This is a genomic window from Massilia eburnea (assembly GCF_050709955.1).
In the GTDB taxonomy this organism is placed as follows: domain Bacteria; phylum Pseudomonadota; class Gammaproteobacteria; order Burkholderiales; family Burkholderiaceae_D; genus Rugamonas; species Rugamonas eburnea_A.
Map to the genome: position 1 here is coordinate 223,882 of NZ_JBNZFX010000031.1, position 55,590 is coordinate 279,471.

Annotated in this window: 53 protein-coding genes and 1 pseudogene (2 of these 54 cut by a window edge); 30 read left to right on the plus strand and 24 right to left on the minus strand. The window is 64.0% G+C overall.

Features of this window, described 5'->3' with window-relative positions:
* On the minus strand, positions 1–392 hold the start of the coding sequence (locus ACQ4MM_RS18150; protein ID WP_431478648.1) for a ricin-type beta-trefoil lectin domain protein. 1,738 nt of this gene lie to the left of the window's left edge; 392 of the gene's 2,130 nt are visible here — the first part of the coding sequence; its start codon is at positions 390–392; its stop codon lies off the left edge, out of view.
* 158 nt (positions 393–550) lie between these two features.
* Here ACQ4MM_RS18150 and ACQ4MM_RS18155 point away from each other — a divergent pair, with 158 nt between their 5' ends.
* The 5 genes from ACQ4MM_RS18155 to ACQ4MM_RS18175 all read left to right on the plus strand — a co-directional run bounded on the left by ACQ4MM_RS18155 (position 551) and on the right by ACQ4MM_RS18175 (position 4,145).
* Positions 551–1,531 (plus strand): lipin/Ned1/Smp2 family protein, encoded by a 981-nt coding sequence (locus ACQ4MM_RS18155; protein ID WP_431478649.1) that lies wholly within the window; start codon positions 551–553, stop codon positions 1,529–1,531.
* 42 nt (positions 1,532–1,573) lie between these two features.
* Positions 1,574–1,951 (plus strand): PH domain-containing protein, encoded by a 378-nt coding sequence (locus ACQ4MM_RS18160; RefSeq protein WP_431478650.1) that lies wholly within the window; start codon positions 1,574–1,576, stop codon positions 1,949–1,951.
* Positions 1,948–2,076, plus strand: coding sequence for a hypothetical protein (locus tag ACQ4MM_RS18165; protein ID WP_431478651.1), 129 nt, complete (start codon positions 1,948–1,950; stop codon positions 2,074–2,076). Before ACQ4MM_RS18160 ends, ACQ4MM_RS18165 begins: the two co-directional genes overlap by 4 nt.
* Positions 2,077–2,153: 77 nt before the next feature.
* Positions 2,154–3,074 carry an alpha/beta fold hydrolase gene (locus ACQ4MM_RS18170; RefSeq protein ID WP_431478652.1) on the plus strand — a complete coding sequence of 307 codons (921 nt, stop codon included), beginning with the start codon at positions 2,154–2,156 and terminating at the stop codon, positions 3,072–3,074.
* Between the two features lie 120 nt (positions 3,075–3,194).
* Entirely contained in the window at positions 3,195–4,145 is a 951-nt protein-coding gene (locus ACQ4MM_RS18175; protein WP_431478653.1) for an MBL fold metallo-hydrolase, read from the plus strand.
* Here ACQ4MM_RS18175 and ACQ4MM_RS18180 read toward each other — a convergent pair whose 3' ends face one another.
* Positions 4,146–4,898, minus strand: coding sequence for a substrate-binding periplasmic protein (locus ACQ4MM_RS18180; RefSeq protein WP_431478654.1), 753 nt, complete (start codon positions 4,896–4,898; stop codon positions 4,146–4,148).
* A 204-nt stretch (positions 4,899–5,102) separates the two neighbouring features.
* Between ACQ4MM_RS18180 and ACQ4MM_RS18185 the strand changes: the two genes are divergently transcribed.
* Both ACQ4MM_RS18185 and pnuC read left to right on the plus strand, forming a co-directional pair.
* The gene (locus ACQ4MM_RS18185; RefSeq protein WP_431478655.1) at positions 5,103–6,602 is read left to right on the plus strand and encodes a tetratricopeptide repeat protein; all 1,500 of its coding nucleotides are present in this window, start codon (positions 5,103–5,105) and stop codon (positions 6,600–6,602) included.
* A complete protein-coding gene (gene pnuC, locus ACQ4MM_RS18190; protein ID WP_431478656.1) occupies positions 6,592–7,158 on the plus strand; it encodes a nicotinamide riboside transporter PnuC in 567 nt (188 codons plus the stop codon). Before ACQ4MM_RS18185 ends, pnuC begins: the two co-directional genes overlap by 11 nt.
* 7 nt (positions 7,159–7,165) lie before the next feature.
* Here pnuC and ACQ4MM_RS18195 read toward each other — a convergent pair whose 3' ends face one another.
* The 4 genes from ACQ4MM_RS18195 to ACQ4MM_RS18210 are packed head-to-tail and all read right to left on the minus strand — an operon-like array spanning position 7,166 to position 9,898.
* Positions 7,166–7,879 carry an SIMPL domain-containing protein gene (locus ACQ4MM_RS18195; protein ID WP_431478657.1) on the minus strand — a complete coding sequence of 238 codons (714 nt, stop codon included), beginning with the start codon at positions 7,877–7,879 and terminating at the stop codon, positions 7,166–7,168.
* A 4-nt stretch (positions 7,880–7,883) separates the two neighbouring features.
* Entirely contained in the window at positions 7,884–8,261 is a 378-nt protein-coding gene (locus ACQ4MM_RS18200; protein ID WP_431478658.1) for an energy transducer TonB, read from the minus strand.
* Between the two features lie 13 nt (positions 8,262–8,274).
* Positions 8,275–9,522 (minus strand): TonB family protein, encoded by a 1,248-nt coding sequence (locus ACQ4MM_RS18205; RefSeq protein WP_431478659.1) that lies wholly within the window; start codon positions 9,520–9,522, stop codon positions 8,275–8,277.
* Positions 9,515–9,898 (minus strand): BlaI/MecI/CopY family transcriptional regulator, encoded by a 384-nt coding sequence (locus ACQ4MM_RS18210; RefSeq protein WP_431478660.1) that lies wholly within the window; start codon positions 9,896–9,898, stop codon positions 9,515–9,517. The genes ACQ4MM_RS18205 and ACQ4MM_RS18210 overlap by 8 nt, the downstream gene beginning before the upstream one ends.
* A gap of 332 nt (positions 9,899–10,230) precedes the next feature.
* Between ACQ4MM_RS18210 and ACQ4MM_RS18215 the strand changes: the two genes are divergently transcribed.
* On the plus strand, positions 10,231–12,792 hold the full coding sequence (locus ACQ4MM_RS18215) for a TonB-dependent receptor plug domain-containing protein (RefSeq protein ID WP_431478661.1): 2,562 nt from the start codon (positions 10,231–10,233) through the stop codon (positions 12,790–12,792).
* Here the strand turns inward: ACQ4MM_RS18215 and ACQ4MM_RS18220 are convergent.
* Positions 12,776–13,543, minus strand: coding sequence for a response regulator transcription factor (locus ACQ4MM_RS18220; RefSeq protein WP_431478662.1), 768 nt, complete (start codon positions 13,541–13,543; stop codon positions 12,776–12,778). The two genes, ACQ4MM_RS18215 and ACQ4MM_RS18220, sit on opposite strands and share 17 nt — an antisense overlap.
* 250 nt (positions 13,544–13,793) lie before the next feature.
* Here ACQ4MM_RS18220 and ACQ4MM_RS18225 point away from each other — a divergent pair, with 250 nt between their 5' ends.
* Positions 13,794–14,291, plus strand: coding sequence for a winged helix-turn-helix transcriptional regulator (locus ACQ4MM_RS18225; RefSeq protein WP_090438278.1), 498 nt, complete (start codon positions 13,794–13,796; stop codon positions 14,289–14,291).
* Here the strand turns inward: ACQ4MM_RS18225 and ACQ4MM_RS18230 are convergent.
* Genes ACQ4MM_RS18230 through ACQ4MM_RS18240 form a run of 3 tightly spaced genes read right to left on the minus strand, consistent with a single transcriptional unit; the run spans position 14,284 to position 15,924 of the window.
* On the minus strand, positions 14,284–15,069 hold the full coding sequence (locus ACQ4MM_RS18230) for an anti-sigma factor family protein (protein WP_431478663.1): 786 nt from the start codon (positions 15,067–15,069) through the stop codon (positions 14,284–14,286). The genes ACQ4MM_RS18225 and ACQ4MM_RS18230 overlap by 8 nt on opposite strands.
* The gene (locus tag ACQ4MM_RS18235; protein WP_431478664.1) at positions 15,066–15,563 is read right to left on the minus strand and encodes an RNA polymerase sigma factor; all 498 of its coding nucleotides are present in this window, start codon (positions 15,561–15,563) and stop codon (positions 15,066–15,068) included. The genes ACQ4MM_RS18230 and ACQ4MM_RS18235 overlap by 4 nt, the downstream gene beginning before the upstream one ends.
* Before the next feature lie 4 nt (positions 15,564–15,567).
* A complete protein-coding gene (locus ACQ4MM_RS18240; protein ID WP_431478665.1) occupies positions 15,568–15,924 on the minus strand; it encodes a COG4315 family predicted lipoprotein in 357 nt (118 codons plus the stop codon).
* Between the two features lie 102 nt (positions 15,925–16,026).
* Here ACQ4MM_RS18240 and ACQ4MM_RS18245 point away from each other — a divergent pair, with 102 nt between their 5' ends.
* The 7 genes from ACQ4MM_RS18245 to ACQ4MM_RS18275 all read left to right on the plus strand — a co-directional run bounded on the left by ACQ4MM_RS18245 (position 16,027) and on the right by ACQ4MM_RS18275 (position 24,387).
* Entirely contained in the window at positions 16,027–16,620 is a 594-nt protein-coding gene (locus tag ACQ4MM_RS18245; RefSeq protein WP_431478666.1) for a DUF4142 domain-containing protein, read from the plus strand.
* Between the two features lie 134 nt (positions 16,621–16,754).
* Complete coding sequence (locus ACQ4MM_RS18250) at positions 16,755–19,442, plus strand: diguanylate cyclase (protein ID WP_431478667.1); 2,688 nt, start codon at positions 16,755–16,757, stop codon at positions 19,440–19,442.
* Positions 19,439–20,017, plus strand: a complete 579-nt coding sequence (locus tag ACQ4MM_RS18255) for a DNA-3-methyladenine glycosylase I (protein WP_431478668.1) — start codon at positions 19,439–19,441, stop codon at positions 20,015–20,017. The genes ACQ4MM_RS18250 and ACQ4MM_RS18255 overlap by 4 nt, the downstream gene beginning before the upstream one ends.
* Positions 20,010–21,716: an FAD-dependent 5-carboxymethylaminomethyl-2-thiouridine(34) oxidoreductase MnmC gene (mnmC, locus tag ACQ4MM_RS18260; protein ID WP_431478669.1), complete on the plus strand. Its 1,707-nt coding sequence runs from the start codon at positions 20,010–20,012 to the stop codon at positions 21,714–21,716. The genes ACQ4MM_RS18255 and mnmC overlap by 8 nt, the downstream gene beginning before the upstream one ends.
* Before the next feature lie 29 nt (positions 21,717–21,745).
* Positions 21,746–22,447 (plus strand): sensor histidine kinase, encoded by a 702-nt coding sequence (locus ACQ4MM_RS18265; RefSeq protein WP_431478670.1) that lies wholly within the window; start codon positions 21,746–21,748, stop codon positions 22,445–22,447.
* Positions 22,444–24,168 carry a response regulator gene (locus tag ACQ4MM_RS18270; protein WP_431478671.1) on the plus strand — a complete coding sequence of 575 codons (1,725 nt, stop codon included), beginning with the start codon at positions 22,444–22,446 and terminating at the stop codon, positions 24,166–24,168. Before ACQ4MM_RS18265 ends, ACQ4MM_RS18270 begins: the two co-directional genes overlap by 4 nt.
* 3 nt (positions 24,169–24,171) lie before the next feature.
* The gene (locus ACQ4MM_RS18275) at positions 24,172–24,387 is read left to right on the plus strand and encodes a hypothetical protein (RefSeq protein ID WP_431478672.1); all 216 of its coding nucleotides are present in this window, start codon (positions 24,172–24,174) and stop codon (positions 24,385–24,387) included.
* Here the strand turns inward: ACQ4MM_RS18275 and ACQ4MM_RS18280 are convergent.
* The 4 genes and pseudogenes from ACQ4MM_RS18280 to ACQ4MM_RS18295 all read right to left on the minus strand — a co-directional run.
* Positions 24,384–25,019 (minus strand): PhaM family polyhydroxyalkanoate granule multifunctional regulatory protein, encoded by a 636-nt coding sequence (locus ACQ4MM_RS18280; protein WP_431478673.1) that lies wholly within the window; start codon positions 25,017–25,019, stop codon positions 24,384–24,386. The two genes, ACQ4MM_RS18275 and ACQ4MM_RS18280, sit on opposite strands and share 4 nt — an antisense overlap.
* Before the next feature lie 67 nt (positions 25,020–25,086).
* Complete coding sequence (locus tag ACQ4MM_RS18285; RefSeq protein WP_431478674.1) at positions 25,087–25,353, minus strand: hypothetical protein; 267 nt, start codon at positions 25,351–25,353, stop codon at positions 25,087–25,089.
* On the minus strand, positions 25,347–26,018 hold the full coding sequence (locus ACQ4MM_RS18290; RefSeq protein WP_431478675.1) for a low temperature requirement protein A: 672 nt from the start codon (positions 26,016–26,018) through the stop codon (positions 25,347–25,349). The genes ACQ4MM_RS18285 and ACQ4MM_RS18290 overlap by 7 nt, the downstream gene beginning before the upstream one ends.
* 61 nt (positions 26,019–26,079) lie before the next feature.
* Positions 26,080–26,199: pseudogene (locus tag ACQ4MM_RS18295) on the minus strand (low temperature requirement protein A); the annotation flags it as partial.
* Here ACQ4MM_RS18295 and ACQ4MM_RS18300 point away from each other — a divergent pair.
* From ACQ4MM_RS18300 to ACQ4MM_RS18320, 5 genes are all read left to right on the plus strand, one after another.
* Entirely contained in the window at positions 26,143–27,441 is a 1,299-nt protein-coding gene (locus ACQ4MM_RS18300) for a DUF3108 domain-containing protein (RefSeq protein WP_431478676.1), read from the plus strand. The pseudogene ACQ4MM_RS18295 and the gene ACQ4MM_RS18300 sit on opposite strands and share 57 nt — an antisense overlap.
* Positions 27,442–27,451: 10 nt before the next feature.
* Positions 27,452–28,192: a DUF3108 domain-containing protein gene (locus ACQ4MM_RS18305; RefSeq protein ID WP_431478677.1), complete on the plus strand. Its 741-nt coding sequence runs from the start codon at positions 27,452–27,454 to the stop codon at positions 28,190–28,192.
* Positions 28,193–28,320: 128 nt separating this feature from the next.
* Entirely contained in the window at positions 28,321–29,697 is a 1,377-nt protein-coding gene (locus tag ACQ4MM_RS18310) for a hypothetical protein (RefSeq protein WP_431478678.1), read from the plus strand.
* Positions 29,690–30,409, plus strand: a complete 720-nt coding sequence (locus tag ACQ4MM_RS18315; protein WP_431478679.1) for a hypothetical protein — start codon at positions 29,690–29,692, stop codon at positions 30,407–30,409. The genes ACQ4MM_RS18310 and ACQ4MM_RS18315 overlap by 8 nt, the downstream gene beginning before the upstream one ends.
* 3 nt (positions 30,410–30,412) lie before the next feature.
* Positions 30,413–33,232, plus strand: coding sequence for an ATP-binding protein (locus ACQ4MM_RS18320; RefSeq protein ID WP_431478680.1), 2,820 nt, complete (start codon positions 30,413–30,415; stop codon positions 33,230–33,232).
* On the opposite strand, the gene ACQ4MM_RS18325 is transcribed toward ACQ4MM_RS18320, so the two are convergent.
* Together ACQ4MM_RS18325 and ACQ4MM_RS18330 are read right to left on the minus strand one after the other, a co-directional pair.
* Entirely contained in the window at positions 33,229–33,420 is a 192-nt protein-coding gene (locus tag ACQ4MM_RS18325) for a YgaP family membrane protein (protein WP_431478681.1), read from the minus strand. The genes ACQ4MM_RS18320 and ACQ4MM_RS18325 overlap by 4 nt on opposite strands.
* An 80-nt stretch (positions 33,421–33,500) precedes the next feature.
* On the minus strand, positions 33,501–33,989 hold the full coding sequence (locus ACQ4MM_RS18330) for a hypothetical protein (protein ID WP_431478682.1): 489 nt from the start codon (positions 33,987–33,989) through the stop codon (positions 33,501–33,503).
* 236 nt (positions 33,990–34,225) lie between these two features.
* On the opposite strand from ACQ4MM_RS18330, the gene ACQ4MM_RS18335 reads away from it, so the two are divergent.
* Genes ACQ4MM_RS18335 through ACQ4MM_RS18345 form a run of 3 tightly spaced genes read left to right on the plus strand, consistent with a single transcriptional unit; the run spans position 34,226 to position 37,132 of the window.
* Positions 34,226–34,648: a thiol-disulfide oxidoreductase DCC family protein gene (locus ACQ4MM_RS18335; protein ID WP_431478683.1), complete on the plus strand. Its 423-nt coding sequence runs from the start codon at positions 34,226–34,228 to the stop codon at positions 34,646–34,648.
* Positions 34,638–35,696 carry a DUF4166 domain-containing protein gene (locus tag ACQ4MM_RS18340; protein ID WP_431478684.1) on the plus strand — a complete coding sequence of 353 codons (1,059 nt, stop codon included), beginning with the start codon at positions 34,638–34,640 and terminating at the stop codon, positions 35,694–35,696. Before ACQ4MM_RS18335 ends, ACQ4MM_RS18340 begins: the two co-directional genes overlap by 11 nt.
* Positions 35,693–37,132, plus strand: coding sequence for a TIGR01777 family oxidoreductase (locus ACQ4MM_RS18345; protein WP_431478685.1), 1,440 nt, complete (start codon positions 35,693–35,695; stop codon positions 37,130–37,132). Before ACQ4MM_RS18340 ends, ACQ4MM_RS18345 begins: the two co-directional genes overlap by 4 nt.
* On the opposite strand, the gene ACQ4MM_RS18350 is transcribed toward ACQ4MM_RS18345, so the two are convergent.
* From ACQ4MM_RS18350 to ACQ4MM_RS18365, 4 genes are all read right to left on the minus strand, one after another.
* The gene (locus tag ACQ4MM_RS18350; protein WP_431478686.1) at positions 37,129–37,650 is read right to left on the minus strand and encodes a hypothetical protein; all 522 of its coding nucleotides are present in this window, start codon (positions 37,648–37,650) and stop codon (positions 37,129–37,131) included. The two genes, ACQ4MM_RS18345 and ACQ4MM_RS18350, sit on opposite strands and share 4 nt — an antisense overlap.
* Positions 37,651–37,897: 247 nt before the next feature.
* On the minus strand, positions 37,898–39,595 hold the full coding sequence (locus ACQ4MM_RS18355; protein WP_431478704.1) for a translocation/assembly module TamB domain-containing protein: 1,698 nt from the start codon (positions 39,593–39,595) through the stop codon (positions 37,898–37,900).
* Positions 39,596–39,749: 154 nt separating this feature from the next.
* Positions 39,750–42,326, minus strand: coding sequence for a hypothetical protein (locus ACQ4MM_RS18360; protein ID WP_431478687.1), 2,577 nt, complete (start codon positions 42,324–42,326; stop codon positions 39,750–39,752).
* An 86-nt stretch (positions 42,327–42,412) separates the two neighbouring features.
* A complete protein-coding gene (locus ACQ4MM_RS18365; RefSeq protein ID WP_431478688.1) occupies positions 42,413–44,194 on the minus strand; it encodes an autotransporter assembly complex protein TamA in 1,782 nt (593 codons plus the stop codon).
* 132 nt (positions 44,195–44,326) lie between these two features.
* Here ACQ4MM_RS18365 and queC point away from each other — a divergent pair, with 132 nt between their 5' ends.
* Positions 44,327–45,058: a 7-cyano-7-deazaguanine synthase QueC gene (gene queC, locus ACQ4MM_RS18370; RefSeq protein ID WP_431478689.1), complete on the plus strand. Its 732-nt coding sequence runs from the start codon at positions 44,327–44,329 to the stop codon at positions 45,056–45,058.
* A 49-nt stretch (positions 45,059–45,107) separates the two neighbouring features.
* A complete protein-coding gene (locus ACQ4MM_RS18375; RefSeq protein ID WP_431478690.1) occupies positions 45,108–48,077 on the plus strand; it encodes a CHASE domain-containing protein in 2,970 nt (989 codons plus the stop codon).
* Here ACQ4MM_RS18375 and ACQ4MM_RS18380 read toward each other — a convergent pair whose 3' ends face one another.
* Both ACQ4MM_RS18380 and ACQ4MM_RS18385 read right to left on the minus strand, forming a co-directional pair.
* The gene (locus tag ACQ4MM_RS18380; RefSeq protein WP_431478691.1) at positions 48,078–49,448 is read right to left on the minus strand and encodes a serine hydrolase domain-containing protein; all 1,371 of its coding nucleotides are present in this window, start codon (positions 49,446–49,448) and stop codon (positions 48,078–48,080) included.
* A 55-nt stretch (positions 49,449–49,503) separates the two neighbouring features.
* Positions 49,504–49,899 carry a hypothetical protein gene (locus tag ACQ4MM_RS18385; protein WP_431478692.1) on the minus strand — a complete coding sequence of 132 codons (396 nt, stop codon included), beginning with the start codon at positions 49,897–49,899 and terminating at the stop codon, positions 49,504–49,506.
* A 220-nt stretch (positions 49,900–50,119) separates the two neighbouring features.
* Between ACQ4MM_RS18385 and ACQ4MM_RS18390 the strand changes: the two genes are divergently transcribed.
* Together ACQ4MM_RS18390 and ACQ4MM_RS18395 are read left to right on the plus strand one after the other, a co-directional pair.
* Positions 50,120–50,335, plus strand: a complete 216-nt coding sequence (locus tag ACQ4MM_RS18390) for a hypothetical protein (RefSeq protein ID WP_431478693.1) — start codon at positions 50,120–50,122, stop codon at positions 50,333–50,335.
* Between the two features lie 107 nt (positions 50,336–50,442).
* Complete coding sequence (locus ACQ4MM_RS18395; RefSeq protein WP_431478694.1) at positions 50,443–52,398, plus strand: GAF domain-containing sensor histidine kinase; 1,956 nt, start codon at positions 50,443–50,445, stop codon at positions 52,396–52,398.
* 81 nt (positions 52,399–52,479) lie between these two features.
* On the opposite strand, the gene ACQ4MM_RS18400 is transcribed toward ACQ4MM_RS18395, so the two are convergent.
* Together ACQ4MM_RS18400 and ACQ4MM_RS18405 are read right to left on the minus strand one after the other, a co-directional pair.
* The gene (locus ACQ4MM_RS18400) at positions 52,480–53,985 is read right to left on the minus strand and encodes a DUF3369 domain-containing protein (RefSeq protein ID WP_431478695.1); all 1,506 of its coding nucleotides are present in this window, start codon (positions 53,983–53,985) and stop codon (positions 52,480–52,482) included.
* A 110-nt stretch (positions 53,986–54,095) separates the two neighbouring features.
* The gene (locus ACQ4MM_RS18405) at positions 54,096–55,193 is read right to left on the minus strand and encodes a DNA-formamidopyrimidine glycosylase family protein (protein ID WP_431478696.1); all 1,098 of its coding nucleotides are present in this window, start codon (positions 55,191–55,193) and stop codon (positions 54,096–54,098) included.
* Positions 55,194–55,252: 59 nt separating this feature from the next.
* Here ACQ4MM_RS18405 and ACQ4MM_RS18410 point away from each other — a divergent pair, with 59 nt between their 5' ends.
* Both ACQ4MM_RS18410 and ACQ4MM_RS18415 read left to right on the plus strand, forming a co-directional pair.
* Positions 55,253–55,435: a hypothetical protein gene (locus ACQ4MM_RS18410; RefSeq protein ID WP_431478697.1), complete on the plus strand. Its 183-nt coding sequence runs from the start codon at positions 55,253–55,255 to the stop codon at positions 55,433–55,435.
* Positions 55,436–55,544: 109 nt separating this feature from the next.
* Positions 55,545–55,590 carry the 5' end (the start) of a hypothetical protein gene (locus ACQ4MM_RS18415; protein WP_431478698.1) on the plus strand. 110 nt of this gene lie beyond the right edge of the window, so the window shows 46 of its 156 coding nt (coding positions 1–46); its start codon is at positions 55,545–55,547; its stop codon lies off the right edge, out of view.

A 55,590-nucleotide genomic window follows, 5' to 3' on the forward strand; every position in this document is an offset into this window, starting at 1 on the left:
TTGGCGCGGTCTTCCAGGTCGACGAAGACAATCGCCTTCGGATTGGCATCAAGCCAGTTGCGAATCTTCCACAGTTCGTTGGGGTAGTTGTCAGCGGCGCCGTAGATCGCCGAGCAGTCCTGGTGGCATAGCTGCACCTCGCCATTGTTCATGTGCAGATCAAGGTCGACGTTGCGGATGCCCGAATTGAGCAGCTGGTTCATCGGCCAGCGCTGGTTGGCCCAGGTGGCGCCGCTGTCATTCCACGCATTGTGCGCGCCCAGCACCTGGATGCGATTGAGCGGTGTGTCCATCGCCACGTCGTACTGCGTGCGGATGCCCAGGCCCAGGTCTGCGGCGTGCAATGCCTGCATCCCGAACAGGAGAGAAACGATGACGCCTGCCAGCTTCATTCTGCCTCCGATAGTGAGTGTCCCTAACCGGCAAACTTAACCCACGAATGGCGTGAAGACGATGGAGGCACACCTCTAAGATTTTGGCTCGTGCGGTCATTTACTTGTAGCAGAGTCCTGCTAGTTTTGCCGGGGTAGACCACTTAAAGGAGGAACAGATGCTGAAAACCGTGAGCCGCGCGGTCGTGATCGCGTGCGCCTTTTCCACCCTGCCTGCAATGGCAGCTTGCCCGGACTACGTATCGGCGGCCAACCCGCCGACACTTTCGGGCCCCGCGCGCAAGGGTTTCGCCAATTTTGGCAACACCATCCTGGCCGGGGTTTACAAGCCCTGGCATATGGCCCACGATGCTATCGTGAAGGCCGGCCAGGCGGCGACGATCACCGGTAAATTCGATTACGACGCGGTCCTGCACAAGGACCTGGAAGGCGAGCGGGTGCACGCCTATCTTTACGGCACCGGCATGCAGCAATGGCAGTATCTCGGAAATTTCATCACCAATAGCGACGGCAAGGTCAATGTGCCGCTGGGCGTGCGTCCAGTCGGCGATTATGTTGTGCGCTTCGTGGTGGAGGGCGACCTGAGTAGCACCAACGGTTACTTAAGTGTGGTCGATCCGAACCGCGACGCGGTGCTGTTCGACATCGACGGCACCTTGACGATCAACGATTTCGAAGCCTATGCAGACTACGTCGGCGTCAAGACGGCAACGGCGTATTCCTTTGCGCCCCAGGTGGTGAATGCCTATCGCCAGAAAGGCTACCAGGTTATCTTCCTCACCGGACGGCCTTACTGGGTCACGAAGGACGGCCTGGAATGGCTGAAAATCCAGAACATGGGCCAATGGCATTACCACTCCAATCCCTACGGCGACGGCCCCATTCCGCCCAATACGCAGCAGTTCAAGACCGACTACGTGCGCTACCTGCGCAACACGGTCGGCCTGAACATCGTGCGGGCCTACGGCAATGCCACGACCGATATCGCGGCCTATGCCGATGGCGGCATACCCAAAGCCCAAACTTACATCATCGGTCCGAACGCCGGCGCCTCCGGCACGCAGCCGATCCAAGGCGATTACACCGCCCATTACAGCTTTGTGGTGGAGCCCACCCCGGTAGCCAGCTGCCGCCTGTAACGTGGTAGATTCCCACTTTGAACATTGAGAAGGAGGTTTGACGTGGGAATCCTTGATGGCATGCTGGGCAACGCTTCCAAGATCGACATAGAGGACTTGCGCGCGGACTTCGCAAAAGTCCTTGCGCCGAATGAACGAGTGGAGCATGCTTACCAACTGATACGCGACTATTTCGTGTTTACCGACAAGCGCCTGGTGGTGGTGAATATCCAGGGCGTCACGGGCAGCAAGAAGGAGTATCACTCGATCCCTTACAAGAGCGTAACGCGTTTCAGCATCGAGACCGGCGGCACGCTGGACCTCGACGCGGACCTGAAGATCTGGATCTCAAGCACCGCGGAGCCGTTCACTCAAAAATTCAATAAGCGCCTGAGCATTTATGAAGTGCAGGCAGTCCTGGCGAGCTATGTGCTGAAATGAAGCGATTTGTCTTCGTGCTGGTGTTGGCTGCGGCCGCCTTCTTCATTTGGGGCGATCCTGCCGGGCTGTTGCACCGCGTCAGCATGTGGACTTGCGACTGGCTGCGCGTCTTCAAGGTTTGCTAGCGCATCCACCATTCGCCGGCGGACGAATTGTTGCGGCGACTCTGCCGCTAGCATGATGGCTTTTACGGGAGCCAGCCATGCCAGCCTACCAAGTGATCGATATTCCCAGCCACCAGCCGGCCTTGGTGGCGCGCGTGCGCCACACCGCGCCTGACCATGCCAACGGGGCGCCGCCGGTGCTGTTCGTGCACGGGTCTTCATTCCCCTCTGGACTGTCGTTCGATTTCCGCATGGATGGCCAGTCGTGGATGGACTGGATGGCGGCCCGTGGATACGACGTGTACGCGCTTGATTTCCCGGGCTACGGCCTGTCGGATCGCTATGCCGCCGATCTACCGTCGCCGCCCGGACGTGCGCGCGAGGTGGCGCAGGACGTGGGCAGCGCGGTCGATGCCATCCTGCGCAAAACCGGCCAGCGGCAAGTCCTGCTGGTCGGGCATTCCTGGGGCGGATCGGTAGCTGCGCGCTATGCGCAGGACCATGCGGCCAAGGTGGCAAAGCTGGTGCTGTTCGCGGCAATCACCCCGCGCGCGGCGCCGGTACAGGCGCAGGCTCCTGCCAAGCCTGCCGATGCCTATGAGGAGTTGACACCTGGCCAGCGCATCGCCGCCATGGACAGCCTGCGCCCGCCGCAAGAACCTTCGCTGCTACATGCCGATATCTTCACGCGCTGGGGCGCCCAGTGGCTGGCATCGGACGCGCGCCGCGAAGGCTCGGTGCGTTTTCCGGCCGGCCCTAGTGCGGACCTGGCGGACTTGCAGCAAGGCCGCACCTACTACGACCCGGCACGGCTGGACATGCCGGTGCTGCTGGTGCGCGGCGAATGGGACGCCTGGCCCAGCGATGCCGACTACCGCGCGCTGTCGGCCGCGATCAAGGGCGCGCGCTACGCAAGCATCCCGCGCGGCACCCACGTGATGCACCTCGAGGCTGCGCGCTTCAAACTGTACGAAGAAGTGCTGGATTTCCTGCGTAACGGATCAGCAGGACGCCGATGAAGACGCGCGCCCGCAGCGGAAATCCCACTGCTTCCCTCGCGCTGAGCACACCGAATCCCCCCAGGTGTCCGGCATGGGCCTATGATGGTGGCCAGAATAAAACCTTCACAGGAGATAAGCATGAAAATCAGGATGACTGCCGCCGCATTGTTGCTGGCCGCCTGTGCCGCGCAGGCTGGCGAGCCGGTGTGGGATGCCAACAAGGTTGAGCTGAAGGTGCAGAAACTGGCCGACGGCGTGTATGCCATGCTGCCGGCCGACGCCGCGAGGGCGGCGGATGGCGTACCGATCGCCACCACCTCCGGCATCCTGGTCGGCAGCAAGGGTGTCCTGGTGGTCGACACCATGATCAATGAACGCCTGCACAAGCAGGTGATGGCGGAAGCAAAGCGCCACGGCGCGCTGCGCTATGCCGTCAATACCAGCTACCACGGCGATCATTCCTACGGCAACTACTACTTGCCGAAGTCGGTCACCGTGATCCAGCATGCTGCCGCCAAGGCATACGTGGACGCCAACTTCGCCAAGGACGTGCAGTTCATGGAAGGCGCCTTCGGCAAGGGGCGCGGCATCGACAAGATCAGGCCGCGCACCGGCGACGTGCTGGTGGCCAAGGATAGCCGCCTGCAGCTGGATCTGGGCGGTAAAGTCGTCGAGATCATCGACTTCGGCTTTGGCCAGACCGGGGGCGACCTGGTGGTATGGGATCCGCAGGCCAAGGTGGCCTTTACCGGCAACCCGGTGATCGCCGGCCAGCCTTCGCTGCCATGGCTGCTGGACGGCCATGTCCAGGATACGCTCGACACGCTGACCCGCCTGTATAACTTCCTGCCTGCGGACGCCCGTATCGTGCCGGGGCACGGTCCGGTGATGGCCAAGGAAGCGATGAAGTGGCACCTGGACTATCTGGCCGCGCTGAAGGCCGCCGTGCAGGATGCCCATGCCAAGGGCATGACGCTGGAACAGGCGCAGTCGCACGCCGACCTGCCCGCGTTCAAAGGCTATGCCATTTACGACTGGGTCCACAAAGGCATCAACGTTCCTGCCGCCTATGCGGAATTCAGGAAGTGATCAGTTGATGCCGTAGCGCGCGCGGATGGCAGCCAGCGAACCGTTCTGCTCCAGCTGGGTGATCGCCTGGTTGATGCGTGCGAGCTGCGCTTGCGTGGTGCTGGCCGCATTCAGCATCAAGTGCACCGGCGCGCGGTAGGGCATATAGGACAACTGCACGATCTTGATGTTTTGTTGCCGCGCAATGTGGCGCAGGGCATGGGCGTCACCCATGATCAGGTCTCCGCGCCCGGCCTCCAGCATCTTGACGCCCTGCTCGAAGGTGCCGAAGGTGCTGCGCCGTCCTTCCGCGTTCAGCAGCGGCATGGCGCGATCGTAATCGTCGCCGTAATAGCCAAGGCGCGGCGCCAGCAGGCTGACATGCTGCTTGACGATGGCCTGGAAGCTGTCGATGCGTTTGAATTTGTCCAGTTTTTCGGGCACGGTGAACAGGCCGACCGTCTCCTGCCGGTAGGGCAGGCTGAAACGGGCGTAACCGCGCCGCTCTTCCGTGGCGGAAGCCGCCATCAGCAAGTCCAGTTTGCCTTGCTGAAACAGAACGTTGCGTCTTGCGGGCGGCATTTCCTTTTCCAGTTGCAGCACGCAGCCGGCGTGCTTGATGATGGCTTGCAGCAATTCGAAATCGACGCCGCCCAGCACTTCCTTGTCATTGTGATAAAAGTAGGGCGGCCATTCTTCCGGCGCCAGGCGTAGGGTGCAAGCCCCGGCAGGGTGGGCGAGTTGTAGCAGGAGTGCAGCGAGCAACAGCCTCATGGCCGAGGGCATCCGAAAATATCCACGAGGACAGTGTTTCAGATGGTAGCGTCGCTGTAAAGAGAAAAGCTGGTCAGTGTGGTGCCGGTATATTTCCCGACCGCCGGCCCCGGTAGTGGCGCCGCAGCGCCAGGTGCACGCATTTTGCTGGTCGAATATGACGGCCGTTTGACGTCCGTGTTACGAGTTGGTGTAATACGGGCCATGAAAGACATACATGCACTACTGCAACAAGCCGTCGCCCTGCACCAGAGCGGCGAACTAGCCCGTGCGCAAGCCATTTACGATGAGGTGCTGCGCGCCCAGCCGCTGAACTTCAATGCGCTGCATCTGAGCGGGGCTCTGGCGCGCCAGCAGGGCGAACCGCAACGTGCGCTGGACTTGATCGATGGCGCACTGGCGATCGACAGCCGCCGCGCCATCGCCCACTGCAACCGCGGCGTGGCGCTGCAGGATCTGGGCCGTTACGACGAGGCGCTGGCCAGTTTCGAACGCGCGCTGGCCCTGCAGCCGGATTACGCCATCGCCTTGAGCAACCGCGGTAACGCCTTGCGCCACCTGGGGCATCTCGACCGCGCACTGGCAAGCTACGATGCGGCGCTGCGCCTGTCGCCCAAGTATGCGGACGCGCTGTGCAACCGGGCATTGACGCTGCAGTCGCTGGCGCGCCACGAAGCGGCGCTGGACAGCTTCGGCCTGGCATTGCAGGCGCGGCACGAATACCCGGAAGCCTTGCACGGCGCGGCCGTTTCGCTGCTGGCATTGGGCAAGCCGGCCGATGCGCTGGAAGGCTTCGAACGTGCGCTGCACATCCAGCCTGAGTATGCGGAAGCGTGGTGTTCGCGCGCGGCCTTGCTGCTGCGTGCCCAGGACCATGAAGAAGCGCTATCGAGCTTCCAGGATGCGCTGACGGTGCGCCCGCGCTACGCGCGCGCCCAGCTTGGCCTGGCGAACACACTGCGCGCCATGGGACGCCATGAGGACGCCGTCCAGGCCTACCAGACTGCGCTGGCTTTTGGTGCAGATGCCGCAACCGTCGGCTACATGCTGGCCATCATGGGCGCGCAGCAGGCGCCGGGCGCTTCGCCGGCCGCCTACGTGAAAGCGCTGTTCGACCAGTACGCCGGCAATTTCGACCGCCACCTGGTCGAAGTGCTGCGCTACCGCACGCCGTCCTTGCTGGTGGAAGCCCTGCGCCGCCATCTGCCGCCGGGCGAGCTCGATGTGCTGGACGCCGGTTGCGGTACCGGTTTGTGCGGTCCGTTGCTGCGGCCCTTGGCCTGCCTGCTGGAGGGCGTTGACCTGTCGCCGCACATGCTGGACCGTGCGCGCGATACCGGCCTGTACGACGGCCTGTATTGCGGCGATATGGTGGGCTACCTGCGCGTGCGCCCGGCCAGCGTCGACGTCATCGTCGCGGCCGACGTATTCGTCTACCTGGGCGACCTGAGGCCTGTGTTTTCCGTGGCGCGGCTGGCGCTGCGCGGCGGCGGCCGCTTCGCGTTTTCGGTGGAAGAGCACGAAGGGGCGGAGGGCTTTGCGCTGCGCTCTTCCGGCCGCTATGCGCATTCGCGCGCCGGCATCGAAGCGCTGGCACGCAGCCATGGCTTCACCATCCATGAAGTCACCCCGAGCACGCTGCGCCAGGAGAGCGGAGCAGACATGCGTGGCTTGTTGATCGTATTGGGATCCCATGCAGAGTAGCTTCCTTGAAATTGCCGCAAACGCGGTCATGGCCGTCTCGATCTTCCTGGCGGGCCGCAATAATATCCATTCCTGGTGGACCGGCATTGTCGGCTGCGCGCTGTTCTCCGTGCTGTTCTTCGTGTCGCAGCTGTACGCCGACGTGGCGCTGCAATTGTTCTTCATTGCCACCTGCGTCATCGGCTGGCGCCAGTGGCTGCGCGGCGACCATGGCCACGCGCTGCACATCCGCACCACGCGCCCTGCCACGCTGCTGAAGATGGTGCTGGCCGGTAGCGCTGCCACCGCGGCTTATGGCCTGATGCTGAAGCATTACACCGATGCCTTCGCGCCCTTCGTCGATTCGACGGTGCTGATGTTCTCCATCATCGCGCAAGTGCTGCTGATGGGCCGCCGCATCGAGACCTGGCCCGTGTGGCTGCTGGTGAACACCATCTCCGTGCCGCTATATGCCAGCCGAGGGCTGTACCTGACGGCGGTGCTGTATGCGGCTTATTGGATCAATGCCCTGGTGGCATGGCGCCATTGGCGCCGCCAGCGCACAGCCGGCGCTTAAAACCAGTTCATCTGAGCACAAAGATCGCATTCACGGTCTGCGAATAGGGGATCGAATCCGGCACCGCATAGCTTCCGGTTTGCGGCGCGCTGCCGCGCGCTTCACGGCCGGGCTGCTGCTCAATATAGGGAGCGCCGACCTGGTCCAGCGGGCCGCGCGCGATGGCCATCACCGGACCGAGCTTGCGGCCGAAGGCTTTGGCTAGCGATGCGCCCTTGCTGCGCGCATCGTCGGCCGCAGCCGCCATCAGCTGGGTGTTGATGTCGTCGCCATCCGTGCGGTCGAAGGTTGAGCTGATACTGGTGATATGGTCCATCTCGACCAGCTTTGCCATCAGGGCCGGCCATTGTGCCAGGTCGCGCACGCGGGCATGGAACAGGCGTCCCATGGAGTAGGCCGGCGGCTGTTGTTCGCCCATAGGAACCGTCTTCTTCTCGACTTCATAGGCCTCGATGTCCGCTTGCAGCACGCCGTGTTCGGCCAGCAGCTGCATCGCGCCGGCGCTTAACTGTTGCAGTTGGCTGGCGGCGGTTTCCGCGCTGGGGTCCTGCGCGCCGGCTTCGAACTTGACCTCGCCGATATCCGGCCGCATCCACAACTGCGCCTTGCCGCTGGTGCTGACGAAGGGATGCGTTGGCAGTGAAGAAGGCGCCGCCTGTGCGCTGCAAATTGCGGATGCAGCGCACAGTGCAAGCGTTACAACGATGGTGCTCGACTTCATGCCTTCACTCCAGGGTCCAGACGTACTGGACTTGCACGTCTGCGGCGGCGGGCTTGCCGTTTTCCCTGGCGGGCTTGAAGCGGCACTTGGCAATGCCGGTGCGGGCAGCTTCGTCCAGGCCGGCGAAACCGGACGACTTGACGATGCGCGAGCCGGCAACGGCGCCAGCCTCGGTCACGCTGAAGCCAAGCGTGACGGTGCCGGTGTGTTTGGCCTTCAGGTCGCCGGCAGGCCAGAGCGGCTTGGCGCAGGTGGTGAAGTCGAGTACGGGCTTCTGCGAGGCCTCCGCCGCACCGGCGGCGACGGCGTGGGAGCAGGCGGCCAGGGCGGCAGTGCCGGCGAGCAGTGCTGCGGAGTGTAGCCAGGAAATACGTTGATTCATTGCGTGGGTCTCCTTATTCGAGGGTCCAGACGTACTGCATTTGCTGCCAGCTGGCGACGGGCTTGCCGCGAACCTTGGCAGGGATGAAATGGCATTTTTCAATGCCGATCCGTGCTGCCTGGTCCAGGCCTGTGTGGCCGCTGGACCTGACAATCCGGGAATCGGTAACGCTTCCTTTCGGGTTGATATGGAAACTCAGTGTGACGGCGCCGGTATGTTCGGCTGCAAGTTCTTCTTGCGGCCATAACGGCTTGGAGCAGGACTTGAAATCGACCACGGCTGGCGTGCGCGCGGCAGGGACGCTGGCAGCTTCGACGCGGGCATTGGCGTAGCCGGTCAGGCAAGCGGCCGTGATGCCCAGTGCCGCCAGCAATCCTTTCCAGTTGCTGCACTGCTGCTGCGGCAGCATCAGGTGGCGGATGCGCTGCACCAGGTCTCCTCCATCGGCGGCCAGCGCCAGGCGCTGTGAGGCGAACTGGATCTTCTCCAGCTCGGACAGCGCCAGCGCCAGCCGGCGTGGTTCGCCAGTCAGTTGTACGGCGATGCCGTCGGCTACCAGCTCGCGCTCGTGGCGGATGCGGCGCGACAACCACCACACGGCCGGGTGGTAGAACAGAAAAGTTTCGACCACGTTTTGCAACAGGTTGACCAGGTAGTCGTGGCGGCGCACATGGGCCAGTTCATGCGCCAGCAGCGCTTCCAGCAACTCCGGCGGCATGCGCGCCACCAGGGCGGCGGGCACCAGCACGACCGGACGCCACCAGCCCGCAGTGATCGGGCTGGCCAGCGTTTCAACGATGCGCAGGCCGACTTCGCGGCGGATGCCGAGGCGCGCGGCAAGTTGCGACAGGCGCTCTTGCCAGTGCCGGTTGCGGCCACCGGTGCGGCGGGCGCGGGCGATCCAGGCCAGGCCGAAGGCGCTGCGCAATGCCAGCGCTCCGACGCAGGCCAGCCAGGCCGCCACCAGCAGCGGCAGGCGGTTGTCGATGCTGGCCAGCAGTTCGCTTTGCGGCGAGGTGCCGGCGTCACCCGCCAGCACCAGGGCTTGCAGGGTGCGCGGTGTGGTTTGCAGCGCGCTGGCGAATTCGAAAGCGGGCCACAACAGGCAGGCCAGCATCGCTGCGCAGGCCACGCCATAGCGCGCGGCAGGACGGGCACCGCGCATCAGCCAGAGCAGGGCAGCGGCGGCAAGGCCGAGCAGCGTGCCTTGCCAGAGGAAGTGGATCAGGGCCCAGCCGGCGGCGTGGATGATGTCATTCATTCGGCTTGTCCTCCTGCTTCAGCAGTGCTTCGATTTCGTCGCGCTCTTTTTTTGAGATGCCGCTTTTCAGGGCCGCCAGCACCAGTGCTTTGGCGGAGCCGGCGAAGGCGCGCTGCAGCAAATCCTGCAGCATATTGCCCTGCATCGCCTCGCGCGCCACGGCGGCGGCGTAGATGTGGGAGCGCTGGCTCTCATCGCGCATCAGCAAGCCCTTGCCGTGCATGATCTGCATCAGCCGCAGCACGGCGCCATAAGCCAGGTCGGGCTTCTCGGCCAGCATGGCCTCGTGCACCTGCTTGGCGGTGGCGGGACCGAGCGGCCAGATTGCCTGCAGCAGTTCCAGCTCGGCTGGGGTAGGTTTCGGAACGGTGGCCATGTTTATTTCCTTGTAACGTTTTAACTAGAATAGCCTGTCTAGACAGAGTTGTATACTTCATGTTCTTCACTGTGGCGAAATGTAGACAACGATGTCTATAGATTCAAAATGCATATAGGTCTGAGTTTTAATTAGTTTCAGAAATGAAAGGCCGGCGTTATAGTTGCCGCATGAAAACTCCAGCCGTACACCGCCGCTACACCATCTATCTGCTCTGCATGGCGCAGTGCATGTGCCGCTGCTAGGCACACTCCCAAACCCCTCGCAACAAACCGTTTTAGCCGATCCCGCCCACGAGGCAGGCAGGCCCCTGCTTACCCAAAAGGAAGAAGATGATCAAGCCTCTCAGCATCACCCTGGCCATTGCTGCCGCTTTCCCGCAACTGTCTTATGCCGAGGAAGAACTGGCCCGTGTCGTCGTTACCGGCTCGAATATCCGCACCTCGCAGAAAGAAGGCGCGAGCGCCGTGCAGGTGCTGACCGCCAAGGAACTGGCTGCCACCGGCAAGACCACCGTGGCCGATATCCTGCGTACGATTTCCGCCAACAGCGGCAACAGCTACAACGAGCAGTACACCGGCAGCTTCTCGGCCGGCACCGCGGGCCTGTCGCTGCGCGGCCTGGGCCAGAAGAACACCCTGATCCTGGTGAACGGCAAGCGCGTGTCTTCCTACGCCACGGCGCAAGACCTGCAGGAAGTGTTCGTCGACCTGAACTCGCTGCCAATGGCGGCCGTGCAGCGCATTGAGGTGCTGAAGGATGGCGCCTCGTCCGTCTACGGTTCGGACGCGGTGGCGGGGGTGGTCAACATCATCCTGTACAAGGAATTCAAGGGCACCGAGGTGAGCGCGCAGCTGGGTTCTTCCACCGAAGGCACCGGCCAGCTTGAACGCAGCGCGTCGCTACAGACCGGCTTTGGCAGCCTTGATGAAAAAGGCTGGAGCGTGGTGTTCTCGCTCGACGCGCTGAAGCGCGACAAGCTGCAGCAGACCGACGTGTCTTACCTGCGCGGCAGCGATTTCCGCGGCTATGCCAACGGCACGCTGGCGTGGACCCCGACCAACTACTACGGCACCTCCGACCCGACCCGGCGACTGGGCGGGGTGCAGGGCCCGCTGCAGGTGCAGAACTACGGCGACATCACGCCTGGCAAGGCTGGCCAGGTACTGGCTTATAACCCTGCCGAATTCCGCACCCTGATTCCGGGCGTGGAGCGCGTGCACACCTCGCTGCGCGGTACCCTGAAACTGAATGAGGACACCGAAGCCTATGCGGAAGGCCTGTACGGCTACTCCTCGGCGGAGCAGACGTTTGGCGCGCCTTTGACGGTGGGCAGCGGCCTGCGTGCGTGGAACAACGCCAAGCAGGCGCTGGACAACATCACCGTCGCCCTGCCAGCCGGCCACCCGAACAATCCTGGCAATACCGCGCTGCCGTTCACCGCCACCCTTTTCGACCTGGGCCCGCGCCTGAAAGAAGACAAGGTGGACTTCTATCGCGCCCTGACCGGCATCAAAGGCACCTGGAATGGCTGGGAATATGACGCCTCCATCGCCCGCTCCGGCAGCAAGCTGAAGGAAACGGTGCAGAACTTCGTCAACCGCTACGAGTTCGAGAAAGTGCTGGCCGACGGCAGCTACAACTTCGCCGACCAGTCGAGGAACAGCGAGGAGGTGCGCAACCGCCTGCGCCTGTCGACCCTGCGCCCTGCGCAATCGAAGCTGACTGTGGCCGACTTCAACGCATCCAGGGAACTGCTGGACCTGCCGGCCGGCGCACTGGGCTTCGCCTTCGGCGGCCAATGGCGCCAGGAAGAAATGAATTCCAACACCTCGAGCGCGGTGCTGTCGGGCACCGAACTGCGCCCTGCGATCAACATCATCAAGGGCAAGCGCGAAGTGACCGCGGCCTTCGCCGAATTCAACGTGCCGGTGTTGAAAGACCTGACCGTCAACCTGGCCGGTCGTGCCGACAAATACAGCGATTTCGGCTCCGCCTTCTCGCCGAAAGCCAGCGTGCGATACCAGGCTGCCCCGTGGCTGCTGCTGCGCGGTACCGTATCGCGCGGCTTCCGTGCACCATCGCTGCCGGAGATCACCAATTCGACTTCGGTCAGCTACGGTTCCGTGATCGACAAGCTGGACCCGATCACGCCAAGCCAGTCACGCGGCGTGACCAACATCACCGTCGCCAATACCGAGCTGTCGCCCGAGCGCTCCAGGAACGTGAACCTGGGCTTTGTGGTGTCGCCGTCGGCCAATAGCAGCGTAGGGGTGGACTTCTATCATATCCGCACCGATGGCGTGATCGACACCGAAAGCACCGACACCATCCTGGCCAACGAAAGCACGCATCCTGAAAAGGTGGTGCGCGACCAACAGGGCCGCATCCTGACGCTGTATCGCCAATACGCCAACCAGGGCGAACGCGTGGTGAGCGGCATCGACGTCGACCTGCGCTACAAGCTGCCGAAGACCGCCTACGGCAACCTGACGCTGAATGCGCAATTGAGCCGAGTGTTCAAGTACGAGCAGCCGCTGTCGAACGGCGAACCGCTGACCAACGGCGCCGGCACCAACTACTTCGGTTCGATCCCGAAATGGCGCGGTACCACCAGCGCCACCTGGGAGCTGGGCCAGTGGACCACCAACGCCGCATGGAATTATGTTGACGGTTACGAGCAGACCACCCGTCCGGGCGAGCGCGTGAAGCCATTTGCCACCGTGGACCTGAACCTGGGCTACAAGATCAGCGCAGCCACCAGCGTGAACCTGCTGCTGGCCAATGCCTTCGATCGCAAGCCTTCGTGGGACAGCTCGTTCAACTTCTTCGACTACACCCAGGGCGACCCGCGCGGCCGTTTCGCGTCAGTCAAGCTCAATCACAAGTTTTGATGATTGAAGTGCGATAGCTGCTGGGAGTCGTGCCCATCCGCTCGCGGAAGGCGGTGGCGAAATTGCCGGCATTGGCAAAGCCCAGCAGCAGCGCGATATCCTGCACGTCCATGTCGGTATCGCGCAGCAAATGCATGCCGCGCTGGATGCGCGCTTCGCGGATGTAGGCAAACACGGTCATGCCGGTATGGGTGCGGAACAGCTGGTTCAGCTTTTCGCGGTAGGTCCCCACGCTGGCGGCGATTTCCGCCAGGCCGGGCAGGGCGGCCAGGTTGTCGTAGATCAGGCGCTTGGCTGCATTGACGATCACCGAGTCGGTATCGAGCGGCCCGGTTTCCGCGGCCGCCACTGGAGGCCGCTTCATCAGGTTCAGGTGCACGTGGATGCGTGCCGCCAGTTCACCCGGCGTAAACGGCTTGCTGACAAAGTCCACGCCACCTAGCTGAAGGCCCATGATGCGGTCTTCCACCGCCTCGGTGCCGCTCAGGAAAATAATCGGGATATCGCGCGTGGCCGGGTTGGCCTTAAGTAAACGACAACAGGTGTAGCCGTCCATATTCGGCATCCGCACATCCAGCAGGATCAGGTCGGGTTGGCCGGACAGCGCCAGCTGATAACCCTGCTCACCATTGAACGCTACCGAAACGCGGTAGGGCATTTCGCTTAACAAGTCGACGAGCATGCGCTGTTCGAACGCGGAGTCATCCACGATCAGGATATTGCGCACTTGGGCATCGCTGGTCAGGTACATGGCTATTCAGAGGCGGGATGTGTTGCGTATTATGCCCATGTTTAAAAAAAAAGTTGCGCATTTCACATTGAGCAAAGGTGTTCTCTCCTCTGGCAAAAGTAAAGTGCGCCCCAACAACGCCGAATGGAAAGAAGATAGCCACGTTCCTTGCAAGAGTGATTTTTGGTGAGTCTTTTAGGGGTGTTTTCGCGGTTCAATTGAGTCTGAAGCATTCAACTGGTTAAATTAAACCAACTGACTAGGAGGCAACATGAAACATACCGACTTTGGCCAAATGCCCTGCCCGATCGCGCGTAGCCTCGGCAAGGTAGGCGAGTGGTGGAGCATCTTGATTCTGCGCGATGCGTTCTACGGCCTGACCCGCTTCGATGAATTCGAGAAAAGCCTGAAGATTGCGCCGAACATGCTGACCCGTCGCCTGGCAGGGCTGGTCGAAGGCGGCCTGATGGAACGCCGCCAGTACAGCACCCGTCCGCCGCGCTATGAATATATCCTGACCAAGGCGGGGCGCGACTTCAAGCCTGTACTGCTGGCCTTCATCGCCTGGGGGAATGAGCACCTGTCGCCGGAAGGCGCCAGCTTGCTGGTGGTGAGCCGCGAAACCGGCAAGCCGGCCGACCAGGTGCTGGTCGATGCGAATAGCGGCCTGGCCATCAATGACGAGGACTATATGTTCGCGCCAGGGCCTGCTGCGCCGGAAGTGATGCGTAACCGTATCACCGAAGCCGGCCGTCGCGTGCCTAATTAGGCAGCAGCTGTTCGTAGACCGCGTTGGCGATCTGCGACAGCTCGTTCTTTCCGACGGCAGCCGACAGCGCATAGCCAAAGCTGCCGTCGATCCAGTAAAACACCCCCACGTTGCCTTCCTGCGCGAACCGGAATCCGGTGTCGCGGTTTTGCTTTTGGCCGGAACTGACGTAGAGCGTCAGGCGCTGGCCGCTGGCGTCGGTATACATGAATTGGGCCACCGGCCCGGAATCGCCCGGCAGCAGGCGGCCGCCTACCAGTTCATACCCCTGTTTTGCCAGCTGCGGCGGGCGTAGCTGCTTGCCCAGGCGTTTCGACAGCCAGGCCACCAGGTGCTGCTGCTGGTCGGCGCCGACTTCCACCGGGTGTTTGACTTCGGGCGTGTAGACGGCGTGGGCGATGGCGGCCTGGCGGGGCAGGGCGGCCATTGGCGCGGGGCCGGCCTGCGGTTCGGCGCCGCGCAGCGTCCATCCGGCCGCGCCGCCAAGCACGCCGGCGCCGACGGCCACCGCCAGCATGGCTGCCATGCGGCGCCAGGCGGGGATGGCCCATGCCGGGGGCGGCGCGCGCTGCGCATCCGGATGGGGCGGGCGTAGCGCAGCCGGGACGGGAGCGTCGAGCACGTCGTCGAACAGCGCGTGCAGGGCGGTATTCTGCTCGCGGTAGGCTTGCAGGCGCAGCGCTTCGGCGGGATGCTCGGCCAGGTAGCGGTCGACCGCTGCCTGCCTCTCCGGCGCCAGCCGGCCATCGACCCAGGCTTGCAATTCGGCTTCGTTCATTTCACTACTTTCAAATTGGCAGCCACAGGCTTTCCAGCCATCAGCCGCCGCAAACTCTCGCGTGCGCGGCTCAGGCGCGACATCACGGTGCCAAGCGGGATATCGAGCGTGGCCGCCACGTCTTCGTAGCGCATGTCTTCCAGCGCCACCAGCAGCAGGACTTCGCGCTGGGCCGGGGGCAGTTGCTGCAAGGCCCGCTCCAAGTCGCGCAAGTCCAGCGGTCCGGCTGACGGCGCGCAGGGCAGGTCGCCATCGGCCAGCTCCACGGCCGGCGGCGGCGAGCGCCGCAACTGGTCAACGTGCAGGTTGTGCATGATGCTGAACAACCAGGCGCGCAAGTCCCCGTCCGGGCGCCACTGGGCGATACGCGCCCAGCCGCGTTCCACGGTGTCCTGCACCAGGTCGTCCGCGCTGGCGCTATCGCCGGTCAGCGCCCGCGCGTAGCGGCGCAGGCGCGGCAGGCAAGCCAGCAAACTTTCATGCACATCCTGCATGCACTCAATCCTTGACGACGTGCCAGATGTCCTTGACGTTGTCGCCGGCACGGTCGCCGGCCTTCTTGTCGCCGACGAACAGGTACAGCGGCTTGCCCTTGTAGGCCAGTTGCTTGCTGCCGTCATCGCGTGTGATGGCGGACCATGGCGAGGCCAGGTCGCCGCTGGCTGCCACGGCAGGCCAGTTTTTCAGGCAGCCTTCGACGCAAGCGCTCTTGCCGCTGCCGGCAACGTCCTTGTCGAAGGTGTAGACGGTCATGCCGGCGGCATCGACATAGACGCCGTCAGTTTTTTTCAGTGGTTCGGCGGCGGCAGCGGCAGTGCTTAGCAGGGCGGCCAGGGCAAGGGCGATGACTTTCATATTAACCTCCATGTGTGTTGGGTATTGCGTATACGTAGCGTGTGGCCAGCTTATTCCATCCTGCCTAAAATATTTTCTGCCAATTCTGTCACGGAGGATGCAATGAACAATTTCATGCGTGTAGCTGTGTTGTCGGCCCTGCTAGGTGCAGGAAGCGCCTGGGCTGAAGGCCTGGCCAAGTCGGACCAGAAAATGCTGACTGACCTGGCCATGGCAAATATGGCGGAAATCGAGACCGCCAAGCTGGCCTTGCAAAAGACCCAGAGCGATCGGGTCAAGAGCTTCGCCCAGCAAATGGTCGATGACCACACCAAGGGACTGGAAGAAGTGCGCAAAGTGGCCGCCGCGCGCAGCGTGACCCTGCCGAACGAACTGGATGCCAAACATAAAGCCATGGCCGCCAAGCTGGAAAAGCTATCCGGCGACAAGTTTGACCGCAGCTATATGGAGCAGGCCGGGGTGCAGGCGCACAAGGAAGCGCACCAGTTGGTGAGCAAGGCTGAAGCGACGGCCCAGGACAGCGAGGTCAAATCGCTGGCCACCCGCCTGCAGCCAACCATCCACCAGCACCTGAACAATGCCGAGCAGTTGAACGCAGCCATCAAGGGCGGCAGCTCGATGGTGGGCGGCAGTGGCACCGAAGGCAGCAGCGGCGGCAACAAGCCAGACCGCGACGGCAAGCCGGACCGACGCTGAACGCGGCGGCAGGAGGGGCGGGGTGGGGACGGCGCCACTTGCTCGTTTAATAAGCTTAAGCTACTTGAACACCAAAAAGTGCGGTCGTGCGGTATGATTCTTTACTGCAACACCTATTTCAAGGATATCAAGTAGTGGATTTGTTCGCGCTCGACGAAGAGCTGGCCCAGTGGGAAGCAGAATTACCGTATTCCGAGGGCGAACTGCGCCTGAAACTGCTATCCCGGCTGGCCTGGCAACTGCGCCAGCGCGATGGTGTGCGTTCGGCGCAACTTGTCGTGGAGGCAACTCCGCTGGCCTTTCTTTTGCCTGCGGCGGAAAGGCGTGTGCTGGCCGCGCGTTGGGAGCTGATCAAAGCCGAGTCCAGTTGGCTCGGCGGCGACCTCGACACCGCCAGCGCCATCGCCGAACGCGCCATGCTGGAATTCGCCCGCCACAACGACCGCCTGGGCGCTGCCGACACCCACAGCCTGCTGGCCTGGATCGCGGTCGACCGCGGCGATTCCGCCGGCTGCGAAAACGAGCTGGCGCTGGCCATCGCCGATGCCCGCGCTTCGGGCGATGCCATGCGCATCGATATTTTCGAGAGCCTGGCGGCCCTGTTCAGCGTGTTCCGCAATGCGCCGGCGGCAAACGAACGCTGGAGCAAGCGCTTTGCGATCGACCTGGCCGGCCAGCACCCGGTCGTCGCAGGCTGGATTTCCGACTATCTCGGCACGGCGGCCTTCCAGGCCGCGGAATTCGGGCGCGCCATCAGCCACCTGATCGCCGCATTCGAAGCGGCACTGGTTTCGGGCCAGGTTCGCCGCGCCGTGATCCTCGCCACCAATATCGGCAACGCCTTCACCCGTCTGAATGCACATGACGCCGCGCTGGAGTGGATGCAGCGCGGGCTGGAACTGGCGCGGCCGACCGGCTGGCCAATGTGCATCGGCCTGGCCCAGATGCAATCGGCCGAAACGCTGCGCCATCTTGGCCAGCGCCCGGCCGCCAAAGCCCTGCTGCGCGACGCGCTGCAGATGCTGGCGCCTTTGGCCGGCTCGCGCGCCTTTGTCATGGCGCTGGAATATCAGGGCGACCTGGCACTGGACCTGGGCGACTACGAAGCGGCGCTGGCCAGCTTCCGCGAACTGGAACAGCGCGGCCACGCCTTGGCGCAGAGCGACTTCCACAGTTGCGCGCGGCGCGGCCAGGCGCACGCGCTGGCGGGATTGGGGCGGATCGAGCAAGCGCAGGCCGCCGCCATGTCGGCACTGACGCTGGCGCGCGAACTGAATGACCCGTTCAGCCAGATTGCAGCCCTGCGGGTGCTGGCAGATATCCATGTCGGCAATGCGATGTCCGTGCTGCAGTACCTGCGCGAGGCGCTGATGATCGCCGCCACCATCGACGGCTATATCGTGCCGGGCGAGTTGCTCGATTCGGTGGCGCGCGAGTATGCCGCGGTTGGCGATTTCGCGCGGGCCTACGAATTTTCAGTGCAGGCCAACGCGGCGCGCGACCGCACCAATAGCCAGGACGCGACCAACCGCGCGATTGCGATGCAGGTCCAGCACCAGACCGAACGCGATCGCCAGCTCGCTGCCGCAGAGGCGCAACGCGCGGAAGTATTGGCACAGACCAGCGCCACGCTGAGCCACCTTTCCGCCATCGGCCAGGAGATCACCGCGCAACTCGACGCGTCGGCCGTGTTCCGCGCACTGGACCGGCACGTCCACGGCCTGCTCGACTCGACCCATTTCTCGATCTTCCTGCTGGCGCCCGATGGCGACTTCCTGCATTGTGCGTTTGGCGTGGAGATGGGTTTGCCGTTGCCGCCAATGCGCATCGCATTGTCCGACCCGAGCTTCAACACGGCTCGCTGCGTGCGCGAGCGCGATGAAATCCTGATCGAAATCGAAGACAAATCCGATACGCCCAACCTGATCCCCGGCACCTTGCCGACGCTCTCGCTGCTGTTTGCACCGCTGATGATCGGTGAGCGGGTACTGGGCGTGATGACCGTGCAGTCGATGCTGCCGCGCGCTTACGGCGAGCGCGAACGCCTGATCTTCCGCACCCTGTGCGCATACGGCGCCATTGCGCTCGATAATGCCGCGGCGCAGGCGCAGCTGCTTGAAAAGAACCTCGAGCTGGAGCGCGCGTACAAGGCGCTGGAAGAGGTGAGCCTGACCGACCAGTTGACCGGCCTGCGCAACCGCCGCTTTTTCCTGCAGCATGTGGAGTCGGATGTGGCGCTCTGCCTGCGCGGGTATGACGGTGGCGAAGCCGGGGCTGACAGCGACCTGGTGTTTTATATGGTGGACCTGGACCACTTCAAGGAAGTCAACGACCGCCACGGCCATGCCGCCGGCGACTCGGTGCTGGTGCAGATGAAGGACCGCCTGCGCGAAGTGTTCCGCGAGTCGGACTACCTGGTGCGCTGGGGCGGCGAAGAATTCCTGGTGCTGGCCCGCGCCACCGACCGCAGCGGGGCGCATGTGGTGGCGGAGCGCATTCGCCAGGCCGTGTCCTCGCGCGACTTCGTCCTGCCCGATGGCACGCCGCTGGCACGCAGCTGCTCGATCGGTTTCGCCTGCTATCCTTTCCTGCCATCGCATCCGCGCTTGATGTCCTGGTCGCAGGTGGTGGAACTGGCGGACCTGGGCCTGTACATCTCCAAGCACTCGGGGCGCGATGCCTGGACGGCGGTGCATGCGACCGGGGCGGCGCAGCCGGAGCAACTGTTCGCACGCCTGGTGCGCCAGCTTGGCGACTGCGTGGAGCGCGGCGAAGCGCGCATCGTGACCAGCCTGGGAGAGCGCACTATAATCACCCCATGAGCACACATCGCTGTTCCTGGGCCAATCCAAACAATCCCCGCTATATCGCCTACCACGACCAGGAGTGGGGCGTTCCATGCCGCGACGAACTGCGCCTGTTCGAGATGCTGAACCTGGAGGGCGCACAAGCGGGCCTGAGCTGGGAGACCATCCTCAACAAGCGCGACAACTATCGCGCGGCTTTCGATGGCTGGGATGCGCGCAGGATTGCCGCCTATGACGAGGTGAAGATCGCGCAGTTGCTGTCCGATCCCGGCATCGTGCGCAACCGGCTCAAGGTGAATGCCGCCATCACCAATGCGCGTGCCTACCTGCGCTTGCTGGAAGAAGGCAGCAGCTTGTCTGCGCTGCTGTGGGGCTACGTGGGCGGCCAGCCGATCGTCAATCGCATTACCGCGCAAGGCGAGCGGCCGGCGCGCACCGAGCTGTCCGACCGCATCTCCAAGGATCTCGCCAAGCGCGGCTTCAAGTTTGTCGGGTCGACGATCGTTTATGCGTACATGCAGGGAATCGGCATGGTGAACGATCACGACCTCGCATGCTTCCGCCACAAGGAGTGCCAGCGCGGTGGCTGATTCCCGCCACGTCGTCCTCGACACCGGGTTCGGCCGCGGCGCCCAGTTCCTGGCAGCGCTCGAGCGCCATCGTAGCGCGCCCGCCGCCCACCTGCATTACCTCGCGCTCGCCGAGTCGGTTCCCGCTGCGTCGGTGCAGACAGCGCTGACTGCCGCCGTGCCCGCCCTGGCCGCGCAGTGGCCGGTCGACGTGCCCGGCCTGCACCGCCTGCACCTGCCCACTGAACGCCTGACGCTCGACCTGCTGGTCGGCAGCGCCGAAGCCTGGCTGCCCGAGATCGTGGCCCGTGTCGATGAGTTCATCATCGCTGAACCGCTCGACCAGGTCCGCGCCCTGCAACGCCTCGCAACGCCCGCCTCCACGCTCCGTATCCGCCAACCCGATGAACAGGCATTGCGCTCCCTGCGCGCCGCCGGCTTTACCGTCACCGGCGAACTGGAAGGCGAATGGCAGCACGCCACCTACACCAGCCGCAAGCCGCAGCCGCCCCGCGCCCCGGCGCCGGAGCGCCGCGCCATCGTGATCGGCGCAGGCGTGGCAGGCAGCGCAGCCTGCGAGCGGCTGGCAGCGCGCGGCTGGGACGTCATCCTGATCGAGCGCCATGACGCTCCGGCACAGGAAGCCTCCGGCAACCGTGCCGGTATTTTCATGCCCCTGCTGTCGAAAGACGACAACATACCGACCCGCCTGACGCGCGCCGCCTACCTGTACGCCCAGCGCGCCTGGCAGCACCTGGGCGGCCTCGATCCGCACGCGCCTGGCCCCGAGGCAGGGGCGGGTGCAATCCGCGGCGAGCAATGCGGCGTGCTGCAACTCGCGCGCGACGCCGAACACGCCCTGTTGCAAAAGGAAGTCGTCGACACCTGGCGCCACCCCGAACGATACGTGCGGTGGCTGGACCCGCAGCAGGCCGGCGCCATGCTCGGCGCGGCCACGCCCTACGGCGCCTGGCATTTTCCCGAAGGCGGATGGGCGACGCCCGCGACCGCCTGCCGCGCCATGCTCCACGCCTGCGGCGACAAGCTGCAGCGCATCTTCCACAGCGAAGCCTTGCGCATCGAGCGCGCCGGCGGGGAATGGCAGGTATTCAGCGCCCAGGGCACACGGCTCGCTGCCGCGCCGACACTGGTGCTGGCCAACGGCGCTGGCGCCACGGCGCTGGAACAGGCGCGCGATCTCCCGCTCTACACCATGCGCGGCCAGGTCACCCACCTGCCGGAGGGCAGCTTCCCCAGCCTGAAAATGGTGGTCTGCCGCGAGGCCTATATGACACCGCCGGTGGATGGCATCGTGTGCGTCGGGGCCACTTACGACAAGTCCACCGAACGCCGGCTTTGGCAATCCAGCCAGGACGAAAACCTGCTGCGCGCGGAGGAGATCCTGGGCAGCCCGCATGGCGCAGGGGCGCCGCTGGCAGGCCGCGTCGGCTTCCGCACCATGGCGCCCGACCGCCTGCCGCTGGTCGGCCCGCTGCCCGACAGCGGCAACCAGGCCCGCAGCGAACGCCTGCGCGACCTGCCGCGCCTTCCTGGCCTTCATGCCTTGCTCGGCTACGCCAGCCGAGGCTTGATCTGGGCTCCGCTCGCCGCCGAAATCCTGGCCTGTCAACTGGAAGATGAACCGCTTCCCATCGAAGCAACACTGGCCGCCGCACTGGACCCCGGACGCTTCCTGCTCAAGCAGCGCCGCAAGCTATAATGGCCTCCTATCCAATGGCTGGAGAATCCATGGAAGACCGCGCCGGCTCGCCAGAGCTGTTCATGTTCCTCGCCTCGACGGTGCACGACATGAAGAATTCCATCAGCGTGCTGACCGGCACGCTGGAGAACCTGCTTGTGCAGGCAGGTGATTCCGCGCAAGACCAGCCAGCCTATCCGCAGATGGCGCAAATGCTGTACCAATCGAAGCGCCTGAACGACCACCTGATCCAGCTACTAGCGCTCTACAAGGAAGTCGGCCGCCCGAATTACCCCTTCGACCCGACCCCGCTGCAAGTCAGCGAACTGGTCGACCAGCTGGAGGCGCAGCAGCGCGTCCTGCTGCAATCGAAAGGCATCCGGTTCGACAGCGCATTCCCGCCCGGCCTGATCTGGACCTTCGACGAAGACCTGGTGCTTGGCCTGCTGGCGCACGCGATCAACAACGCCGTCCGTTACACGCGCGACCGCATCGCCCTCAGCATCCGCGAGCACGATGGCTATATGGAAGTGCGGGTGGAAGACAACGGCCCCGGGTTCCCGCCCAATATGCTGGAGGCCGGGCAGGTCACGGGGCAGGGCATCAACTTCCTGACCAACAGCAGCGGTCTTGGCCTTTACTTCGCCAGCGAAGTCGCCAAGTCGCATAAACACCGCCAGCGCCAGGGCAGCATCGCGCTGGAAAACGGCGGCGCCCTGGGCGGCGGCTGTTTCATCCTGCGCTTGCCATGAACGCCCCAGCCGTCACAACGCCGGTCGCCGCGGCGCCGGGAAAAGAACCCGGCGTCAACTGGGCCGACAAGCGTTACCTGATCGTGGACGATTTTGTCGGCGTGCGCCAGCTGCTGCGCGAAGCCTTGCGCAGCCTGGGTGCGCGCCACATCGACCAGGCATCCAGCGGCGGCGAGGCGATGGGCCTGCTGGCGCGCGTCCAGTACGACGTGATCCTGTGCGACTTCAACCTCGGCGAAGGAAAAAGCGGCCAGCATGTGCTGGAGGAGGCCCGCATGCGCGGCCTGCTGATGCCAAGCTGCGTGTGGCTGATGGTTTCGGCGGAAAAGAGCGTGGAGGCCGTGATGGGCGCCGCAGAGCACCAGCCGGATGCCTACCTGATCAAGCCGATCACCGAGGGCGTGCTGCTGACGCGCTTGAACCGCGCCTGGCAGAAAAAGCAGGTATTGCAGGACATCGACCAGGCCTACCTGGAGAAGGACTACCTGCGGGCCGCCAAATTGTGCGCCGAAGCGGCGGGCCGCAACAAGCTGCACGAGATTGACCTGATGCGCATGCGTGCCACCTTGCTGCTCAAGGCCGGCGAGACGGAGCAGGCGCGCCTGGTCTACGAAAAAGTGCTGCAAGAGCGCGACTTCAACTGGGCCCGCACCGGCGTCGGCAAGATCCGCATGGCCAATGGCGAGAACGAGGCCGCGCGTCAGATGTTCCAGGGCGTGATTGCGGAAAACCGCTTCTACCTGGACGCTTACGACCAGTTGGCCAAATCCCTGCAGAACATGGGCCGCGTCGAGGAAAGTTGCGAGGTGCTGGAACGCGCCGCCAGGATGTCGCCCAACTCCGTGCCGCGCCAGCGTGCGCTGGGGACGACGGCGCTCAAGCTGGGAAATATTCCGCTTGCCGAACGGGCTTTCCGCAAGTGCATGCAGATTGGCGAATACTCGATCATGAAAACGGTCGACGCCTACTTTGGCCTGGCGCGCGTGCTGGGGCAGAAGAACGACGCGAAGGAAGCATTGCTGCTGCTGGCTGCCGCGCAGCGCGATTTTTCCGGCAGCATGGTGGAATTGCGTTGCAAGATCACCGAAGGCCTGGTGTACCACGAGAGCGGCGACTACCGGCGCGCGCGCAAATCCGGCGACGAACTGGAGACCATGCTGAAAGAAGGCAGCGAACGGCCCGACACCGCGACCTGCCTGGAGATGGCGACCTTGCTGTTTGCCGTGGGGGTGAAGGATGCCCCGGTGGAGTTGCTGTGCTATGTGGTGCGCAACAACGACGAGAACACCGTCATCCACGACGAGGTGCAGCGCATTTTCGACAAGGCCCGCATGGGCGAGGAAGGCGCGGCCCTGATCAATACGGCGCGCAAGGAAGCGTCGGAGATGATGAACAAAGGCGTGCTGCTATGGAAAACCAATAAGCTGGACGATGCAGTCGAGTGGATGCGCGAAGCGCGCCGCAGCCTGCCGGACAATATGCGCATCCTGTTCAACTCGGCCCAGGTCCTGATCTCCCATATGCAGGCGAAGGGCTACAACGATGCCCTGATGTCCGAAGCAAATGATGTATTGATGCACGTTGACAGGATTGCACCGGGCCAGCAGCGCTTTGCGCAGCTAATCGAGCAGTTGCAGAAGTTGATTCCCGGCCGGATGTCGGCGGAAGAAATCGAAGCCGAACTGACAGCCGCCATGAAAGATGACCACGACAAGGAGTGATCCATGCGCGATATCGCCAAAGAGGTCTATAACAAGATGAAGGTAGGGGCTGCTGCCTGGATTCGCCCAGTCAGCGCCAAGGGTGACACCCTGGAATCGTTCCAGAGCGCGCACGACGCGGCCAAGGCCATGGAAGACGAAGGCTTGATCAACATCATGAGGGTGCAGCGCGATGAGGATGGCCTGGTTGAGGCCATCCGTATCCAGAAGCTGAATTAAGGCTTCGGCGCTTTCGGGGCACGCTTGGCGGCCGGCTGGCGTGCCGCCGGTTTGGCGATCGGCTTGCCGGCGTCGTGCGCGGTACCGTTCTTTGCCGCTGCCGGCTTGGCGACCGGGTCGGCGGCCATGGCCGTGTTGACGGCTTGCGTGAACTGTTCCTGCAGCAGGTTCCACCAGGCGGCGGGATTGGCCATCTGGCTGGCGGCGCTGCCGGCAGGGTCGTGCGCAGCAGGCTTGGCGTCGGCGGCCGGCGTTTCGCCCGGCTTTTCGCCCGGTTTCTCGCCCGGTATGCCGGCGGGCCTGGCTGCTTCGCTTGCCGGCTTGTCCGCGGGCTTGGCTGCTGCCGGCTTGGCAAACGGATCGTTGTGCGGCGCCTGCTGTACGGCGGCGGCCAACGATTGACCCATCGATTTGAGCGCCGCGATGGTGCCGCGCTGGACTTCCAGCGCGTGGATGCTCGAACGCAGCATGGTGGCGTTCAGGTTGAGCCAGGACTCGACCGCTTTCAGCTCGCTGATTTTCTTGTCCAGGTCATCCACCGACAAGGTCGGCGCGGCGATGCCGGGAATTCCAATGCCTGGCACACCCATGCTCCCCCACAGGGATTTAACGAAGTCCAGCGTATCGGTCATCACTGCAGCGCCGGGGATGTGGGGGCATTTGTGGATTGCTCATATCGGGTCTCCGAGGGTAGGTGGTTTAGCGTAGCACACAGCTCTCCCAGACAGCAACGAGCAGCAGCACGGCGACGCAAGCACCGGTGGCCAGCAGCGGGGAAAGATGCAGCACAATCGACAGCACGCCCAGCACCAGCAGCAGCGCGATGCCGAGCAAGTGGGACAGCGGCGGCCAGGCGCGCGTATGCGCCAGCCATTTGAACACGGCAGTGCCGCACAGGAACAGCAGCGGGCCGCCGATGATGGCCGCCAACGCGGCCGGGCTGCCATGGTGCGGATGGCTCAGCACCAGCTCATCGCCGACCGCGCCGACGATGATGCCCGGCCACGATCAGGATGTGCAGGGTAGGTATAGTTGTTGCGCGCATGGCGGCCCGGCGTTTCGGAATGCACGATGCGGTGGTGGCCCTGTTCCAGCCCGTGGTCGAAATACAGCCACCACATCAGGATCGAGCCGACAACCGCCAGCAGGAAGGCCAATACGGTCACCGGATCGAAGGCCAGTTCCGCAAAAGTGGCGCCGCTCACCAGCAGCGATTCACCGAGCGCGATGATGACGAACAGGGCGCAGCGTTCGGCCATATTGGCTGCCGTCCACATTCCAGTCGGCCAGGGTATGAGCGGCCCCAGGCCCGGCACGAAATAGAACATTATCGGGCCCATCATGTCGACCGCCAATGCCGCCAGCCACCATCCCATGCGCGCTTCGGCGCCCGCCAAGCCGCCGGCCACCCACAGCGAGCCGCTGGCCGTCAGCCAGATGGTGATGCGCACGAAATTGCAGCGCAGGGCGGCATCCTCGCCGCGGCTGGCGGCCAGCATGGCCAGCGTGCGGCCCACTTGCTGCAACATGATCGAGGCGCCGAACAGCCAGCCCAGGTCGCTGAAGGCGCGCGGGATCGAGACCGACATCAGCAGGCCCGCCACCAGCAGCGCGAACAAGGCCGCGCGCACGGTTTTCTCTCTCGGGGTCGAACCAGTTGGTGGCCCAGACCGTGTAGATCCAGACCCACCAGGTAGCCATGAACAGCAGGCCGACCTGCAGCGCGCCTGCGGCATCGAGTTTTTTCAGCAGGGTGTGGGAAAGCTGGGTGACGGCAAATACGAACACAAGATCGAAAAACAGCTCGACCATGCCGACCTTGCCGGAATCGGCCTGGCCGCGCTGGCGCAAAAGGGACATCGGGACTCCTTGTCAGAATATCCAGCAAATTATGCCATTGAGCGTGCTGTCAGCGGAAACGCGGGGCGGCACGTTAAACTAGCGACCATGACGATCGTTACTTTCCCCCGCCACCTGCGCCGCATCATTGCTATCTGCGCAGCCACTGTGGCCCTGCATTTCGTGACGATCAACTGGGTCAGCGGCCGCATTGGCGCGGCGGAGCGCGAGCGCGCTGCCGAAAAAAACCTCATCAGCGCCGAATTGCGCCTGGCGCCAGCGCCGCCTGAACCGGTAGTGCCGGCGCCGGTCGAAGCAGCGCCGCCCCCCAAGCCGAAGCCCAAGCCCAAGCCGAAACTCCCCAAGCCTGCCCCGCCGCCTGAAGATGCGGCGCCGGTCGGCGAAGCCGCGCCGGTGCAGCCGGCAGCAGCGGCGCCGGAAGCTGACGCGCAGGCTCCGCAACAGGGCGCTGCAGCTGGCACGCCTGCCGTAGAATCCGCGCAGGCCGAGCCTGAAGCTGCGCCAAACGCCGCGCCCCCGGCCGACGTCAAACGCTGGCAGGTCGCGCTGCCGCCGTCGGCCAAGTTTGAACTGGACGTGATACGCAAGGATGCGGACGGCACCAACTGGAGCGGGTCGGCCAGCATCGGCTGGGAGTCGGATGGCAGCACTTATAAGGCGACGCAGGAAGTGGGCATCAGCCTGCTGATTGCGCGCGTCAACCTGCTGCAAGTGAACAGCGAAGGCACGATCAACGAATTCGGCATCGCCCCGGCGAAATTCACCGAGAAACGGCGCAACCGCGCGGCCACCGCCACCCACTTCAACCAGCTGGAGCAGAAGATCACCTTTTCCTCCAGCGAGCGCAGCGTGGCGCTGGCGGCGGGAGCGCAGGATCGCGCCACGCTGCTGTTCCAGCTGGCCGGCATCGGGCGCGCGGACGTCAACCAGTTCGGCAAGCCGATCGACATCCTGGTCGGCGAAGACCGCAACGCCCAGGTCTACAGCTTCCAGCTGGTCGGCGAAGATGAGATCGAAACCAGGATGGGCAAGCTGGTCACCTGGCACCTGGCGCGCCCGCCCAAGCCCGGCAGCTACAGCGCCAAGCTCGATATCTGGCTGGCGCCAAGCCTGGACTGGTACCCGGTGCAGATCCGTAATACGGAAGGCAACGGCGCCGTCACCACCCAAATCGTCAAACGCATCATCAAGTAAGGACCCAGCCATGCGCAGTACCATGATCACCCTGGCCCTGGCTGTTGCAGCCAGCAGTGCCAGCGCAGCCAAATCCGATTACCCGGTCGCCAAGCGCGCCACCAGCCTGCCGCCGTCGGCCGACCTGTCCTACTCAGTCAAGGGCAGCAACCGCGGCTTCCCCTTGCTGGGTACCGGCACCATTACCTGGCGCCAGGGCGACGGCAGTTATTCCCTGCATACCGAAGCGCGTTCCAGCCTGTTCGGCAAAGTACTGGAACAGCGCAGCGAGGGCACGCTGGACGGCTACGGTCTGGCGCCGGCCACTTTTTACGAGAAACGCTTCCGCAAAGACCCCACCACCACCCGTTTCGACCGTGGCACGCAGCGCATCGAGTTTGAAGACGGCAAAGTCAGTTACGCCATCCGCGGCGGCGAGCAGGATCGCAGCAGCGTGACGTTCCAGCTGGCGACCCTGGCGCGCGCCACGCCGGACAAGTTCACCCCCGGCAGCGAATGGACCTTCTTCGTGGCCGGCCGGCGCGATGGCGAACCCTGGACTTTCCGCGTGGTCGGCACGGAGACGCTGGAAAACGCCGCGCTCGGCGAACAGAAGGTCCTGCACTTCAGCCGCAAACAGGCCGGAGGGCATGAGCAGCAGGTCGACCTGTGGCTGGCCCCCGACCTCGACTGGTACCCGGCGCGCATCCTGTTGAAGGAAGAAGACGGTGATTCCTTCGAGCAAGTCCTAGAGAAAGTCAACCGAAAATAGCCACACCCGGCCTGTTATACTTGCACCCTCAAAGTCGGGGTCAGGTCTGGCAACCCACCATTTATTTCGCATCGTGAGATAGATGGCGGATTGCCAGACCTGACCCCGGTTTTAATTACTGGAGCGCAATGATTGATTTGATGGCAAGTGCGGCCCTGGCCGACACCAACCCGAGTGAGCAAGAGCAGCAGGACGCCCTGCAGGCCCACTTCCAGCCCCACATTTCCGCCGACGAGATCGAGCAGGTCTACCACCTGAAGCGCGCCCAGCCGCTGTTGCAGGTGTTTACCGCATTGTTCCACGGCGGCTTCGAGGGGGTGCTGGTGCGCCTGCTCGTCCTGCGTGAACTTGCCAACGAAACAACTTCGTCCGCGTTTTCGCGCGCCGATATCAATACCCGCCTGGCCTACCTGCTGCCGGAAAGCCTGGAAACGGTGCTGAACCGGCTGCGCTCCAACGGCTTGCTGGCCTGGGATGCGCAGCAATCCGTGTACCGCGTGACGCCGATGGCGCGCAATGTGCTGGCCTCGATCGACAGCCTGCTGGCCCTGGCTGCGCCGGACAACGACGATGCCGAAATGGGTTTCCTGCTGTCGCAGGTGGCCGGTGCCCAAGCCGTGGGCGGCGTCACCACCGAGCAGCTGCAGCACTTGCTGGGCCGCCTGGTCGACCTGACCGAAGAATTCCGCGACGCCATCGCGTCCGGTTCCGAATTCCGCCTGCGCGAATCGCAGGCAAAGTGGCACCAGGCCTGCGACTGGGTCGAGAAGGGCTCGGTGATCCTGCGTGCCATCACCACCGACGAAAATGCGGACAGCGCCACGCACCGCGCCGCGCAAGCCATCGGCCGCGCCCAGTCGCAGCTGCTGAACATGCAGGGCATGTTCTCGCGCGCACTGAACCAGATCGAGCGCCAGCGCGTGCACCTTGGCCAGTCCGGCCTCTCCACTACCGATATCAAACGCTGGCTGCTGGCGCATGGGGACCTGTCCTCGCTGGCGCTAGATGCGATCGACCAACCGGTGAAACCGCTGTTCATCACGCCTGCCGAGATGATCGACGTCGCCGAGACAGAATTAATGACAGAACGTGCCAATAACAATGGGCTGAACAGCCTGCCTGCCGGCCAGGATGCGCCGACCACGATCAACGATACTCCTGCCATGCAGAAGGAACTGGACGATTGGCTGGCCCGCCTGTCCGACTTCGCGCAGCTGAACAACTTCCCGGCCGTGGCCGAAGGCTCCCCGCGCGAAGTCAAGGTGCATGAAGCACTGCTGCCGGCATCTTTCGCCCTGGCGTCCTACCGCGCGTCGATGCTGCCGTTGCTGGGCGACGAGGCCGAGGCTTCGATGCAGGGCACCACCGCCGACCTGGCGCGCCTGCCGGTGCGCTTCTCGCCGCAAGACGAGATGGTGCAGCTGCCCGACCTGGAGGTCGCCGCCATGTCCCTGGCCGCGCTGACCCTCGAATTAGACAAAGAAAGCCCCAAGTCCGATGAGTGACGATACCCAAATCCTGATCGCGCGCCTGGTGGCGCATCAGACCCTGCGCCGCGACGACAAGATGGTCAAGCGCGCCCTGTCGGACGAGTTGTTCCGCGCCGAAGTCGATGCGCGCCTGGCCGCCTGCGGCATGAAGCTGCTGGATAACGTCTACGCCGACCATGTCACCCTGGCCCTGCACCGCAATATCGAGCCGAAGGTGTTCGGCGCGCGCGACACCTGGCAAAACAATAATTTCGGCCTGGCGCGCGACGGCGTAGCCTTGCTGGTGGTGCTGTGGGCGCTGATCATCCTGCCCAAGCGCGAACGCCAGGAAACCCACCAGGCGGCGGACGACGACCAGAACGATATGTTCGGTAACGACAAGCCGGTGCCGCGCGCGGAAGACACCTCGATCGGCATTCCGTACAAGGCGCTGCTGGCCGACTTCGGCGACAAGCTGGGCAAGAAGACCCGCATGGACATGAACCTTGGCATCCTGGGCAAGCTCGGATTCATCGAGCGCCGCGGCGAGATCATCGTCGAAGGCCCGCTACTGGACCTGCTGATGGATACCGACCTGCTGAAAGAGCGCATCATCAACGGCGCGCTGGCCGACGTGTTCAAGCGCGCCCCGGCGCAGATCGTGCACATCCCGCGCGAAGTGCTGGCTGCCGCCAACGACGCCGAGCCGCAACAGGCGGCCAATGAAGAAAACCCAACGGAAGAATAAGCGATGTTCCAAATCAAATCCCTTGAGCTGGTCCACTGGGACTACTGGCAGCGCATCAAGAACATTCCGCTGGATGCAAAGATCATCACCATCGCGGGCCAGAACGGCTCCGGCAAGACCACCTTGCTGGACGCGCTGCGCACCCTGTTCGGCCTCGATTGCTCGATGGGCCGCACCTACAAGCACTATGCCCGCCACAGCGGCCAGCAGACCGCCTGGCTGCGCGCCGTGGTGGACAACAAGCCGCAGGGCAAGCAGCTCTCCAACCGTCCGTTCCGCAGCAGCGGTTTCTTCGCCGAAGACGAAGTAACCCTGTTCTGCCAGGTGCAGAAGAACGGCGGCGACTGGAAGCGCCAGTACCTGATGCGCCCTGGTAACGTGGACATCGAAGAAGTCACCGAAGCCAACGACTGGCTGGGCGTGGAGAACTACCGCAAGCGCCTGGCCAATGCCGGCCTGTCGCAAGCCATGTCCAAAGTGCTGGCGCTGGAGCAGGGCGAAACCGACAAGCTGTGCGAATACGCACCGCGCCAGTTGCTGGACCTGGTGTTCCAGGTATTCGGCGACAAGGAAGTGCTGGATGCCTACGACGAGGCCAAGCGCCACCAGCGCGACACGGAAGAAGAGCTGAAGCGCTTCGAGGCCGAACTGGAAGGTTCCAAGACCAACCTGGAGGGCCTGCGCCTGCGCGTGGCCAACTACCACCAGTGGGAAACGCTGCACAAGGAACGCCGCAACCTGCAGGAAGAAGTGCTGCCATCGCTGGAATATCACGAGGCGCGTGAAAAGTCCGCCAACGTCAGCCGCCAGTTGCGCGAAGCGCGCAAGCCGCTGGCGCAGGCTGACCAGGTGCTGGCCGACAAGCGCAACGAAGTGGGCAAGCAGGCCAAGGCATTGCAGGATGCGCAGCAGCAGGAAACCCTGCTGGAACAGGAACAGACTGCGCTGACTTCGCGCCTGAACCATATCAACGGCAAGCTGAAGCCGCTGGAATCGCTGGCGGAGCAGAAGTCCCGCCTGCAGAAGCTGGCCGCCGAATCGGGCGCCGACGTGGCCGATGCCGCTGCGGAGCTGGAAACCAAGGAAAGCGAGCTGCTGAAACTGCGTTCGCAGCGCGACTCCGTGTCCAACCGCATCGCGCAGGACAAGGCCACCATCAACGCTCTGTCGGGCAAGACCGCCATGCCGGAGCCGGACAATGTGCGCGCCATGCGCCGTGCCCTGAACGATGCCGGCATCCCGCACGCCATGCTGTCCGATATCGTCGAAGTGACCGATCCGAAGTGGCAGGGCGCAGTCGAGGGCGTGCTGGGCGGCTATGCCTCCGTGGTGCTGCTGGAGCGTTCGTCCGACGCATCGTCGGCCTACCGCCTGGCGGAAAAGGAACGCTATCGCCACTTCATCGTGCCGGATTGCGTGAAGGCGCACGAGCCGAAGAACCAGAGCCTGCTGTCGGTGGTGAAGTTCAGCGGCCTGGCGCCGGAATGGCTGATCGACCAGCTGTCGCGCATCACCCGCGTGGAGTCGGTGGAAGACGGCGCAAAGCTGGGCAATATCGAAGAATGGATCACGCCGGAGGCCTACCACAAGGAACGCCGCGGCGGCCGCTCGCTGTTCGTGGAAGCGTCGCGCTACCGCTTCGGCTCCGCCGGCAAGACTTCGCGCATGGATGCGATCCAGAAGAACCTGCCGAACCTGGAAGCCGAGGAAGACAAGTACACCCTGCAGATTTCCAAGCTGGCTTCGGAAACCTCCGCGCTGAAAGCCCGCCTGGCCGGCGTCGATGCGGTGAAGGAGCTGTCGGCCCGCACCGAGGAATTCGACGAGGCCGCGCGCTCCGCCGTGCCGCTGCGCGCCGAACGCCTGGAGGTGGGTTCGCGCCTGGGCGAGCTGCAAGGCTTGATGAAGAACGCCACCGTGGCTCGTACCAAGGCCGACACCTCGTGGCAAAGCGCCCGCATGTCGCTGTCCGAAGCGGAAGCCGGCATGCGCCTGAACTTCAAGCGCCAGATGGAGCAGCGCTCCGACCATGCGCGCGCCATGCTGGCGCTGCGCCGCCAATGGCGCCACCTGCCCGGCGCATGGCGCCGTCCGGCGCGCCGTTTGGCGCTGGTGCAGCAGCACCAGAACGCGCACCAGGTCGACCTGCGTATCGCCAGCCTGCAATCTTCGCTGGCGCGCGACGACTGGGAACTGGATGCGACCGTGATCGACCAGTACGCGCGCCTGAATGAGCAGCTGTCGAACCGCAAGAGTGAAACCGAAGAGCGCCGCTACCAGAACAACCGCGCGATCGAAGCAACCGCCAATGCACGCGGCGCCTACATCGAGCGCCTGCGCTACACGATCAAGACCTATTCGTCGAACATCAAGGAGCTGGGTGCGCTGGCCAATATCGACGTGCACGTCGAGCCGGTCAAGCTGGAGAACGACGACCTGCTGCTGTCGCAAGCAGGCCTGCAGGTGCGCTTCAAGTTCGACGGCAAGGGTCCGATTGGCCTGAACGACGGCGAAGCGTCTGGCGGCCAGCAGGTGATGAAATCGCTGGTGCTGCTGATTGGTTTGCTGAAGTCGGAAGACGGCTCAGGCGGCTTCGTGTTCATCGACGAACCGTTCGCCCACCTGGACATCCGCAATATCCAGCTGGTCGGGGAGTTCCTGAAGAATACCGATGCGCAGTACCTGATGACGACGCCGCTGACCCACAACACCGACGTCTACGATCCTTCCGACCTCACGCTCATCACGAGCAAGAAAAAGAAAGACACCCAGTGGGCGCAGCCGATCTTCGTGCTGCAGCGCCGCCAGGCGGCAGCGGCTTAGTCGCTGTTAGTGGTAATCCCGACGGCACGATACAAGGGGCAGAACTTGATCGTGCCCGTCAGGAGCGGCACCACGCCGATCCAGGCCCATTGGCCGACCAGGCCAAGCAAAGTGGCCGCAATCAGGCTCAAACCGACAGCTACTCGCAAGGCACGGTCCACCGTGCCGATATTTTCATTCATGGTCATGGCTTTCTCCTGTTAACTGGCAACCAGTATGGGAAAGCCCGGCATTGCCGGGAATGACCTGGATCAACTAAAGCGTGTGCTCAGGCCGCTTCCTTGGAGCAGGCGCCGAGAATGCCGTCGAGTTCCTTCTTCAATGCCAGTGCCACCGGCCGGCCACGAATGCGGTTCACCATTTCGAAGAAGGTGATGCGCATCGCTTTCAAATCCTCCAGCGTGGCAGCGGCTTCCAGCTTGGCCTGCAGGACCTGGCCGCGCAGGCCCAGGGTCGGCTCGATCGTGCGCGTATAGAATTCGCGCGCTTGCTTGTATTGCGCAGCGAGTTCTTCTTCGGTAGGCAGGATCGGCATGATGGTAATCGGCGGCGCTTCGCCTTCTTCGATGAAACCCTGTGCCAGCAGTTCGTCCACGGCGCTGGCGGTTAGCCCAAGTCCAGTTACTTTCGGCAGCAACTCTTCCATTGGATGGCGGCCATCAATCATTACCAGCAGGGTACGCATACGGGACTGCAGCCCATAGGTGCGTGCCGAGATCTCTTCCCGGCCCTTATCGGTCTTGTTGTAAGTCGTCATAAGAATATTTCCTAATGGCAATCATTTTGTGTGAATTTAGAATACACGACCTTTAAGGATTTGACATCGGTTGAAATATCGTCTTTAATTTCTGTAACGACAGAAATAAATGAAAAATAACAAAATTCAACGAATATTCATTCTGGAACCAGTGGAAATCGGTGATTTTCACAATGTTAAACGTTTTGAATGAAAATTCACGTTTGTAGTTTTTATGTCACAAATGGAGTTAAGCCATGGCTGCACTGACCTTGTACTTCGACAATGCCTGCCCGTTCTGCCGGCGCGAAATGGCGCGCTTGCGGCGTTGGGATCGCGCCGGCCGGCTGGCCTTCATCGATATTGCTGCCCCGGAGTTCGATCCCGCACCGCTGGGCGCCAGCCTGGCTGCCATGAATACGGAATTGCACGGCCTGCGTGCCGACGGCGCCATGCTGGTCGGCACCAGCGCCATCCTGGAGGCATACACGCTAGTGGGTCGCGCCTGGCTGGTCTGGCCGTTGCGGGTGCCCGCACTGCGGCCGCTGCTGGCCTCTGCCTACCGCAGCTTCGCCCGCAACCGCTATCGCATTTCGCGCTGGCTCAGGATTGATGGCGCACGTCGCGCATGCGACAGCGACCGTTGCCAAATCTACTTCGGAGGTAAAAATGGAGCGTAAATGGCTGGTGCGCTGGTTGTATGCCAGTGCGGTTGCCCACTTGCTGGTCGGCCTGGCATTGCCGTGGGTCGGCAACGCGGCCGCGCTGGACTGGTACCTCGCCTGGCTAGGCCCTGCCGCGACCCGTCCGCAGCACGCCTGGTGGATGGCGCTGTTCGGGCCGACCATCCAGTGCGTCGGCTTGTGGATGCTGGCGCTGGTGTGGTTCGGCGACCAGCGCCGCGAGCCGGTAGCCTGGCTGTGGGTGGCGGCGGGCTTGCTGTTGTGGGGGCCGCAGGACATGATGGTGTCGCTGCGTGCCGGCGTATGGCCGAATGTGTGGCTCGACACCGTCACGCTGGCGCTCCTGCTGCCCGCCACCTGGCGCCTGTACCGGATCGATGCCGCCGCCAGTGACGCCGCCGATACAGCGACCCCGGTCGGCGAAGGAGAACTGTTCCGCAAGATCCTCGGCAGCGAATGGAATCAGCTGCACCCCGACATCCAGCAGCGCTTCGCCAAGAATCCTGCGCCCGGCAAACCGCTGCTGTACTACGGCACCTTGTCCGAACTGAGTGCTTCGCGGTTCGGCAAGCTGCTTGGCTTCATCAGCAAGCCCTTCATCCAGGGCGCGCTGATCCCCTACAGCGACCGCGACTTCCCGGTCGACATCCAGGTCTATGGCAAGCCGGGTTCGCAAAATATTTACAAGCAACGCATCTACATGCTGAACGGCCGCAAGCCGATCAAGTTCACCTCCTACATGGCGGAGAGCGAACATGGCGAAGTGCTGGAATATGTGGGCCTGGGCCTCGGCATGAAACTCAAGCTGCATATCGCCGACGGCAACCTGCATTTCACCAGTGACGGCTATTTCTGGGACATCCTGGGCTGGCGCATTCCCTTGCCGGGAGTGCTCACGCCCGGCAAGACCTATCTGCGCCACTGCAACGAGGCGCCCAACCGTTTCAACATCCGTATCGAAATCCGCCACGTGCTGTTCGGCACGACGTTCGTGCAGGCAGGCGTCTTTCACGAAAGGCGCGCGGCGGAGAGGGAGGCAGCATGAATACCCATTTACTCGCATTGCAGCTGATGGCCGCACAAGGCTGCCTCGGTGCATTCGACACCATCTATCACCACGAATTGACCGAAGCATTGCCGCAGCGTGCCACGGCACGGCGCGAGCTTGCCATCCACGCGGTACGCGCGACCATTTACGGAGTGCTGTTTGTCGGCTTGTCGGCCTGGGTGTGGCAAGGCGCATGGGCGTGGGTACTGCTTGCGCTGTTCGGCGTCGAGATTGTCCTCACGTTGTGGGACTTCGTGGTGGAAGACCAGACCCGCCTGCTGCCGGCCACCGAGCGCGTAACCCATACCGTACTGGCAATTAACGGCGGCGCCTTCATCACACTGCTGGTGCTGGGAATGCCGGCAGCCACCGATGCCCCGACTGGTTTCGCCTATGCGCCGCAGGGTTGGCTTAGTGTCTTCCTCGCCTTGTGCGGCGTGGGCGTATTCGTTTCCGGCATCCGCGATGCGTTCGCGTCGCGGGCCTTGACCAACGCCGCCGCGGAAAGCGTACGTTTCGACGGCCCGCCGCAAACGGTGCTGGTCACCGGCGCCACCGGCTTTATTGGCCATTCGCTGGTGCCGGCCTTGCTGGCCGGCGGCCACCGGGTCATTGTGCTGTCGCGTGAGCCGCGCAAGGCGGCCTGGGAGTTCGGCGGAGCGGTGCGCGCAGTGGCCAGCATGGCCGACTTGTCGCCGGCGGAGAATATCGACGTCATCATCAACCTGGCTGGCGCCCGCATCTTCGGCTGGCGCTGGAGCGAGCGCCGCAAAGCCGTGCTGCGCAGCAGCCGCGCAGGATTAACCAAGGGAGTGGTTGACTGGATCGCAGCCGCAGCGCGCAAGCCACGCCTGATGATCAATGCCTCCGCGGTTGGCTACTACGGCATCCAGCCGCAGGGCAGCGAGCAGGTACTGAACGAAGCCAGCCCGCCACAGGCGATTTTCATGTCCCAGCTTTGCCAGGAGTGGGAAGCGGCTGCCAGCCGCGCGCGGGAATATGGCGTACCGGTCGCGCTGGCGCGTTTCGGGGTGGTCTACGGGCACGGCGGCGCACTGCAACCGATGCTGCTGCCGATCAGGCTGGGCTTCGGCGGGCGCATGGGGACGGGGCGCCAGCGCAATTCATGGATACACCTCACCGACTTGCTGGGTGCCATGGCCCACGTCTGGCGCATGGGCGCCAACGCTGACGGGGCCTGGAACTTCACCGCTCCCGAGCATCCGACGCAACTGGAGTTCACGCAAGCCGCCGCTGCCGAACTGCAACGCCCGAGTGTGATTCCCACACCGGCCTGGCCGGTGCAGCTGCTGCTGGGCGAACAATCGGCACTGCTATTGGAAGGCGCCGCAGTCGCACCAACCCGCCTGCTGGCCAGCGGTTTCAGCTTCCGCTTCCCGACAGTGCGGCAAGCGCTGGCCGACCTGGTTTAATCCTGCTTTTTCTGCGCCATGTTCCAGCGCAGCAGGCCGATCGAGTAGGCGGCGAGGTAGCCGAGTATCAGGCCGAAGGGGATGACGGTCAGCGGGTGCTGCAGGACTTCGGCCTGGTTGATCACGCGCGGGTGTTCGGATTGGCGGTTGGCATAGAATTCGACGCCGATCTGCAGCACGCGCGCGGCGAACACCATGCAGATCAGGATGGCGGTTCGGCTCGGCGGGGTGAAATACAGCTTGCTGCCCGTGTTTTCGAAGCGCGTCTTCTTGAGTGCGAAGAAGGCCAGCCACGCTCCGGCTATCAGGGCGCCAGCCATCATCGCCAGCGCCGGCGGGTTGCCGAGCATGGACTGGGCGGCAGCCAGCAGCAGGATCGGCAAGCCCGCCGCGCCGACCCAGTGCCGCCACGTGACCGATTCCTGGCGTCGGAACACCAGCTTCAGGCGCGAATAGATGCGCCAGATCAGGGTCGGGACGAGGATGAGCAGGACTACGGTGGTGACAGTCAGTTGCATTGGGCGCCGGATTCGTGAAAAAAGAAGAATTTTAACCGCAGGCGTAAAATACACCTTCGTGATCTCGCTTTCGGGAGTTCCAACCATGGAAAAACACCGTATCCACGCCCACCGCGCACCGGACCTGCCCGGTACCAGTCGATGAGCCGCAGCCGCACCCGGAACCGGTGCATCCCCACAGTCCGCACCATCCCGTCCCGCAAGACGAGCCGGTGCCCAACCATAATCCCGAACTGCGGCCGCCAGGTCAGTCGAAAGCCCAGTTGTAAAGCACGTCCAGTGCGTTGTTGGTGCCGGTCTGCACCTGCAGCGTCACGCGGGTATTGAGCTTGTAGCGCAGCTTCACCAGGCTGGTCGCGCTACCTGCGCCTTGCTCGAAACTGATGTAGGCGCGCGACGACAGTTTTTTACCGACGGTGACGACCGTGCTTTCCAGCCCTTTGGCCTGGCTGACTCCCAGCTCGTCCAGCCCGACCCGGTTGGCCAGGCTCGGGCCGCCGCTGCCGCCCAGCAGGGCGCCGGCCGCGGTGCCCAGCAAGCTCATTTCATTGCCCGCCATGTCGGCAGTGCCGTGGCCGAGCACCATCCAGGCCAGCTTTTCGCTGTCCGGCACGGACGGCGTGGAGACCAGCTTGGCGGAAGGCGCCAGCGCGGTGCCGCGCACTTCGACGCCGGCTTCCACATTGGTCTCGCTCAGTTCATCGCCTTCAGGGCGCTTGCGCACCGCACGGATGTTCAGGCTTGGATTGTCGTAGGCGCCAGTGAAATTCAGCACGCCCCGTTCAATGGCCAGGCGCTGGCCATAGGCGGCGTACGTACCGTTGACGACATGGATGCTGCCGTTGACGCGCGGCGGGCGGCGATCGGCCATGCGCACCCGCACGGTGCCTGCCAGCTGCGCATCGAGGCCCTTGCCGCGCAAGATGAAGTCGTCGCCCAGGTCGGCCTCAAGGTCGATGTTCAGCGGCAGTCCGGTGGTGGCGGCGGCTTTCGGCTTTTCGCGGCCGAGGATAACCACGTCTTCGCTGATGGTCGGGGTGTCGAGCGAAGGCAGTTCGATGACGGCGCGGTTGGCTTTGAACTTGCCGTCGAATTCGAAACGCTTGGCGTCGCGCACCAGTGTGCTGCTGCCGCTCAGCACCAGGGTGCGGTCCGGGCGGTTGAATACTTCGAGCTTGTTGGCGGCCAGCTTGAGGTCCATCGACATGTCGCCGCCGGCCAGGCGCAGCCAGCCATCGGCCTGCACATTGCCGTCGGTGCCGTCGAAGCGCAGCCGTTGCAGTTGCAGCTGGTCGCCGCTCACTTTCGCCTGCAGGGCGCCGTTGCGCAGGCGGATGCCTTGCTCGGCCCAGTTGATCACCAGCCCTTCGCCGACCACTTCGCCATCCAGCAAGGGATTGGCGATGGTGCCGTGGCCGCCGGCGTGCGCGCGCAGCGAGCCGCCCAGCTCCATGCCTTGCACGCCAAGCAGCGGCGACAGCCAGGCGATGGATGGCAGGCTGGCGCTGGCGCCGAAGGTAAGGGGGCTGTCGGAAGGAATGCGGCCGTTGCGCAACTGCGCACTGGCTTCGAGGCGTGCGTTGCCGGCACGGTCGCCGGCCAGTTCAGCCTGGGCGCGCAACTGGTCGCCGGCGACTGTGACGCGGGCGTCCAGCACTTTCAGGTCGAGCGGGATGGGGCGTTCGCCGCCGGTGATCGTTACGTCGCCTTTTTCGCGGAATACATGCAGGTAGCCGTCCAGCGCAGGCGCGGCGCCTGTTGCCGCAGGCGCGGCAAGTTCAAGCGACCAGTCGCCGCCCAGCGTCATGGTGCTGGCCACATTGCGGCGCCAGGTGTCGGACAGTTGGGCGAGGTAGCCGGCGTTGACGCCGGCGGCGCTGCCTTTGCTGCGCCAGTGCAGGCCGTTCTTCTCCAGGGTTTCGATGTGCAGGCTGCCTTCCGGCATGGCGATGGTGGCGCTGCTCAATGCGAGCTGCTCAGGCGCAGCCAGGCCGGCCACGCCTTCGCCTTTGCTGCCGGTGATGCGCAGCGTGGCCGGCGCCTGCAGGTTGAGCGCAAAGCGGCCCTTGTTTTGCAGGGCATCGATGCTGCCGCTCCAGCTATCGGTGGCGAAGCTGCCGCGTACCTTGGCGCTGGCGTCGAAGTCCGGATTGGCGGCGGCCACTTGCACGGTGTGGTTGCCGGCGGTGCCGCCGGCTTGCAGGCGCAGGCGGTCGATCAGGACGCCGGGCAGGTTCAGGCCAGTGACGGTCAGGTCGGCTTGCAGCGGATCGTCCGGGCCGAAGGAAGTGCCGATGGTGGCGCTGCCTTTGATGGCGGAGATTTCGCGTTGACCCGGCAGGCGCAGGTGGGCGCCGTCCAGCGCGGCGCTGAGCGTTGGCATGGTGTTGGGACCACGGCCTGCGACGTTGCCGCCGCTGGCGTAGCCGCTGCCGCGCAGGTTGCCGGACCATTCGCGGCCCAGAACCGCCAGTTGCGGCGCATCGAGCTTCCAGTCGATGCGGTCCTGGGGCTTGCCGAAGGAGCCTTTGGCCTGCAGCAGGTTGGGGCCGAGGCGCAGGTCGATATCGCTGTCCTGCACGCGGCCGGGCGCGGCGGCGAATTTCGCGTGGCCGCTCAGCGCCGCGGTGCCGAGTGTGGATGCCGGTTGCAGGCGGATGTCGGCATTGGCCAGCCAGTCCGCGGAAGCGCGCAGCGTGGCGTCGAAATCGGCATTGACGTTGCCCGCCACCGACGAGCCAAAGCTGGCGGGATTGAGGCGGCTCGCGCTGCCGGACAGCTTGACGTCCATCGCGCCGAACAGCGCCGCCTCGCCGCTGGCGCGGATCACGTTCTCGGCGCGGGCCGGCGCCGTCGCTGCGGCTGGCGCGCGCTGGCCAGCCGGCTGGGCCAGGTACGCCAGGCCGCGCGCTTCGGTGGTGAAGCTGGTGCGGGGGCGCCTGGTAGCCGCCGCTCAGGATGCCGCTGGCGGTCGCGCTGCCCTGCAGTTGCGGGGCGAGCACGGAAAGCTGGGCGGCGTCGAGTTGCCATTCGAGCTTGTCGCCTGCTGCGCCGAACGCGCCGCGCGCCGTGGCGTTATTGCGGGCGTAGGCCAGGCGCGCATCGATATTGCCGATGTGCCGCGCGTCGGCGGCCAGCTTGACGCCACCCGATAGCGGCTGCCCCATCAATTTGCTGGGCTGCAGCGCGATGTGGGCGTTTGCGCGCCAGTCCGGCACCAGTTTGCCGTTTGCCTGCAGTTCGGCATTCAGCTCGGCCGATGGGAATGCACCCAGCGCGGCCGGGTCGAAGCGCTTGACGAGTGCGTTGGCCTTGAAGGCCTTGTCGTCTTTCAGGCTGGCTTGCGCGGTAGCGGTGATGCTGCCCTGGCCGGCGGTGATGCGCGCCTGGTGCAGGGTTAGCAGCAGGTCTTGCAGCGTGGCGTGGGCGTCGAGCCGCAGCTTGCCTTCGCCAAGGGCGGCGCGCAAGGTGTGTTGCCCGCCCTTGGTTTCGGCGCTGATGTCGCCGGCAATCGCAGTGCTGATGGCAGCGCCGTGCAGGCCGCGCAGGTCGAGGCGGTCGGTGTGCAGGCGCACGCCGGCGGTGTCGATGCTGCCGTCTTTCGGCAGGCGGCGCAGGTTGCCGCTGCCGGTGAACTTGCCTGCGGCGCCGAGGTCGATCAGCAGGCCGCTCAGGCTTGCGTTGTCCAGCGTGCCGCCCAATTGGGCGGCGGCGCTGCGCAGCGGCAGTTTTTGCTGGTCGAGCGGGCCGCTTGTGCCGCGGTTGGTGGCTGCCAGCTTGCCGGACAGCTTGTCGCCGTTGATGGCGGCTTCCAGCGCGAGGTCGATTGCCGCTGCCGGCCAGGCCGGGTCGAAGCGGGCCGGGTCGACGTCGCGCGCCTGCAAGCGGATGCTGCGCAGCGGCATGGCGTCGAACGGCGCCAGCACCAGGGTGCCGTCGCCGTTGGCGTAGTTCGACTTGCCTTTGACGTCCAGCTTCAGCTGCGCCAGGTCGCCACTGGCGAACAGTTCCAGCCGCGTCGCGCTGCGCTGGACCAGGCTCGGGTCGGGCGGCGTTGCGGCCGCCGCGCCAGGCGGCGTCGTGGTGGAACCGTTGGGACGGGCCGCGGGCGCAGGCGGAATCGGGGCGAGGGCGGCGGTGGCGCTCAACTGGTAAGGGCGCGTGGTGGAGATATCGGCGCTGGCGGCCAGGGCGCCAACCGGCGTTTCGGCGCTGGCGTCTTTCAATTGCCAGTGCCGGCCATCGCCCAGCAGCTGCAGCTTGATGGCGCGCAGCTCGGTGCGGCTGCCGTCTGCGCCGACCAGCGCCAGGTTGCTCACGCGGCCATCCGCAATGCTCAGGCGGAACGGCGGCGTGATCGATGCCGGCATCGCGGCAGGCTTGGACGGCCCGGTGCTGCGCGACTCGGCCCGCGCCACATGCAGCTCGCTGATTGCCACGCCTTTACTGAAATACTGCAGCGGCGACCAGTTGATGTCGACGTTGTCGAGCGTGAGCACGCTGGATTCGTCGCGATACACGATGCGCCCGATATGCATGCGCCCGTACAGCGAACCGCTGACGCCGGTGACCACGATCTGGCCGCCGCTGGAGCGCGCGACCTGGGCCACGATCTGCTGCAGCGTGGTTTCGCGCCCCAGCAGCCAAACGGCGCCGCCCAGCACGGCCAGCGTCACGCCGCCGCCGATCAGCGTGCGGCGCAGCCACTTGCGCCGGGTGGCCGGCGGCGCGTCGGCCGGCGGGGGATTGCGTGGCGTATCCATCAGAACGTGAACCCCAGCGAGAAGTGCAGCCGCGCCTTCTTCGTGGCGTGGCCATACGCCACGTCGACGTTGATCGGCCCGACTGGGCTCTTGTAGCGCGCACCGACGCCGTAGCCCGACTTGGGCCGCAAGCCGCCCAGCGAATTGGAAGCATTGCCGGCGTCGTAGAACAGCGCCGCGCCCCAGGCGGGCTTGAACCAGTATTGATATTCAGCGCTGCCGGTCACCAGGTAACGGCCGCCGACGGTCGCCTCGCCCTGCTGCACCCCCAGTTCCTGGTAGGCATAGCCGCGCACCGAGTTGTCGCCGCCGGCGCGGAACAGGTAGGTGGTCGGCACGCCGTCCTGGTGCGCCGAGCCCAGCGCCCCGAACTCGGCGCGCAGGATCACGGTGGACTTTGGACTCAGCGGCCGGTAAGTGATGCCGCGCGCCGTGGCGCGGATGAATTTCTCATCCGTCAGCACCGGCAGCAGGGCCCCGCCCAGCGTGGCGTTCAGCACATAGCCCTTGGTCGGGAACACCAGGTTGTCCACCTTGCGCCAGGTGGCTGCATAGGTGATCGGCAAGGACTGGCTGTGCGACGACAGCACCCGGTTCACGGTCTTGCTCTCGTTCAGGTATTCGATCGAGATGCTGCGCTCCAGCAGCGGCGTGCCCCAGGCCCGCTTGGCCGCGACCGAAGCGGTGCGCGTAATCTCACCCTCGATGTCCTTGCGTTCCAGCGCCGCGCCGAAGCTGTCGTTATAGCCGTCCGCCGTGGTCGGGAAGTAGAAGTCGCTGCGCGCCTGCTGGCGCTTGGTCTCCAGCGTCAACGCGCTCTTCATCTTCAGGCCGAACACGTTCAGGTCATCGTAGGTGCCCGACATGCGGGACCCGGTATTGGTGCTGAAACCGATACCCACGCTGGCATTCTTGCGCTTGTTCTCCACCACCCGCACCAGCAAGGGCAGCGGCGCCATGCTGGTTGGCTGCGGCACGCCTTCGGCCTTTTCCTCGGCTGCCTCGATCTGCTCGCCCAGCAAGGACGACAGGTCGGCGCTGACTTCGACGTTGGCGAAATAACCGGTTTCCTGCAGCTTGCCCTGGTAGGCCTGCAGCGCGGCTTCGCTGTAGACGTCGCCGGGCTTGATCGGATTCAGGTTGCGTACCGCCGATTCCGGATAACGGCGCAGGCCTTCGATCTTCAATGCACCGAAGCGCATTTCGGGACCGCTATCGAGGGCCACATGCAGCAGTGCGCGCCGGGTTTCCGGATCGACCACCGCCTCGCTCGATACCAGTTGCGCACGCGGATAGCGCGTCTGCACCACGGCGCGCAGGATATCGCGCTTGGCCTTTTCCCACGCGTCCTGGCGGAACACGGAACCGGCCGGCAAGTCCCAGCCGGCCTTCAGCGCATCCTTGTCGAACGGGGCGCCCGACGACGACGCAAAGCCTTCTAGCACGATCTCCACCTCGCCCACCAGCACCGGCGCGCCGGGCTGCACCTCAATCCTGACGGTCGGGGTAGCGCTTTCGTCCAGGCTGATATTCACCGCCGGGCTGTAGTAACCGGCGGTTGCAACCAGCGTCTTGATCTGCTCCGGCGCCGCGCGCAGCATGCGCTGCAGCTGGTCGCGGTCCATGCGCTCATTCGTGCGGTAGCGCACCAGGTCGAGATTGTCTTCAAGCAGCGATTCCAGCTGGCGCGGAGCGTCGATGCGGACCTGGTAAGTCCAGCCCTGGGCGGCCGCCAGCAAGGGCAGCAGCAGGGCGGCGCAGCCCAGTACAAGGCCCCTCAATACTTTTATGCCGGATTGTGCCAAAATTCGTGGTCTGTGATCTGGAAGTCGAAACCGAATGTTACCGGATCAGCCGCAATCTTGTCGGCCACTTAATGATTGATTACAAATAGACCTCAAAGAAAGACTGCGATGCTGACAAACGACGCCGCACTGGTCCTGTTCAGCGGTGGACAGGACTCGACAACCTGCCTGGCCTGGGCCCTGGAGCGCTATCCGCGCGTTGAAACCATCGGCTTCGACTACGGCCAGCGCCATGCGATCGAGCTGACCGTGCGCCCGCGCGTGCTGGAGCAGATGCGCGCCCTGAAGCCGGAATGGGCCGAGCGCCTGGGCGAAGACCACATGGTCGACCTGGGCCTGATCTCGCAGCTGTCGAAGACCGCCATGACCGAAGACATCGAGATCGTGATGCAGGAAAACGGCTTGCCGAACACCTTCGTGCCCGGCCGCAACCTGCTGTTCATGACCGTGGCCGCCACCCTGGCCTATCGCCGCGGCCTGACCGTGCTGGTGGGCGGCATGTGCGAAACCGACTTCTCCGGCTATCCGGACTGCCGCGACGACACCATGAAGGCGCTGCAAGTGGCCTTGAACCTGGGCATGGACACCCGCAACAAGCTGGAAACGCCGCTGATGTGGCTGGACAAGGCGCAAACCTGGCAACTGGCCGAACGTCTCGGCGGCCGCAAGCTGGTGGACCTGATCCGTGCCGACACCCACACCTGCTACAAGGGCGAACGCGGCGCACTGCACGACTGGGGCTATGGCTGCGGCACTTGCCCGGCCTGCGAGCTGCGCGCGCGCGGCTATCGCCTGTATCACGCCGCCCCGGGTGGCAATCACGACGCTAGCGCCGATTGACTTTTTCTATGAGGCAATTATTTTGCCCTGAACAAACTAAGATGCTGGTATGCAAAGGCCTCCTGCCAGCCCGCCGCTGCAACGCTTGCTGCAACCCCGCTTGTTGGCGGGGCTGGTGGCGGCGCTTTGCCTGACGGCGACCGGCAGCGTTTGGTGGGGCGCCCACCTCGATGCCGAACGCGATGCGCGCGCCGGCTTCGAATACCGCGCGCGCGAACTGGTCAATCATATTGCAGTGCGCATGCAGGCCTATGTGCAGGTGCTGTACGGCGTGCAGGGCCTGTTCGCCAGTTCCGACTTTGTCGACCGCCAGGAATTCCACACTTATATCGAACGCCTTGAGCTGGGCCAGAACTTTCCCGGCATGCAGGGCATCGGTTTCATGCGCATGGTGCCCGGCCCGCAGCTGGCGTCGCACATCGCCATGGTGCAGGCGGAAGGTTTCCCGGATTATGCGGTGACGCCGCCCGGCCAGCGCAGCCAGTATGGCCCGGTAGTCTATCTCGAGCCGTTCTCGGGCAGTAACCTGCAGGCTTTCGGCTATGACGGCTTGTCCGAGCCGGTGCGCCGCGCCGCATTCGAGCAGGCGCGCGACTCCGGACTGCCGACCATGACCGGCAAGCTGCTGCTGAAACAGGAAAGCGCCGACCCGGTGCAGGCCGGCTTCCTCATCGCGCTGCCGATTTACCAGAATGGCGTCGGGCGCTACACCCTGCTCCAGCGCCGCAGCGCCTTGAAGGGCTGGGTCTACGCGCCGTTCCGCATGAGCGACGTCATGGCCGCGCTGGGCCAGGATGCGATGCGCGGCCTCGACGTGGAAGTCTACGACGGCGAAGAGCCCAACGCCATGACGCGCATGTTCGACAGCGCACCAAGGGCCAGTGCGGCGGAAGGGCGCCAGCATGCGCTCAAGCGCATCAGCCTGGCCGGCCGGCGCTGGACCCTGCATATCAGCGCGCTGCCCAAGCCGAACGGCGTGCTGTCCGATAAACCGCGCAGCATCGCCATCGGCGGCCTGCTGATCAGCGGCTTGCTGGCCCTGCTGGCCTACGTGCTGGCGGAAAGCCGGCAACGCTTGCGCGTCGCGCTCGACCAGAGCAGCCGCATGGGCGATGAATTGCGCGAAGGGCAGGACACCCTGCTGGCCATGGCCGAACATGCCCAGCGCAGCCAGGCGGTGCTGCGCTGCATCCTCGACTCCACGGTGGACGGCATCCTGGTCGACAATTACAGCGGCACGGTGCTGAACTCCAACCGCCGCTTCCGCCAGTTGTGGAATGTGCCGGAGCAGCTCGACTGGGAGAACGATGGCGCCATCCTGCTGGCGCATATGGCAAGCCAGCTGGAACAGCCGGAGGCCTTCCTGCAGGCCAGCGCCCGGCCCGAGCCGGAGAGCGAGGACAGCCACAGCCAGCTCCAGATGCGCGATGGACGCGTGCTGGAGGTGACCACGCGCCCGCTGCGCCTGGGCAGCGAGCCGGCGCGGCTCTGGTCCTTCCGCGACATCACCGAACGCACCATGAACGAGCGGCGCGAGGATGGCCGCCACCAGGTGCTGGAACTGCTGGCCGCCGGGGCGCCGCAGCAGGAAGTGCTGGATAACCTGATGCACGGCATCGAAGCGGTCAACCCTGGCATGATCTGCAGCGTCATGCTGCTTGACGAGGAGGGCAAGCACCTGCTGCTGTCCGCCGCGCCCAGCCTGCCGGCCTTTTACAGGCAGGCCATCGACGGCCTGCCGGTCGGCTATGGCAACGGCTCCTGCGGCAAGGCCGTGACCAGCAACAGCCGCGTGATCGTGGCGGACATTGCCAGCGACACGCTGTGGGCCCCGTACCGCGAAATGGCGCTGCGTGCCGGCCTCGGTGCCTGCTGGTCGGAGCCGGTGCATGGCGCCAACGGCAAAGTGCTGGGCGCCTTCGCCATCTACCACCGTGAAGCGCAGTGCCCCAGCGTGGCGCAGTTGGCCCTGCTCGACCAGGCTGCCAGCCTGGCCGGCATTGCGGTGGAACAGGCCCGCGCCGCCGAGGCCCTGCGCGTCGGCGAGGCACGTTTCCGCAGCCTGTACGACCATGCGCCGGTGGCCTTGTGGCAGCAGGACTGGTCGGCGCTGCGCTGCGCCTTGCAGGAGTTGCAGGAGTCGGGCGTGGCAGACGTGGCGCAATGGCTGCAGGTGAATCCCAGCCAGTTGCAGCGCCTGGCCGGGCTTGTGCGCATCACCGACCTGAATGCCGCCGCGTTGCAGCAGGTGGGCGCCGATCCGGCCAGCAAGCAGCCGGGGCAGCTCAGCCTGGCGCAGAATTTCGCGCCATCGGCGCTGCAGGAATTCGGGCGCGCGCTGCTGGCGATGGCGCAGGGCTCGCACCTGTTCCAGTGCGAAGGCAGCTACCTGCGCCTGGATGGCGTGCAGCGCCAGAATGAATTGACGCTGCTGGTGATGCCGGGCCATGAGCATGCGCTTGACTTCGTGATCGTGTCCACCATCGACATCACGGAGCGCAAGCGCCTGAACGAAGAACTGGTGCAGCTTGCCACCACCGACTTCCTGACCGGCTTGCCGAACCGGCGTGAATTCATGACGCGGCTGGAAGACGAACAGGCCCGCCTGCAGCGCGACGTTGGCGGCCGCGCCGCCGTGCTGATGCTGGACATCGACCACTTCAAGGACATCAACGACGCCCACGGCCACGACTGGGGCGATGCGGTGCTGCGCCATTTGGCTGGGCTGATGCGCGACTCGCAGCGCAAGATCGACATGCTGGGCCGCGTTGGCGGCGAGGAGTTCGCGATCCTGCTGCCGGGCGCCGACCTGGAGGCGGCGCGCGCCTTCGCCGAACGGCTGCGCCAGCGCATTGCCGATACGCCGATGGGGCGGGATGGCAGCAGCGTCGCGATCACGGTCAGCATCGGCATTGCCAGCATGGCGCCGTCCGACCGCAGCGGCGATGCGGCCCTGGTGCGGGCCGACCATGCGCTGTATCGCGCCAAGCGCGCCGGCCGCAATCGCGTGGAAGGCTGATCAGTCGCCACGCAGGCGCAGCTGCTCGACCTTGTCGCCCTTGCCCAGGCTCAGGTCGACCAGCAGGGCGCCGCTGGTGTAGTTCAGGCGATAGCTGTACTTGCGCATTTCGCCGTCGGTGCTGCGAGCCAGCGCTTCCACCGTGCGCAGCGGCCCCCATTCGCGCAAGTTGTCCGACACCAGGGCCAGGAATTCCGGCGACAGGGTGCCTGCCACCTTTTCGCTCAAGCCTTCCGGCAGCTTGCTATCGGCGATGCTGGCGAACATGCTGCGCACGCGTTCGGCGACGGCCGGCTCGGTTTCCGCAATCGCCGGTTTGGGCTCGACGGCCAGGGCCGGCAGGTAATGCGCCGTGACGATGTCGGCCAGCTTGCCCGGACGCGCGCTGGCCGAATTGGCCAGCACCACCACCGACAGCCGGTCGTCCACGAAGCGGTACAGCTGCGAGCGGAAGCCTTGCCACGCGCCGCCGTGCGCAATGGCGCGATGGCCGTTGCGCTGGAACAGCTGCCAGCCGTAGCCGTATTCGGTGGCGCTGCCGTCGTTCAGTTTGGCCGGCGTCCAGCTGGCCTGGCGCACGCTGGCCGGCAGCACCTTGTCGCCGTACAGCGCCAGGTCCCACTTCGCCAGGTCGCGCGCCGTCAGGTACAAGCTGCCGTCCGCCGTGGTATTCAGGCGTGGCGCCACCCAGGACTGGTTCAGCAGCACGCCGCCCTTGCGTTCATAGCCGCGCGCCCGGTGCGGGATGATGTCGGCTTCGCTGATGATGCGGGTGCCCATGTCGAGCGGCGCGAAGATGCGCTCGCGCAGCTGGTCGCCATAGAATTTGCCGCCGGCCTTGTTGCAGATAAAGCCGAGCAGGTGGTAGCCCATATTCGAATACGACCATTTTTCGCCCGGCGCAAACAGCATCGGGATCTCCGCTTCCAGCGCGATCAGCTCTTCTTGCGTGTAATCCTTGCTCAGGTCCAGCTTGGCGTAAGGATCGCCCAGACCGGAGGTATGCGACAGCAGGTGGCGGATGGTGATGCCTTCCCAGGCCTTGGGCGTGCCGGCCAGGTGTTTCGAAATCGGATCGTCCAGCGACAGTTTGCCGTCTTCGGCCAGCAGCATCACCAGCGCCGCGGTGAAAGTCTTGCCGATCGAGCCCGATTGGAAGACGGTGGCAGGCGTGACCTTGACGTTGTTCTCGAGGTCGGAGAAGCCATAGCCTTGCTCGCGGATGATCTTGCCGTCTTTTACGACAGCGATCGAAACGCCGGGAATATGGCTGCGTTTCATTTCCGCCTGGATGGCGTCGTCGAGCTTGTCAGCAAGGGCGGCGGCAGGGAAGGCGAAGGCCAAGGACAGCAGCAAGGTGGTCGGGCGCATGGATGCCATTCTGTATAGGTTGTCAAAATTGCATTCTAGCACCCGATCCGGGCCATCAGGCAGGCGCGTGTTCCAGGGCCGGTGCGGCAGGTGCCGCAGGCTTGCGGTCGCGGCGCTTCACCAGCCAGTAGATGAAGAAGGGGATCATCAGCGGCAGCAGCAGGGGCGACACGGCCGCGATGGCCACCACGGCAGCCAGGGCCAGCGACAGGATCACGATCACGCCGACGCCGGCCATCACCACAGTGACAATGGCAGCCGCAAAAACCATCGCCACCGCCATCACGGCAAACACACCGCCGGTCAGCACGGTGCCCAGCAGGACGCCCAGCGGCCCGTCATAGTCCGAGTCGCCGACCGTGACGACGAGATCGTTGGCGTCGAAGGCGAACCAGGCTCCAACTGTGCAGAAGAACAGCAGGACCAGGGTCAGGGCAAATACCTTTTTCATGATGGGCCTCTTGGCGTTGAACATGCTGTCACTGTAGGCCTGCTGCCCCGGCCCAGCCATCGGATTGCGACGAACGGTGGAAATTGGATGATGAATGGAAAAAGTTTCGCGGCGAGCCACAATCGCAGCTTGAATTCATTAACTGTTTGCCTATACTGAATATCCGATCTCTGAGATGGAGGGGAATATGGCTTGGCTAGTAAGAGACGGGAGCCAATCGTTGCTCCTGGGAATCGATAGCGAACCGCGCCAGCGCAGCGCATTTTCCTGGTTCGGCGGCGGCCCCAAAGGCCCGCCATCGGCGCCACCGACGATTCCTCCAATCATCATCAATCCCTTCAAATACCAGACGCCCGACCCGGCCATCGACCCGCGCATTACGCCGCTCGGCCCGCCGATCCTGCCGCCGCGACGGCCGGCCATGTCGCTGCATTGATCTGGCACAAAGCGAACGGCCCGCGCACGACGCGGGCTTTGTTTTCCGCTGGCTAGCGTGGACGCCTCCTGCTATATTTCCCAGACGCATCTAACCTTGGGAAGAAGATGGAAAGCCGTCTGCGCCGCCTGGAGGCCGTCCAGGAAATCCTGCTGGAAATTGGCAAGCTGTCCAACAGTTGCACCGATATCACGGTCTTCCTGCAGTCCGTGCACGCCGCGCTCGGGCGCATCATGTACGCCTCGAATTTCTATGTGGCCTTGAGCGACCGCGACGCGCCCGGCAATGCGGTGCGCTTCGTCTACTTTGTCGATGAAGTGGACGACCACCCCTACAAGGACCAGCTGGTGCAATTGGCCACGCCCGACCAGTCGCCCACCGCCTGGGTGATCCTGAACAAGCAGCGCCTGGTGATGACCGGCGACGAACATCGCGCCCGTCAGGAGAACGAGGTATTCGGCGTCGGCACCATCGCCGAACATTGGGTTGGCTGCCCACTGCTGGACCAGGGCCATGACGTGATCGGCGCCATGGTGATCCAGAGTTACGACAAGGAGCATACCTACAGCGAGGAAGACCAGGCCCTGTTCGCGCAGATCGCCAACCACGTATCGAGCGCCCTGCAAGGCCTGCAAAGCATGGACCGGCTGGAACGCGCCGTGCGCGAGCGTACGCTGGAACTGCAGCGCGAAGTGGCCGAGCGCAGCAAGGCCGAACGCCTGCAGCGCGCCCTGTACGAGATCGCCAGCCTGTCCGCCTCCGCCTCCGCCGAATCCGACGCCGGGCTGCTGTATGCGCGCCTGCAGGAGATTGTCGGCAGCCTGATCACCGCCCGCAATTTCCTGATCGCGCTGTACCACCCCAAGCGCGACGAGATTTCGATCCCTTATTTCGTCGATGAAAAAGACCTGGAAGCGCCGGTCAAGCGTTTCGAATACGGCATCGGCATGAGCTCCTTCGTGCTGAAGAAACGCCAGCCGATGCTGCTCGACGGTCCCGCGTTCGAAGCCCTGATGGCCAGCGGCGAAATCAACGAACCGCTGGGCAACCAGGGCATTGCCAGCTGGATGGGCTGCCCGATGATGGTGGGCGAGCAGGCGCTGGGCGTGATCATCGTGCAAAGCTACGATGCGTCGGTGCTGTACTCGCAGGCCGAACTGGACATCCTGGCCTACGTTGCCAACCACACGGCAGCCGCCATCGCGCGTACCCGCGCCGACCTCGCGATCCGCCGCGCCAAGGCCGAACTGGAAGAACAGAACACCGCGCTGGCCAGCGCGCTGACGCAATTGCAGACGGCGCAATCGGAGCTGGTACGGCAAGAGAAGCTCGCCTCGCTGGGCCGCCTGGTGGCCGGCGTGGCGCACGAAATCAACACCCCGCTTGGCATCTGCGTCACCGCCACCAGCCACCTGGTGGAAGAACTGCGCCTGTGCCGCCTCGACCTGGCCGAAGGTACCCTGGACGAAGACGGCTTGAGCCAGTTCTTCAATACGGTCGACCAGTCGCTGAAGATCATGACTACCAATACCCAGCGCGCCGCCGCCCTGGTGCGCAGCTTCAAGCAGGTGGCGGTGGACCAGTCGTCCGACAATATCCGCCACTTCAACCTGCGCAAATACCTGGACGAAGTGCTGCTGTCGCTGCAGCCCAAGCTGAAAGGCAAGCCGATTGCGGTGAAGGTCGAATGTCCGCCGGACATCCACTGTGAAAGCTTCCCCGGCGCCGTCTCGCAGATCGTCACCAATATGGTGGTGAACTCGCTGGTGCACGGCTTCGAAGAAGGGCAGAAGGGCACCATCCGCATCACCGGCAAGCTGGAAGGCGACCACGTGCTGTTCGACTACAGCGACGACGGCATCGGCATGGATGCGACCACGCTGCAGCAGCTGTTCGACCCCTTCTTCACCACCAAGCGCGGCTCCGGCGGCAGCGGCCTCGGCGCCCACATCCTGTACAACCTCGTAACCGGCCCCCTGGGCGGCACGGTGAAGGTGGTCAGCTCACCCGGCATGGGCCTGCACTACCACCTGCGCTTCCCCCGCGACCAGCGTAGCAAATAGAAAGTCGGGGTCAGCTCCGGCAATCGGACATAAATTTCGCAAAGCGAAATTTATGTCCGATTGCCGGAGCTGACCCCGACTTTAATCCGGGAAGCGTTCGTTGATGACGAGCGCTTGCTCCATATTGGCGATCAGCAGCTCGACGAACTTGGGGTCGAGGTGGCTGCCGGCCACTTCGCGCATGTGCTCCACCACTTTCTCGACCGGCCAGGCGTCCTTGTAGCAGCGCTTGTGCATCAGGGCGTCGAACACGTCGGACACGGCCACGATGCGGGCATACTCATGGATGTCATAGCCTTTCAGGCCTTGCGGATAACCGCTGCCGTCGAACTTCTCGTGGTGCTGGTGGGCGATCACTGCAGCCGCTTTCAGGATCGGGCGCTGCGAGCCGTCCAGGATCGACAGGCCGACCGCCGGATGCTGCTTCATGATTTCCCATTCGGCCGCATCGAGCTTGCCGGGCTTGAGCAGCACCGAATCCGGGGTGGCGATCTTGCCGATGTCGTGCATCGGCGCCGCGTGTTTCAGCACGGCGGTTTCTTCTTCCGGCATGCCGGCCGCTGTCGCCAGCAGGTGGCAGAATTCGGCCATGCGGCGCACATGGTTGCCGGCTTCGTTTGAGCGCGATTCGACCACGTCGCCCAGGCGCATGATCAATTCGGCCTGGGTATCGGTGATCTCCTGCGTCAGCAGGATATTGTCGAAGGCGATCGCCACGCCGCTGCAGAAAATCTCCAGCAGCTGCTGGTCGATCTCGGAAATCTCTTCCACGCCCTTCAGCACCAGCAGCGACGCCTTGCCGCTGCTGTTGGGGAAGTAACCGACGAAGGTGTCGCCGGTCATGCGCGAAATGCGGTTGCGCTCCGCGTCCTTGAGCTGGGCCAGCAGCTCCGGCGTCAGCAGGCTGTCTTCATCCTGTCCGATCTGGGCCAGCACTTCGTAATCGTTTTCGCCGCTGACGGCGGTGGCGCCGCGCAGCCGCACCAGCATGCTTTGCTCCAGGCGCAGCAGGGCGACCACTTGCTGCAGCAGGCCGTTGGCGAAGTCTTTCAGGTTACGCGCCTGGAAGATATGGGCCGAAGCGGCAATCACGCGCTCCAGGCCTTCGCGGTAATGCATCTGCTGCCGGCGTGCTTCTTCCACCTTCATGATGTCGCGGTAGGCGCGCAGCGCGGCGAAGGTGGTGGTGAACAGCTTGGTGCGATCGAGCTCGGTCTTTTCCTTGTAATCGTTGATGTCGTAATTGACGATCACGCGTTCTTCCGGAGCCTGTCCCGGCTGGCCGGTGCGCAGCACGATGCGGGTGAACTGGTTGTCGAGGTCTTCGCGCATCCAGCGCGCCACTTCCAGGCCGGAGTCTTCGCGCTCCATCACCACGTCGAGGAAAACCAGGGCAATGTCGTGTTCCTTCGCCAGCACTTCCTTCGCTTCAGCGCCGCTGTAAGCGTGCAGGAAAGTCAGGCCGCGGCCTTCCAGGCGAAACCGGCTCAGCGTGAGTTTGGTGATGTCGTGGATATCCGGTTCGTCATCCACCAGCAGGATTCGCCACGGCGCAAGTTTGGGCGTAGCAGAAGACAAGAAAGACATATTGGCAAATTCCAAATGTGACACAGTCCTGGGTGATGCGCAATTTTTAGGCGCATCAAAATGATTGTAGTCCTACCCATTGTTATTAACAACAAGCAATACTGGATGAGCTAATTCTTTACAACATCGTCTGCGTCGCCATAACGCTTTTGACAGCGCTCGCACCAGAAAGTGCGCCGCTGGGTGAGCCCGAGATGGGCCCGGTGCAACTTGATATTACAACGCGGACATTCACGGCGGTTGTGCACTTGCCAATGTTTTTTCAGTTCGAATGCCTGTTTCCAGGTTTTGAATTCAAAGCTGTACTGGCGTGCCTGCTTCACCAAGTCCCGCAACTTTCCTTGCGGTAATTTATTGACTGTAGAGAGAGGATGAGTGCGTAATCGAAACAATACTTCGTTTTTAATAATATTGCCAACGCCAGCAAAGATACTCTGGTCGAGTAAAACATCGCACACCAGTCGCTCGGGATTTTCCCGCAGTTTCTTCAAGGCCAGGCGCGGGCTCCAGTGCTCGGACATGACGTCGCTGCGCCAATCGTAAGCCTGCGCCAGTGCGCCCTGCACCAGCTTGATCGAGCAGGTATAGAAGTTCAGCTCGCCCCCTTCTTCAAACTGCAGCGACAGCCGCGGTTCCGAGCCTTCCTTGCGTTCGTCGATGCGGTAGCTGCCGAACATCAGGAAATGGATTCGCAGCGTGAACAGCGGCAGCTCGATCAGGAAATGCTTGCCCCAACTGCGCAGCGACAGGATGGGCTGGCCGGGCAGTTGGTCGAACGGGATCAGTTTGCTGTTGCCGCTGGCGGCGCAAATGGTGCGGCCTTCAAAGGCGTGCACGAGTTCGGTAAGGATGACGATCGATGGGCCTTCTGGCATGGCATGCCTCCTTTCAAGCCAGTCTCGCGCCGCCGTGCCTGCCGCGCCGTGCGCGCACGCACAGTTGCTATACTCCCTCGCATGTTGATACGACACACCACAGAACAAGACTGGCCCATCCTCAAAGCGCTGCGCCTTGCCGCGCTGCTCGATTGCCCCACGGCCTTTGGCGTGACGCACGCCAGCGCTGCCGGCAATCCGGACCAGCAATGGCGCGACCGGGCCGCGGCGCGTGGGCCGGCAACCTACCTGCTCGCCTTTAGCGGTGACACCCCAATCGGCCATGGTCGGCGGCGTCGTCAGCGCCGCGCAAGAGTTCAACCTGATCGCCATGTGGGTCAGGCCGGATCAGCGCGGCAGCGGCGCGGCGGCGGCTGCGCTGGTGGGACGCCATGAAGGCGCACGCGCAAGCCAAGGGCCACGCGCGCGTGGTGCTCGATGTGTCGCCGGCCAATGAGCGCGCCGCAGCCTTTTACCTGAAGCGAGGCTTCCGCTTCCTGCCGCACTGGGAGGCGCTGGAAAGCCATCCCCACATCAGGGTGCAGAAAATGGCATGGCAGGGCAGCGAAAGCTGAAGCATCAAACGCTTTCGTTTGCGGGATGCGTGTGGATAGTCACGATGTTGTCATTTTCGCTTTCTAGAATAACGGGCAGTTTCAACTACCCCCACTTTTGGAAAGCGTCATGGAAAACAAAATCGATCACGACGACATCGGCTACAACGATACCC

Coding starts and splice junctions, on each gene's coding strand:
- ACQ4MM_RS18330 (WP_431478682.1), bottom strand. CDS start 33,989: ATGACGACTTACAACAAGACCGATAAGGGCCGGGAAGAGATCTCGGCA.
- ACQ4MM_RS18265 (WP_431478670.1), top strand. CDS start 21,746: ATGGAAGACCGCGCCGGCTCGCCAGAGCTGTTCATGTTCCTCGCCTCG.
- ACQ4MM_RS18375 (WP_431478690.1), top strand. CDS start 45,108: ATGCAAAGGCCTCCTGCCAGCCCGCCGCTGCAACGCTTGCTGCAACCC.
- ACQ4MM_RS18355 (WP_431478704.1), bottom strand. CDS start 39,595: ATGCCGGAAGGCAGCCTGCACATCGAAACCCTGGAGAAGAACGGCCTG.
- ACQ4MM_RS18385 (WP_431478692.1), bottom strand. CDS start 49,899: ATGAAAAAGGTATTTGCCCTGACCCTGGTCCTGCTGTTCTTCTGCACA.
- ACQ4MM_RS18230 (WP_431478663.1), bottom strand. CDS start 15,069: ATGAACGAAGCCGAATTGCAAGCCTGGGTCGATGGCCGGCTGGCGCCG.
- ACQ4MM_RS18325 (WP_431478681.1), bottom strand. CDS start 33,420: ATGACCATGAATGAAAATATCGGCACGGTGGACCGTGCCTTGCGAGTA.
- pnuC (WP_431478656.1), top strand. CDS start 6,592: ATGCAGAGTAGCTTCCTTGAAATTGCCGCAAACGCGGTCATGGCCGTC.
- ACQ4MM_RS18175 (WP_431478653.1), top strand. CDS start 3,195: ATGAAAATCAGGATGACTGCCGCCGCATTGTTGCTGGCCGCCTGTGCC.
- ACQ4MM_RS18315 (WP_431478679.1), top strand. CDS start 29,690: ATGAGTGACGATACCCAAATCCTGATCGCGCGCCTGGTGGCGCATCAG.
- ACQ4MM_RS18310 (WP_431478678.1), top strand. CDS start 28,321: ATGATTGATTTGATGGCAAGTGCGGCCCTGGCCGACACCAACCCGAGT.
- ACQ4MM_RS18395 (WP_431478694.1), top strand. CDS start 50,443: ATGGAAAGCCGTCTGCGCCGCCTGGAGGCCGTCCAGGAAATCCTGCTG.
- ACQ4MM_RS18405 (WP_431478696.1), bottom strand. CDS start 55,193: ATGGCGATCAGGTTGAACTCTTGCGCGGCGCTGACGACGCCGCCGACC.
- ACQ4MM_RS18200 (WP_431478658.1), bottom strand. CDS start 8,261: ATGAATCAACGTATTTCCTGGCTACACTCCGCAGCACTGCTCGCCGGC.
- ACQ4MM_RS18380 (WP_431478691.1), bottom strand. CDS start 49,448: ATGCGCCCGACCACCTTGCTGCTGTCCTTGGCCTTCGCCTTCCCTGCC.
- ACQ4MM_RS18215 (WP_431478661.1), top strand. CDS start 10,231: ATGATCAAGCCTCTCAGCATCACCCTGGCCATTGCTGCCGCTTTCCCG.
- ACQ4MM_RS18335 (WP_431478683.1), top strand. CDS start 34,226: ATGGCTGCACTGACCTTGTACTTCGACAATGCCTGCCCGTTCTGCCGG.
- ACQ4MM_RS18345 (WP_431478685.1), top strand. CDS start 35,693: ATGAATACCCATTTACTCGCATTGCAGCTGATGGCCGCACAAGGCTGC.
- ACQ4MM_RS18280 (WP_431478673.1), bottom strand. CDS start 25,019: ATGACCGATACGCTGGACTTCGTTAAATCCCTGTGGGGGAGCATGGGT.
- ACQ4MM_RS18320 (WP_431478680.1), top strand. CDS start 30,413: ATGTTCCAAATCAAATCCCTTGAGCTGGTCCACTGGGACTACTGGCAG.
- ACQ4MM_RS18180 (WP_431478654.1), bottom strand. CDS start 4,898: ATGAGGCTGTTGCTCGCTGCACTCCTGCTACAACTCGCCCACCCTGCC.
- ACQ4MM_RS18305 (WP_431478677.1), top strand. CDS start 27,452: ATGCGCAGTACCATGATCACCCTGGCCCTGGCTGTTGCAGCCAGCAGT.
- ACQ4MM_RS18155 (WP_431478649.1), top strand. CDS start 551: ATGCTGAAAACCGTGAGCCGCGCGGTCGTGATCGCGTGCGCCTTTTCC.
- ACQ4MM_RS18275 (WP_431478672.1), top strand. CDS start 24,172: ATGCGCGATATCGCCAAAGAGGTCTATAACAAGATGAAGGTAGGGGCT.
- ACQ4MM_RS18240 (WP_431478665.1), bottom strand. CDS start 15,924: ATGAAAGTCATCGCCCTTGCCCTGGCCGCCCTGCTAAGCACTGCCGCT.
- ACQ4MM_RS18410 (WP_431478697.1), top strand. CDS start 55,253: ATGAAGGCGCACGCGCAAGCCAAGGGCCACGCGCGCGTGGTGCTCGAT.
- ACQ4MM_RS18185 (WP_431478655.1), top strand. CDS start 5,103: ATGAAAGACATACATGCACTACTGCAACAAGCCGTCGCCCTGCACCAG.
- ACQ4MM_RS18225 (WP_090438278.1), top strand. CDS start 13,794: ATGAAACATACCGACTTTGGCCAAATGCCCTGCCCGATCGCGCGTAGC.
- ACQ4MM_RS18235 (WP_431478664.1), bottom strand. CDS start 15,563: ATGCAGGATGTGCATGAAAGTTTGCTGGCTTGCCTGCCGCGCCTGCGC.
- ACQ4MM_RS18205 (WP_431478659.1), bottom strand. CDS start 9,522: ATGAATGACATCATCCACGCCGCCGGCTGGGCCCTGATCCACTTCCTC.
- ACQ4MM_RS18340 (WP_431478684.1), top strand. CDS start 34,638: ATGGAGCGTAAATGGCTGGTGCGCTGGTTGTATGCCAGTGCGGTTGCC.
- queC (WP_431478689.1), top strand. CDS start 44,327: ATGCTGACAAACGACGCCGCACTGGTCCTGTTCAGCGGTGGACAGGAC.
- ACQ4MM_RS18220 (WP_431478662.1), bottom strand. CDS start 13,543: ATGTACCTGACCAGCGATGCCCAAGTGCGCAATATCCTGATCGTGGAT.
- ACQ4MM_RS18400 (WP_431478695.1), bottom strand. CDS start 53,985: ATGTCTTTCTTGTCTTCTGCTACGCCCAAACTTGCGCCGTGGCGAATC.
- ACQ4MM_RS18195 (WP_431478657.1), bottom strand. CDS start 7,879: ATGAAGTCGAGCACCATCGTTGTAACGCTTGCACTGTGCGCTGCATCC.
- ACQ4MM_RS18270 (WP_431478671.1), top strand. CDS start 22,444: ATGAACGCCCCAGCCGTCACAACGCCGGTCGCCGCGGCGCCGGGAAAA.
- ACQ4MM_RS18165 (WP_431478651.1), top strand. CDS start 1,948: ATGAAGCGATTTGTCTTCGTGCTGGTGTTGGCTGCGGCCGCCTTCTTC.
- ACQ4MM_RS18255 (WP_431478668.1), top strand. CDS start 19,439: ATGAGCACACATCGCTGTTCCTGGGCCAATCCAAACAATCCCCGCTAT.
- ACQ4MM_RS18245 (WP_431478666.1), top strand. CDS start 16,027: ATGAACAATTTCATGCGTGTAGCTGTGTTGTCGGCCCTGCTAGGTGCA.
- ACQ4MM_RS18210 (WP_431478660.1), bottom strand. CDS start 9,898: ATGGCCACCGTTCCGAAACCTACCCCAGCCGAGCTGGAACTGCTGCAG.
- ACQ4MM_RS18170 (WP_431478652.1), top strand. CDS start 2,154: ATGCCAGCCTACCAAGTGATCGATATTCCCAGCCACCAGCCGGCCTTG.
- ACQ4MM_RS18350 (WP_431478686.1), bottom strand. CDS start 37,650: ATGCAACTGACTGTCACCACCGTAGTCCTGCTCATCCTCGTCCCGACC.